53 protein-coding genes (2 of these 53 cut by a window edge) are annotated in these 57,671 nt (G+C 36.6%); 34 read left to right on the top strand and 19 right to left on the bottom strand.

From position 1 onward, the window contains the following. A protein-coding gene (idi, locus tag BW951_RS12685) for an isopentenyl-diphosphate Delta-isomerase (protein WP_076393346.1) crosses the window boundary here: on the bottom strand, positions 1-238 show its 5' end (the start). The gene continues 278 nt to the left of window position 1, outside the view; the window shows 238 of its 516 coding nt (coding positions 1-238); its start codon is at positions 236-238; its stop codon lies off the left edge, out of view. A gap of 179 nt (positions 239-417) precedes the next feature. Further along, on the bottom strand, positions 418-1,017 hold the full coding sequence (locus BW951_RS12690; RefSeq protein WP_076393356.1) for a Pr6Pr family membrane protein: 600 nt from the start codon (positions 1,015-1,017) through the stop codon (positions 418-420). Positions 1,018-1,262: 245 nt separating this feature from the next. Between BW951_RS12690 and BW951_RS12695 the strand changes: the two genes are divergently transcribed. Continuing rightward, the gene (locus BW951_RS12695; RefSeq protein WP_076393358.1) at positions 1,263-1,670 is read left to right on the top strand and encodes an LNS2 domain-containing protein; all 408 of its coding nucleotides are present in this window, start codon (positions 1,263-1,265) and stop codon (positions 1,668-1,670) included. 94 nt (positions 1,671-1,764) lie between these two features. Continuing rightward, positions 1,765-2,724 carry a D-2-hydroxyacid dehydrogenase gene (locus BW951_RS12700; protein WP_076393360.1) on the top strand — a complete coding sequence of 320 codons (960 nt, stop codon included), beginning with the start codon at positions 1,765-1,767 and terminating at the stop codon, positions 2,722-2,724. A 74-nt stretch (positions 2,725-2,798) separates the two neighbouring features. Here the strand turns inward: BW951_RS12700 and mscL are convergent, their stop codons facing one another. After that, positions 2,799-3,245, bottom strand: coding sequence for a large conductance mechanosensitive channel protein MscL (mscL, locus tag BW951_RS12705; RefSeq protein ID WP_076393362.1), 447 nt, complete (start codon positions 3,243-3,245; stop codon positions 2,799-2,801). A 205-nt stretch (positions 3,246-3,450) separates the two neighbouring features. Here mscL and BW951_RS12710 point away from each other — a divergent pair, with 205 nt between their 5' ends. After that, positions 3,451-4,965 carry an NAD(P)H-hydrate dehydratase gene (locus BW951_RS12710; protein WP_076393364.1) on the top strand — a complete coding sequence of 505 codons (1,515 nt, stop codon included), beginning with the start codon at positions 3,451-3,453 and terminating at the stop codon, positions 4,963-4,965. 277 nt (positions 4,966-5,242) lie between these two features. On the opposite strand, the gene lgt is transcribed toward BW951_RS12710, so the two are convergent. The 7 genes from lgt to BW951_RS12745 form a co-directional block, all read right to left on the bottom strand. Continuing rightward, positions 5,243-6,109 carry a prolipoprotein diacylglyceryl transferase gene (gene lgt / locus BW951_RS12715; protein ID WP_076393681.1) on the bottom strand — a complete coding sequence of 289 codons (867 nt, stop codon included), beginning with the start codon at positions 6,107-6,109 and terminating at the stop codon, positions 5,243-5,245. 435 nt (positions 6,110-6,544) lie between these two features. Beyond that, entirely contained in the window at positions 6,545-6,787 is a 243-nt protein-coding gene (yidD, locus tag BW951_RS12720; RefSeq protein WP_076393366.1) for a membrane protein insertion efficiency factor YidD, read from the bottom strand. A 230-nt stretch (positions 6,788-7,017) separates the two neighbouring features. Continuing rightward, positions 7,018-7,455 carry a hypothetical protein gene (locus BW951_RS12725; RefSeq protein ID WP_076393368.1) on the bottom strand — a complete coding sequence of 146 codons (438 nt, stop codon included), beginning with the start codon at positions 7,453-7,455 and terminating at the stop codon, positions 7,018-7,020. A 70-nt stretch (positions 7,456-7,525) separates the two neighbouring features. Continuing rightward, complete coding sequence (locus tag BW951_RS12730) at positions 7,526-7,786, bottom strand: hypothetical protein (RefSeq protein WP_076393370.1); 261 nt, start codon at positions 7,784-7,786, stop codon at positions 7,526-7,528. A gap of 18 nt (positions 7,787-7,804) precedes the next feature. Beyond that, positions 7,805-8,137, bottom strand: coding sequence for a hypothetical protein (locus tag BW951_RS12735; protein WP_076393372.1), 333 nt, complete (start codon positions 8,135-8,137; stop codon positions 7,805-7,807). A 56-nt stretch (positions 8,138-8,193) separates the two neighbouring features. Beyond that, positions 8,194-8,790 (bottom strand): DUF6705 family protein, encoded by a 597-nt coding sequence (locus BW951_RS12740; RefSeq protein ID WP_076393374.1) that lies wholly within the window; start codon positions 8,788-8,790, stop codon positions 8,194-8,196. Between the two features lie 11 nt (positions 8,791-8,801). Further along, entirely contained in the window at positions 8,802-10,379 is a 1,578-nt protein-coding gene (locus tag BW951_RS12745; RefSeq protein ID WP_076393376.1) for a hypothetical protein, read from the bottom strand. Positions 10,380-10,603: 224 nt separating this feature from the next. Between BW951_RS12745 and BW951_RS12750 the strand changes: the two genes are divergently transcribed. From BW951_RS12750 to BW951_RS12760, 3 genes are all read left to right on the top strand, one after another. Then, positions 10,604-10,999 carry a helix-turn-helix domain-containing protein gene (locus tag BW951_RS12750; RefSeq protein ID WP_076393378.1) on the top strand — a complete coding sequence of 132 codons (396 nt, stop codon included), beginning with the start codon at positions 10,604-10,606 and terminating at the stop codon, positions 10,997-10,999. Positions 11,000-11,205: 206 nt separating this feature from the next. Continuing rightward, positions 11,206-11,952 (top strand): DUF6261 family protein, encoded by a 747-nt coding sequence (locus BW951_RS12755; protein ID WP_076393380.1) that lies wholly within the window; start codon positions 11,206-11,208, stop codon positions 11,950-11,952. A gap of 454 nt (positions 11,953-12,406) precedes the next feature. After that, entirely contained in the window at positions 12,407-13,684 is a 1,278-nt protein-coding gene (locus tag BW951_RS12760) for a replication-associated recombination protein A (RefSeq protein ID WP_076393382.1), read from the top strand. 149 nt (positions 13,685-13,833) lie between these two features. Here the strand turns inward: BW951_RS12760 and BW951_RS12765 are convergent, their stop codons facing one another. The 5 genes from BW951_RS12765 to BW951_RS12785 all read right to left on the bottom strand — a co-directional run bounded on the left by BW951_RS12765 (position 13,834) and on the right by BW951_RS12785 (position 19,152). Beyond that, entirely contained in the window at positions 13,834-14,277 is a 444-nt protein-coding gene (locus BW951_RS12765) for a hypothetical protein (RefSeq protein WP_076393384.1), read from the bottom strand. Between the two features lie 117 nt (positions 14,278-14,394). Beyond that, on the bottom strand, positions 14,395-16,608 hold the full coding sequence (locus BW951_RS12770; RefSeq protein WP_076393386.1) for a DUF2339 domain-containing protein: 2,214 nt from the start codon (positions 16,606-16,608) through the stop codon (positions 14,395-14,397). A 111-nt stretch (positions 16,609-16,719) separates the two neighbouring features. After that, positions 16,720-17,454: a hypothetical protein gene (locus BW951_RS12775; RefSeq protein WP_076393388.1), complete on the bottom strand. Its 735-nt coding sequence runs from the start codon at positions 17,452-17,454 to the stop codon at positions 16,720-16,722. A 326-nt stretch (positions 17,455-17,780) separates the two neighbouring features. Next, the gene (gene pheA / locus BW951_RS12780; protein WP_076393390.1) at positions 17,781-18,629 is read right to left on the bottom strand and encodes a prephenate dehydratase; all 849 of its coding nucleotides are present in this window, start codon (positions 18,627-18,629) and stop codon (positions 17,781-17,783) included. 112 nt (positions 18,630-18,741) lie between these two features. Next, positions 18,742-19,152, bottom strand: coding sequence for an acyl-CoA thioesterase (locus BW951_RS12785; RefSeq protein ID WP_076393392.1), 411 nt, complete (start codon positions 19,150-19,152; stop codon positions 18,742-18,744). A 138-nt stretch (positions 19,153-19,290) separates the two neighbouring features. Here BW951_RS12785 and dnaA point away from each other — a divergent pair, with 138 nt between their 5' ends. From dnaA to BW951_RS12805, 4 genes are all read left to right on the top strand, one after another. Next, on the top strand, positions 19,291-20,745 hold the full coding sequence (gene dnaA / locus BW951_RS12790; RefSeq protein ID WP_076393394.1) for a chromosomal replication initiator protein DnaA: 1,455 nt from the start codon (positions 19,291-19,293) through the stop codon (positions 20,743-20,745). A 96-nt stretch (positions 20,746-20,841) separates the two neighbouring features. Then, entirely contained in the window at positions 20,842-21,291 is a 450-nt protein-coding gene (locus tag BW951_RS12795; protein WP_076393396.1) for a low molecular weight protein-tyrosine-phosphatase, read from the top strand. A gap of 2 nt (positions 21,292-21,293) precedes the next feature. Continuing rightward, positions 21,294-21,794, top strand: a complete 501-nt coding sequence (locus BW951_RS12800) for a Cif family virulence factor (RefSeq protein ID WP_076393398.1) — start codon at positions 21,294-21,296, stop codon at positions 21,792-21,794. 4 nt (positions 21,795-21,798) lie between these two features. After that, positions 21,799-22,497, top strand: a complete 699-nt coding sequence (locus BW951_RS12805; protein ID WP_076393400.1) for an SAM-dependent methyltransferase — start codon at positions 21,799-21,801, stop codon at positions 22,495-22,497. 95 nt (positions 22,498-22,592) lie between these two features. Here the strand turns inward: BW951_RS12805 and BW951_RS12810 are convergent, their stop codons facing one another. Both BW951_RS12810 and BW951_RS12815 read right to left on the bottom strand, forming a co-directional pair. After that, positions 22,593-22,970: a GxxExxY protein gene (locus tag BW951_RS12810; RefSeq protein WP_076393402.1), complete on the bottom strand. Its 378-nt coding sequence runs from the start codon at positions 22,968-22,970 to the stop codon at positions 22,593-22,595. A gap of 32 nt (positions 22,971-23,002) precedes the next feature. Then, a complete protein-coding gene (locus tag BW951_RS12815) occupies positions 23,003-23,872 on the bottom strand; it encodes a DUF4349 domain-containing protein (RefSeq protein ID WP_076393404.1) in 870 nt (289 codons plus the stop codon). Positions 23,873-24,031: 159 nt separating this feature from the next. On the opposite strand from BW951_RS12815, the gene BW951_RS12820 reads away from it, so the two are divergent. Continuing rightward, positions 24,032-25,099: a DUF2891 domain-containing protein gene (locus tag BW951_RS12820; RefSeq protein ID WP_076393406.1), complete on the top strand. Its 1,068-nt coding sequence runs from the start codon at positions 24,032-24,034 to the stop codon at positions 25,097-25,099. Positions 25,100-25,281: 182 nt separating this feature from the next. On the opposite strand, the gene BW951_RS12825 is transcribed toward BW951_RS12820, so the two are convergent. Beyond that, a complete protein-coding gene (locus tag BW951_RS12825) occupies positions 25,282-25,755 on the bottom strand; it encodes an Mpo1 family 2-hydroxy fatty acid dioxygenase (protein WP_076393419.1) in 474 nt (157 codons plus the stop codon). Between the two features lie 71 nt (positions 25,756-25,826). On the opposite strand from BW951_RS12825, the gene BW951_RS12830 reads away from it, so the two are divergent. The 5 genes from BW951_RS12830 to BW951_RS12850 all read left to right on the top strand — a co-directional run bounded on the left by BW951_RS12830 (position 25,827) and on the right by BW951_RS12850 (position 31,783). Next, on the top strand, positions 25,827-26,672 hold the full coding sequence (locus BW951_RS12830; RefSeq protein WP_076393421.1) for a helix-turn-helix domain-containing protein: 846 nt from the start codon (positions 25,827-25,829) through the stop codon (positions 26,670-26,672). An 89-nt stretch (positions 26,673-26,761) separates the two neighbouring features. Then, the gene (locus BW951_RS12835; RefSeq protein WP_076393423.1) at positions 26,762-28,072 is read left to right on the top strand and encodes a TolC family protein; all 1,311 of its coding nucleotides are present in this window, start codon (positions 26,762-26,764) and stop codon (positions 28,070-28,072) included. A gap of 22 nt (positions 28,073-28,094) precedes the next feature. Continuing rightward, positions 28,095-29,210, top strand: coding sequence for an HlyD family secretion protein (locus tag BW951_RS12840; protein ID WP_076393425.1), 1,116 nt, complete (start codon positions 28,095-28,097; stop codon positions 29,208-29,210). A 92-nt stretch (positions 29,211-29,302) separates the two neighbouring features. Next, the gene (locus BW951_RS12845; protein ID WP_076393427.1) at positions 29,303-30,895 is read left to right on the top strand and encodes an MFS transporter; all 1,593 of its coding nucleotides are present in this window, start codon (positions 29,303-29,305) and stop codon (positions 30,893-30,895) included. Positions 30,896-31,078: 183 nt separating this feature from the next. Next, a complete protein-coding gene (locus BW951_RS12850; protein ID WP_076393429.1) occupies positions 31,079-31,783 on the top strand; it encodes a class I SAM-dependent methyltransferase in 705 nt (234 codons plus the stop codon). 244 nt (positions 31,784-32,027) lie between these two features. Here BW951_RS12850 and metG read toward each other — a convergent pair whose 3' ends face one another. Further along, positions 32,028-34,064: a methionine--tRNA ligase gene (metG, locus tag BW951_RS12855; protein ID WP_076393431.1), complete on the bottom strand. Its 2,037-nt coding sequence runs from the start codon at positions 34,062-34,064 to the stop codon at positions 32,028-32,030. A gap of 332 nt (positions 34,065-34,396) precedes the next feature. Here metG and BW951_RS12860 point away from each other — a divergent pair, with 332 nt between their 5' ends. From BW951_RS12860 to purM, 18 genes are all read left to right on the top strand, one after another. Then, positions 34,397-37,123: a SusC/RagA family TonB-linked outer membrane protein gene (locus BW951_RS12860; RefSeq protein ID WP_076393433.1), complete on the top strand. Its 2,727-nt coding sequence runs from the start codon at positions 34,397-34,399 to the stop codon at positions 37,121-37,123. A gap of 5 nt (positions 37,124-37,128) precedes the next feature. After that, positions 37,129-38,712 carry a RagB/SusD family nutrient uptake outer membrane protein gene (locus tag BW951_RS12865; protein WP_076393435.1) on the top strand — a complete coding sequence of 528 codons (1,584 nt, stop codon included), beginning with the start codon at positions 37,129-37,131 and terminating at the stop codon, positions 38,710-38,712. 19 nt (positions 38,713-38,731) lie between these two features. Next, the gene (locus BW951_RS12870; RefSeq protein ID WP_076393437.1) at positions 38,732-39,811 is read left to right on the top strand and encodes a SusE domain-containing protein; all 1,080 of its coding nucleotides are present in this window, start codon (positions 38,732-38,734) and stop codon (positions 39,809-39,811) included. Between the two features lie 102 nt (positions 39,812-39,913). Continuing rightward, on the top strand, positions 39,914-42,073 hold the full coding sequence (locus BW951_RS12875; RefSeq protein WP_076393439.1) for a glycoside hydrolase family 97 protein: 2,160 nt from the start codon (positions 39,914-39,916) through the stop codon (positions 42,071-42,073). A 58-nt stretch (positions 42,074-42,131) separates the two neighbouring features. Beyond that, entirely contained in the window at positions 42,132-42,611 is a 480-nt protein-coding gene (locus BW951_RS12880; RefSeq protein WP_076393441.1) for a DoxX family protein, read from the top strand. Beyond that, on the top strand, positions 42,608-42,967 hold the full coding sequence (locus BW951_RS12885; RefSeq protein ID WP_076393443.1) for a hypothetical protein: 360 nt from the start codon (positions 42,608-42,610) through the stop codon (positions 42,965-42,967). Before BW951_RS12880 ends, BW951_RS12885 begins: the two co-directional genes overlap by 4 nt. A gap of 33 nt (positions 42,968-43,000) precedes the next feature. Next, positions 43,001-44,854, top strand: coding sequence for a glycoside hydrolase family 13 protein (locus tag BW951_RS12890; protein WP_076393445.1), 1,854 nt, complete (start codon positions 43,001-43,003; stop codon positions 44,852-44,854). A 99-nt stretch (positions 44,855-44,953) separates the two neighbouring features. After that, complete coding sequence (locus BW951_RS12895; protein WP_076393447.1) at positions 44,954-45,466, top strand: nuclear transport factor 2 family protein; 513 nt, start codon at positions 44,954-44,956, stop codon at positions 45,464-45,466. Next, on the top strand, positions 45,466-46,884 hold the full coding sequence (locus BW951_RS12900; protein ID WP_076393449.1) for an MFS transporter: 1,419 nt from the start codon (positions 45,466-45,468) through the stop codon (positions 46,882-46,884). Before BW951_RS12895 ends, BW951_RS12900 begins: the two co-directional genes overlap by 1 nt. Before the next feature lie 816 nt (positions 46,885-47,700). Further along, complete coding sequence (locus tag BW951_RS12910) at positions 47,701-48,603, top strand: branched-chain amino acid transaminase (RefSeq protein ID WP_076393453.1); 903 nt, start codon at positions 47,701-47,703, stop codon at positions 48,601-48,603. Then, a complete protein-coding gene (ilvD, locus tag BW951_RS12915; protein ID WP_076393455.1) occupies positions 48,596-50,281 on the top strand; it encodes a dihydroxy-acid dehydratase in 1,686 nt (561 codons plus the stop codon). The genes BW951_RS12910 and ilvD overlap by 8 nt, the downstream gene beginning before the upstream one ends. A gap of 22 nt (positions 50,282-50,303) precedes the next feature. Further along, entirely contained in the window at positions 50,304-52,043 is a 1,740-nt protein-coding gene (ilvB, locus tag BW951_RS12920; RefSeq protein ID WP_076393457.1) for a biosynthetic-type acetolactate synthase large subunit, read from the top strand. Positions 52,044-52,053: 10 nt separating this feature from the next. Continuing rightward, the gene (ilvN, locus tag BW951_RS12925) at positions 52,054-52,644 is read left to right on the top strand and encodes an acetolactate synthase small subunit (RefSeq protein ID WP_076393459.1); all 591 of its coding nucleotides are present in this window, start codon (positions 52,054-52,056) and stop codon (positions 52,642-52,644) included. 157 nt (positions 52,645-52,801) lie between these two features. Continuing rightward, on the top strand, positions 52,802-54,283 hold the full coding sequence (gene ilvC, locus BW951_RS12930) for a ketol-acid reductoisomerase (RefSeq protein WP_076393461.1): 1,482 nt from the start codon (positions 52,802-52,804) through the stop codon (positions 54,281-54,283). Between the two features lie 139 nt (positions 54,284-54,422). Further along, complete coding sequence (gene ilvA / locus BW951_RS12935; RefSeq protein WP_076393462.1) at positions 54,423-55,691, top strand: threonine ammonia-lyase IlvA; 1,269 nt, start codon at positions 54,423-54,425, stop codon at positions 55,689-55,691. Between the two features lie 112 nt (positions 55,692-55,803). Beyond that, the gene (locus BW951_RS12940) at positions 55,804-56,532 is read left to right on the top strand and encodes a pirin family protein (protein ID WP_076393464.1); all 729 of its coding nucleotides are present in this window, start codon (positions 55,804-55,806) and stop codon (positions 56,530-56,532) included. A gap of 110 nt (positions 56,533-56,642) precedes the next feature. Then, positions 56,643-57,194 carry an NADPH-dependent FMN reductase gene (locus tag BW951_RS12945; protein WP_076393683.1) on the top strand — a complete coding sequence of 184 codons (552 nt, stop codon included), beginning with the start codon at positions 56,643-56,645 and terminating at the stop codon, positions 57,192-57,194. A gap of 281 nt (positions 57,195-57,475) precedes the next feature. After that, positions 57,476-57,671, top strand: the start of a protein-coding gene (gene purM / locus BW951_RS12955; RefSeq protein WP_076393468.1) for a phosphoribosylformylglycinamidine cyclo-ligase. 797 nt of this gene lie beyond the right edge of the window; the window shows 196 of its 993 coding nt (coding positions 1-196); the start codon lies at positions 57,476-57,478; its stop codon lies off the right edge, out of view.

The raw sequence follows: 57,671 nt of genomic DNA on the forward strand, positions 1-57,671 counted from the left end.
TTTTGGCTCCTTCAAGATATGTTTCTTCACTTCTTGGGTGCGAACAGACTGCATTGGTCCATTTCAGAGGAGAATGATATTTTCCGGAAGCCCTTTTCTGCAAAAGCATTTCGCCGCTGCTGTTGAATAAAAAAACTGAAAAAGCACGATGCAGTAAGCCGTTGATATGTGCCTGCTGCTTTTCCATCAAGCCAAGAACTTTGTCTTCAGGATTTACTAAAACTACGAATTCTTCCATTTCTACAAATGTAAGTGTAATAAATGTATTTTGGAAATTTTTGGTGAAACATCATATTTTTTGAGATATAAGCCGAAACCGATAAACCGAAACGTGTGCTTTTTTCTGTAAAATCAAGGTTTCTTACAGGTTTGACGGATATTCAGAAAGAGGATCTGAAAAATTTTAGTCCTTATCAATTAACTTTTGCCTGTCAATTTTCCGATTTTAATAAATACAAGTGATAAAATGAAGAAGAAAGTAGTAATCCATAAAGCATTGATTAAAACTTTTATTAAGCCAAAACTTGCCACATCCACAAACGGATAAGGATAAAATCCTGAAAAACTTCCCCGGATTAAAATATATCCTAAATAAAGGACAGGATAGATAGCCCACTTCAAAATAGAGCCGTATTTCAGATTATTTTTATTTTCATACCAATACCAGTAAATCAGAACCAAAAGTGGAATAACGGAATGGAGCAGCTCATCTACCAGTTTCTGCATTCCGGAAGGATTCCATGTGGAGCGAAGCAAAAACTGATAAATTAATCCTACAATTGAAATGCAAACCGTTATCGCCGTCAAAATCCCTGATTTTTCATTTGAGGATTTTTTGAAAGTCTGCACCGTAAAATAAACAGAGACAATTATATTGGTTAAAATAGTAAAATAGCTGAAAAAGCGGATCGTTGTTTCCCAAAAAGAAAATTCCGAATTCCGGATCATCAGAACATATTGAGTAATGATGGCAAACCATCCCGTAAGCGCGAACAGTAAGGATAAAGTTTTTTTCATATTGTTGAGGTGTGTTTCAAATATAAGATAAAAAAGCCATTTTTAAACTGTAAAACAGAGGGATACAAAAGAGAAGTATTTAATTTCATAAAAGAGAAAAATTTTAATTAAAATTGTATAAAAAGCAAATTAATTATTAATATTATTCATTAAATAAATGTTTTTAACGTAAAAATTTAATATAAAGCAAGTTTAACAAGCCTTTTTGGTGCAAAAAATGTAACTTTGCATTTCAAATTTTTATGATGGAATTAGAGTACATAGAACACATTAGTCCGATTCTTAAGGACGGCGTAAAAAACTATTTAATTGATATTGACGGAACCATTACAGAAGACGTTCCGAACGAAGAGCCTGAGAGAATGGTTACCTGTGAGCCTTTCCCGGATGCTCTGGAAACCATCAACAAATGGTATGATGAAGGTCACCAGATTTGTTTTTTCACGTCAAGAACAGAAAATCTTAAGCAAATTACAATCGACTGGCTGGATAAGCACGGATTTAAATATCACAGTGTTTTATGCGGAAAACCAAGAGGCGGAAATTACCACTGGATCGACAATCATCTGGTAAGAGCAACAAGATATAAAGGAAGATTTACAGACTTGGTTGAAAAACAGGTTACGATTGAAGTTTTCAAAGAAGACGAGTAAAAAAAAATAAGAAAAAAGATTAAACGATTAAATATTATGATAAATAGTTTTTAATTGTATTGATTTTCTCAAATATTAAATCTATAAAAGTTTTATGAAAGTTTTAGCAAACGACGGTTTGGATCAATCCGGTATTGATGCATTGAAAGAGAAAGGTTTTGAAGTAATTACGACAAAAGTTCCGCAGGAACAGTTGGTAGATTACATTAATGAGCACCAGATCCGAACTATTTTGGTACGCAGTGCAACACAGGTGAGAAAAGATATTATTGATAACTGTCCTTCCATCGAAATCATCGGAAGAGGTGGAGTAGGAATGGATAATATTGATGTGGATTATGCAAGAGAAAAAGGAATTCATGTGATCAATACCCCTTCTGCATCTTCAGAATCGGTTGCTGAGCTGGTTTTTGCACACCTGTTCTCAGGAGCAAGATTTTTACAGGATTCCAACAGAAAAATGCCTTTGGTGGGAGATACTGAGTTTGCCGGTCTTAAAAAAGCGTATGCAGCAGGAATTGAGCTGAAAGGTAAAACCATCGGTATTGTCGGAATGGGAAGAATAGGGCAGGAAGTTGCTAAAATCGCTTTAGGTCTTGGAATGAGAGTTATTGCTGCAGATAATAATGTAGGAAAAGCAAGTATTAAAGTTAAGTTTTACAACAATCAGTTCATTAATGTGGATATTGAAACAGAACCGCTTCAGGATGTTCTGAAACATTCAGATTTTATTACCATTCATGTTCCGGCTCAGAAAGGCGGTTATATGATCGGAAAAAATGAATTTGAAATGATGAAAGACGGAGTAGCCATTGTAAACTGTTCAAGAGGCGGAGTAATTGACGAAGCCGCTTTAATTGAAGCTTTGAATTCCAGAAAAGTGAAGTTTGCAGGTTTGGATGTATTCATTAACGAACCGACTCCTTCAAAAGAAATTTTAAATCACCCGAAAATTTCTATGACGCCGCATACCGGTGCGTCTACACTGGAAGCGCAGGACAGAATCGGGCTTTCTTTGGCAGAGCAGATTTCAAGTATTTTACAGATTCAGTAATTTTTTTTTGATAAAATATAAAAGCTCCGGCGCAACTTTGTTGCGCCGGAGTCTTGTTTTATAACGAATTTTTTTTAATTCTTCTTTTTCAGCTCATCACGAATTTCCGCAAGCAATTGTTCTGTCGCAGTAGGAGCAGCAGGAGCTTCCGGAGCGGCAGCTTCTTCTTTCTTCATTTTGTTGATCGCTTTTACCATAATAAATACAACAAGTGCCAGTAAAAGGAAATTAATGGCAACCGTAATAAAATTACCATACGCAAAAATAGCGGCGTCGGGTGCAATTTCTTTAGCTTTGGCAAGGGTTGCTCCCGCAGGAATGTTTTCAGCACCTTTACCCATTGCATAATAAATACTGCTGAAATCAGGTTTCCCTACAAGTGCAGCAACAATTGGCATAATTAAGTCATCGATAACACTGGTTACAATTTTTCCGAAAGCTCCACCGATGATGACACCGACAGCAAGATCGAAAGCATTACCTTTAATCGCAAACTCTTTAAATTCTTTTACAAATCCCATAATTTATATTTTTTTAAGTATTATTTTAACAAAAGATGGGTTAAATTACAAAAAAAAATATAATTTTCCAGTTTTTATAACTAAATATTAATCAAATATGATAAAATGTGAAAGTTTCTTAATTAAGAGATCCACATAATTCTTTTCAGAGCATTTAAAAATTCTTTTTCGTAAATTGCTTTTAATACAAAATACAATATTAAATATGAAAATTTTTACAGCGGAACAGATTCGCAATGGGGATGAATATACAATAAAAAATGAACCGGTCTCTTCTGTTCAGCTTATGGAAAGAGCTGCACAGGCTTGTGTTGACTGGATTTTTGAAAATTGTAAAAACCATAGAAACTTTGCGGTTTTTTGCGGTAAAGGAAACAATGGAGGCGATGGTTTTGCCATTGCGAGAATGCTTCATCTGAAAGGTTTTGATGTAGATGTTTTTACCAATACCAAAGCTAAATTTTCTTCGGATGCAGGAAATAATTTCAGAGAATTAAAAGAATTTTCGGGTGTTTTCATCAGAGAATTTAAAGAAGCAAAAGAATATAGGTTTGATAACCGAACGGTTATTATCGATGCCCTTTTCGGAACCGGCTTATCAAAAAACATCGAAGGAGAGTTTAAAGAACTGATCGATTTTCTGAACCTGAAAAGTAATCTTAAAATTTCTGTTGATATGCCTTCCGGACTTTTTGCAGATACTGTTTCTGCTGAAAATGCCACTATTTTTAAGGCAGATTATACATTGAGTTTTCAGTTCTGGAAAAAAACTTTTCTTCATCCCGAAACCGGAAAATATGCAGGAAAAGTGAAAGTTTTGGATATTAATATAAATGAAGACTATATTGCTGAAACGAAAACGGAGAACTTTGTGATTCATGAAGATATGATCAAAGATATTTTCAGACCGAGAGAAGATTTTTCGCATAAAGGAACCTATGGCAAAGCCATTATTGCAGGTGGAAGCTACGGGAAAATGGGAGCCGCGGTTCTTGCAACGAAATCGGCACTCAGAACCGGAGCGGGACTTACTTTTACGCTGGCTCCGAAATGCGGATATGAAATTTTACAGACTTCGAATCCTGAAGCCATGTTTATCGAAGGCGGAAATGATTTCATAGATCATTTTGAAACGGATGAACATGCAGTCTGCGGAATAGGTCCCGGTTTGGGAACCATTGATGAGACCGCGAAAAGTTTTCTTACCTTTTTAAAAAACTACTCCAAACCTCTGATTTTGGATGCCGATGCATTGAATATCATTTCACAGGATTCAAAAAATGTAAAGATAATTCCGAAAAATTCCATTATAACGCCTCATCCGAAAGAGTTTGAAAGGCTGTTCGGCGCCACTGAAAATTCTTTTGAACGATTAAAACTGGCGAAAAATAAAGCTAAAGAATTGGGGATTTATATTGTTTTAAAAGATCATCATACTCAGGTTGTAACGCCTGAAGGAGATGCTTTTTACAATATCACTGGAAATTCAGGACTGGCAAAAGGAGGAAGCGGAGATATTTTAACCGGAGTTTTAACCTCTTTTTCAGCACAGCATTACTCAGAAAAAGAAGCTGCAATTTTAGGAGTCTGGTTTCACGGCAGAGCGGCAGAATTGGCATCAGAAAAGCATTCTAAAGAATCTGTACTTCCGACGGACATCATTGATGAATTTGGAAGCGTTTTCAAAGAGCTGAATGCAAAAATAGAAAGAGCATTATAATTTTAACATCAAATGTAGATAAAAACAAAGGGCAAGTCTGATTACAAACTTGCCTTTTTATATTTTGATATGTTTAAAGTTTTTATTTAACCGCAAAAGATGCACTAAACGTTCATTTAAAGTTGGTGATTATAAGTAAGAAGATCACAACAGTTTTTAAAAATCTTTGATTTTTATTCATTTGAGCGCTTTGATTATTCTGGAAATTCGCTTTAACATTGTCTTTTGTGTCTAATTCTGAAATTAGTTTAAACAAATTTATTTTTAAATTTTTCGCTTATTCAGGTTTTTCGTTTTCAGCCTGAGTAATCTTGAATTTTTTCGAAACGATCATAATAACTACGCCTGCAATCATGAACGGAATAGATAAAACCTGACCGGTGTTTAATCCTCCAAACTGGATGAATTCGTCACCTTGCGGCTCTTTCAGGAATTCTACAAAGAATCTGATTGCCCAAAGAATAATGAAAAACAATCCGAATAACCATCCCTGCTGATATTTTTTGTTGGTTTTTCTGTACAGAATCCACAGTAAAACGAAAAGGCAAACATATCCGAAAGCTTCAAATAACTGTGAAGGATATCGCGGAACTGTTACACCATATTCACTGCTCTGCTGTGGGAAAAGCAATGCAAAAGGAGAGTTGGGATCAACAGGTTTTCCGATGATTTCAGAGTTGAAAAAATTTCCCATCCTCACAAAAGCACCTCCCAAAGCAACCACAATTCCTAATCTGTCATACACCCAGAAAGGATTTTTTCTGATGATTTTAAATGAATAATATAGAGTGGTGAAAATTAGCGCGATCGTTGCGCCGTGACTCGCCAGTCCTGAAAATCCGGTGAACTTCAAACCGTTTTTAGTACTGATCGGTAAAAATACACTCCAGAAATCTTCTTTGAAAAGTTCGGGCTGATAAAAAATAACGTGCCCCATTCTTGCTCCCAAAATGGTTCCCAATAAAGTCCATGTGAAAAGAGGTTCTAAATATTTCTGGTTTACATTATCGATTTTAAAGATTCTGTTCATTAAAATATATCCGAAACCGAATGCAAAAATGAACATCAGACTGTAAAAATGAAGCGTAACAGGTCCCAACTGAATTCCCTTTGTGGGATCCCAGATCTTAAAAGGAGTTTCCAGACTGATGTTGTCTGATTCTGTAAGAGGTTTTGCTGTCTTTACTGCATATTTAAAGCTTCCGAGATTTTCTTTGGTTGCCGCCGCATCAATCACTTTAAAATCCTTGTCTAAAAGCTGATAATGAACAAGCTTGTATTTCGCCAGTGTCGCAATGCTGTAATTTACATAAACAGGCTCGAAATTAGACTCATTCAGAATAACAAGCACATTTTCTTTGATGGGTTTGTCTGCAAATTCATTCAGATCCTGAACTTCAGTGGTTGAATAAATTTTTACCGGAACATCCGTAGAGTTTACTTTTAAAGTTCCGTCGGACATTCCGTCCGGATAATTCTGCGCAACAAGACACTGGGTAATGAACGCAAAAATCACGAGATACATTCTGAAAAAAATATTACTCATTGTTATTTTTTTAGTAGTTGTTTATTTTAAATTTTACTTTTTTGGCGGTACAGGATCATATCCGCTTCCTCCCCACGGATGACATCTTGAAATTCTTTTTGCACCCAGCCAGAATCCTTTAAAAATACCATGCACCTGAAGCGCTTTCACCATGTAATGCGAACAGGTAGGCTCATAACGGCAGTTTTTGGGAAGCAGGGGCGAAATAAACCACTGGTAAAATCTGATGAGAATTACCAAAGGAAAAGTGATGATTTTATTGAATGTAAGTTTCAAAACAATGCAAAAATAGGGTAAAAAATTGAAAATTAGTTTAAATTTGTTAGAAGTTTCGGGGCGGTAAAAGTCTGTTCGGTGGATTGTTTTTTTATGTTTTTAAATATATTAAACAAAAAAGTAAGCCACCTCAACTAAGAGATGGCTCATTATAATATCAATACACTAATAAATTTTCTTAAAAGTGAATCTCAAGATGTTTTGGGCAAAAAAAGATTAAAACTACTTCATCAGCGATATACTTTTATGTCTTTTATTATTTTTTTACCATAATAAACTCTTTCATCTTTGGTAAAGTGATTTCTGTTCTTATTTGTCAACAAAATATACTCGGAACTTCTTGGATCTATGTAATTCTCCCATACAATTTGTAAACAATTACTATTTGTATTGAAGGTTCGCTCGTTGTAATTAAATGGAAATTTTTCATCAAAACAAAAAAAAGTTTTATCTATGTACTTCCTTACCCCATGATAAATTGGAGATATCCATATCATTTTTGGTTTAATCTGCTGCATATCGACTAACAAGTTTGTAAATGGACGACCAATATAATTTGCTTTATTAATTTCAAATTGTTTTAGATAGTTCAGAGTATCTAACTGAGCCTTACTCTGTAAGGAAAAGAGTAGAGCCAATAATAGAAAGAATTTCAATTTATTTTTCATAATTGTACAAAAGGCTGTAATAAAAATCTACAGCCTATATTTATCACTTTTTTTAATTTAACATATTAACTTATAGTACAAACCCCATTAAAGAAATAGCATATTTTCCTTTTTTCTTATAATAAGGGAAATTATATTTACGCTGATGGTGCGTTTCATCAAATTGTTTTTCCATGTCAATTTTTAACCTTTCTCCTTGTGTGAAATTTTGAGGTTGTTTTATTAAATAATTGATGAATGGATACTCTTTTGTATAAGGTAATATCCATTTGTTTTTTTTATAATAAACCTTCTCTATATAGGTCTGGTGATAATTGCCGTCTTTGTCCATTACTACTCCAATTATTATTTAGTTGTCGTTCAGTGGACGAGTATATCCGAATTCATTACAATAAGCGGAAGCAAAATGTATTGTCTTTCTGTCATAATTTCCTTTTAAGACTTTCACAATTCTATACTCTGAGCAATATTCAAAACATTCTGATTTTACAATTAAAGGATGACATTTTATATCCTCATCATTTTCTTTACAATCTTGTCTTTCAGCCGGAAAATGAACTTTAAATAATGGTAAAGATTGTTGTGTAATTTTCTCGCCAATGAAATAAAGCTGATCTGTTTTATATTCTTGGGAAAAAAAACTGTTACCAATAAGTATTAATAATAAACTTAACTTTTTCATGATTATATAAAACCTGTCTCACTTTTTATTTGTGAGACAGATTCGTAAATTATCTTCTACTGCTTTATCAATGTATACGTTCCCACAGGTAGCTTAAAAACATTAGGCATTGCTGTTCCTTCTTTATGAAGTACCATATTTGCTGTTAGTCTTAGCTGTATAGCATCCTGACCATTTACTGTTTTTTTTCTTAAAATCATTGTGCCAAATGTTGTATCAGGATTTAGCTCATAATAACTTAATCCTAATCTTAATTCATTGGGAAGACAATCTAAACATCTTGGAGTATGATTAGGATATATTGAATTGCCCGATATTGGATAATCGTAATAATTCATATTACTGTTTAAATATGATAATGTGTTTACTTTAGTTACTCCGTTTTCTTTATATTCTACCCCCCCCACAATTACATCTTCATAAAATTTACCATTATACATTTTTGTTTTTTTTAATAGAACAATTTTCCAGTACTTTGTAGTATTACTAAAAACCCATGTCCCTACGAAATAATTCATAAAATTATCAACATCTTTATAATACACCCCAGCTAATCCGGATCCATCATCATTCTTTAGATTAATAATTTGTGATTGACTTTTACAGTTCATTGAGATAAGACTCAATAATAATATTGCTATATACTTTTTCATTTTAATTTCTTTTAATTACATAGTGTAGATACTACATTTCCATTTTCTAAAGTTAATTTATTCCAATTGGTAACATTATTACCATCGTTTGCTTTATATAAAGATATTCCAAAATTAGCAAATCGTTCTAAAAATGTACCTTCTCTATTAGGAGAAGTGTCTGCATATAATTTTGTCAATGGAGCATTCATAAATTCAAATATTTTTGCTTCAGAAGTATTGCTGTTTATTTTAGGGTTTTGGCTCATATCTGAAGTTAAAGCATTTAACAATTGCTGTGGATCATCAATTTTTATGGCATATATCTGATTGTTTCCGTTGTCATCTTTGCATACAACCATCATTACAACTTCGCTATTGTGGGGATTATAAACATTCTGATATAAAAAGTAAAGAGAATACACATCCGTCCAACTGAACATAGGTACTGCGCCTGGATATTGATGCGTATGTATCACTCCATAAAAAAGTGTTCCGGCATTTAATGTGACTTCACTGCTTGTTCCTGGCGGTACAACTATATTGGAGTACACACCAGCAAAACTTTTCTGGAGACTATTCCCATGTTCTATGGTATCATTCAGTTTTGTCTGTAAGTTTTGGATAATCGGTTTTATGTTTGCTTTCGTAGGTTTTAGCAAATTTTTGAGATTCTCACAATGATCTTGAGGCAGGGTAACAGGTGTACTTCCGTTACAGTTTGGTGCTACCCTGTAAAAAGCTCTGCTCAATCCGCAGGGATCGGGATCAGGGATCGGAAGCGGAGTTCCGCCACCGCCACCCCCTTCCGGATAGCCATAAATTACGACTCCTGTTTCAGGATCGGGATAAGTAAATACAAGAGTGGTGGAGTGGGAACAGCTTTCCGTTTGGCATATATTGCAACCGTCACAGGCTCCAGATCCATGGTGTGTACAGTGTCTTATAATCACGCAGATAACTTCATAAACTACCTGCACTCTTCCGTTTTGCGTGGTGGTTTCTGTTGCCAAAGCATCCCCGAAGCGAGGAGCATGAAAGACAATCCTGTTGTTCTGCTCCCCCAGTTTATCATCAACAAAAAGATCCTGCGGAATATTGGAGAAAACCTCATTTCCAAAGGTATAATTATCCGTAGCCATGAAAGTACAGAACAGGCTTTCCCTTTTCTGCACATCAATAGAGGGGTCAAAAACCACTCTTCTCAGCTCATCATTGGTAATATTGTTTATTGCCTTTACGGTATTTTCTTTATTATCAATCAGGGCAAAGAAAACAGAACTCATGGTCGCATTGTCCTCTGACAAAGGGATGACAAGGGAGGTAGAATTTTCTGTCTTTACAATTCTCATCTTATCCCAGATCGGCATTCCCTCCTGATCCGGCATAGCAGAAAGGAAATTTTTCTCCCTGTTGTAGGCTTCCAGAATATCTACATAATCTAAGGTAGTTTTGGCAAAGGCTCCGCCTTTTTTAGAATGTTTAAAGAAATCTCTGTTGTTTCTTTGCGGGTTTTTCTCTGCCTGTATAAAGTCTTCATTTCTGCAAGACCAAAGAAGCGTGAGAAAGGCTATCAGGAAAGACAGCCGGAGAATAATTTTTCTCTTCATAGTCATTTTGTTTTTTATGGGTTAAATATACTCTCTTCTATATAGATGCATTATTTTGTCTTTGGGTTGGAAAAGATTTAAAAAAAAATTCGATCTATATGTGAACATGGACAAAACTAATACGTAATTTCACTTCTGCCCACAACTAAAGTTTTAAAATCCGCCACAAAAGTTTTAATTTTGAAATATAAAAAACAGTAAATTAGCTGAAAAATTATTAGAATATGTCTTTAGGAACCAAACTGAGAGCGCTGAGAACAGAAAGAAATTTATCGCAGACACAAGTCGCTATGGAGCTTGATGTTTCGCAGACCGCATACTGCAAATGGGAAAGCGACCAGACCAAACCGGGAATTGACAATCTGCTGAAAATCTCTGAATTCTATGAAACGGATATTTATGATTTACTGAAAGACGAAGGATATACACAAATAAATAAGGAGAATAGTGTTAATGAAAATTCTAGTAATAATATGATTCAAAATCAAACAAACAACTATAATGCTTCAGAAAAACTCATTGAGCAATACGAAGAACGCATCAAAGAGCTTCAGGAAAGAAATCAGGAGCTGAAAGACCAGATTGAATTCTGGAAAAATAAAGGAGAAAGCAAAACGTAGTCTTTTTTCCGAAAGTTTACTGCGGCAGGCAGCCGCGCTCCGGAGCAATCCGAAAACCCGCTGCACTCTGCACGGAGCTTTCGGAGCATCCGAAAACCTACTGCACTGTGCAGGGAACTTTCGGGAACCCCCGAAAAAATAAATCTACCCCCTCAGCAGATTTTACGATAAAGAACAATATTTTATCTTAATAAAAATAAATACAAATGAATTCTATTGACCTTCCAAAACTAAGGAATGCAGAATACCTGCAATATGCCAAAGATTTTACCGCTATTATTAACCTTAATAATCCTGCTGCCTTACAGATAGATACCAAACTCTCTGTTTTTACATCCAAAATTGCAGAGCTGGAAGCACTCTTCAAAAAAGCACTTGCCAGTGAAACTACCGCAGAAATTATGCTGCTGGACGAAAGAAGGGATAACGCTATTATAGGAATAAACTATTTTCTGCAATCGCAGTCTTATCATTATGAAGCAGATAAAAAGCAGAAAGCCAGACTGCTTCTTGATAATATGGCACTGTATGGAAGCGGTATTGCACGGCTCAATTATCAGGCAGAAACGGCAACGCTTAATAACATGATCCGGGATTGGGAGAATAAACCGGAGCTTACAGATGCTGTTGCCTTCTTTTCCCTTTCAGCATGGGTAAATGAGCTGAAAACAGCTAATGAACTCTTCAATACAAAGTATCTTGCCCGTACACAGGAGTACGGAGATGCCAGTCCCGAAACCATTAAAGGAAAAAGAGAAGAAACCAATGCGGCATACTATGCTTTAAGAGACAGGATCGATGCGCTTCACCTTTTGGTAGAAACTCCGCCATCGCCATATACTACGGTTATCAATCAGCTCAATGCGCTTACAGACCAGTACAATGTACTTCTTGTGAACAGAAAAGAAACCGGAGCTGTACCGCAAAAAAATGAAAATCCTCCTTTACAATAATTTTAGCCCGTCTATACCGACGGGTTTTTTATTGAGAAAACATATCCTTATCTTTACGTTGTATTAAACTTTAAACTAATTTCAGAATTAACCACAAAACGCACAAAAGACAATGTTAAAGTGTTTTCTATTATAATGAAAGCGCTCAAAAGAATAAAAATCAAAGATTAAAAAGTTTAGCTATCTTTTGTCACTTTTGCGGTTCAATAAAAAAGTTTAATGATTGTCCGTAATTTGTCATCATTGAAAAACCTTTGAGTTCTTTGCTGAGTGAATAGTTTATGCTGAGCTTGTCGAAGCACCTTTGCGAACTTAAAACAGTTGGTATATAAAAAGAATCTTAGCGATCTTTGCGTTAAAATTAAGCATTATGATCAATGACGGATAATCAAAAAAAAGTTTAAACAGATTTAATATGTACTAAAAGAAGTTGATATAAACAATACATTAAATTTTGAACCAAAATATTCCATTAGCTGAAAAATTAAGACCCAAAACACTGGACGATGTTCTCGGGCAGGAACATTTAACCGGAGAGAAAGGCACGATCCGGAAAATGCTGGAAAACAATTCTCTGAATTCTCTGATTTTCTGGGGACCTCCCGGAACCGGAAAAACCACTCTGGCGGAAATTATTTCTGAAAAGTCGGGAAGGAAATTCTATAAGCTTTCTGCGGTTTCTTCGGGAGTAAAAGATGTAAGAGATGTAATAGAAGATGCCAAAAAGCAGAATCTTTTTTCCGGAAAATCGCCGATTTTGTTTATTGATGAAATTCACCGTTTTAACAAATCTCAGCAGGATTCTCTTCTTCATGCCGTAGAAAAAGGCTGGATTGTCTTAATCGGTGCGACAACCGAAAACCCGAGCTTTGAAGTGGTTTCGGCTTTGCTTTCCAGAAGTCAGGTCTACGTTTTAAAAGCATTGACCTATGAAAAACTGGAAGAACTGATTGATACAGCTTCCGAAAAATTCAATCAGGATGAAAAAACATCGTTCAAAATCATTGAAAAAGAAGCTTTTATCCAATATTCGGGAGGCGATGCAAGAAAGCTGATTAATTCTGTGGAGTTGGTTTTAAATCAATATAAAAATTCCAAGAAAACAGAAATCAAGAACGAAGATGTGCTGGAAGTTTTGCAGGAAACCATGGCGCTTTATGATAAAAACGGAGAACAGCATTACGATATTATTTCGGCTTTCATTAAATCCATGCGCGGAAGCGATCCGAACGGAACCGTCTATTGGCTGGCTCGAATGATCGCGGGGGGAGAAGACATTAAGTTTATTGCAAGAAGGATGTTAATTTTGGCTTCCGAAGATATCGGTCTTGCCAATCCGAATGCGTTGGTGATTGCCAACAACTGTTTTCAGGCAGTGAACGTGATCGGAAATCCGGAAGCACGAATTATCCTGAGTGAAACGGCGGTTTATCTTGCGGTTTCACCAAAGAGCAATTCAACGTACATGGCGATTAATGAAGCTTTGGCATTGGTTAAAAGAACAGGAAATCTGCCGGTTCCTTTACATTTAAGAAATGCACCCACAAAACTGATGAAAGATCTGGATTACGGAAAGGAGTACAAATATGCCCATTCTTACGACGGCAATTTCGTGGATCAGGATTTTCTTCCGGAAGAAATTAAAGATATAAAATTGTACGAACCGGGAAACAACGCCACCGAAAAGAAGATCTACGAAGAATTAAAGAAAAAATGGAACAATAAATACTGAAACTCTTCATTAACCGCAAAAGAGACAAAAGACAAACATCATAAATAATAAGAATACTTAAAGTTCTCAAAAGAAAAGCTTTAAGCAATATTACTGAAAAAAGGATGCTCAAACGGGCATCCTTTTCATTTAAAATATGATCTGAGAAATTACTTTCTAGAAGTAGTTACCGATACCATTTTCTTACCGTTGCTGGTAATAACCTGAGCATTGTTGATGATATCTCCGTACACTAAGGTTTTTGTATTGGTAAATTCGTACCCGTCAATAAGTACCGGTGTATCTGCAGGAAGACCGAACTGAGCGTTCAGTTCATTTACAGGCATTCTGTCGATTACGCCCTGATTGCTTTTCAGTTTATATTCTACCAATCCGTTATCCGCCAGATAATCGAATTTTTTAAGATTCTGCGGAAGTTCCGTAGCAGATTTATATGCTTTTGAGCTTTGTACAGAGCCTTTATAATTATTATTATTAAACATATCTACCGTTCCTACAATATCATTTGCCACTGCAAATTTTGTAGCTGTATTCTTCTGAGCAAACAGCGTAGCAGAAGATAATAATAAAAAAGAGTAGAGAATTTTTTTCATAATGTTTCTGGAATAAATGACTATTAAAAACGTGATAAATATAGGTATTTTTTATAAAATGTAAATAAAAATTCATAATATTTTAACAATCGTTTATCAATAAAAGCTTTTACAAAATTATAAATTCTCAGTTTCCGGCTTGTCTTCTTTATTTTCCACTAAATTTTTAATGATTTTTTTAAGCCTCTGAAACAGGAACGAGCTTAGCAATAAAATGATTCCCAGAATGATAAAAGCAATAATCCGCGATACATTATCCATTTCCCAGACATCATACAAATAAAGCTTCAGGATCGTAACGGCAACCAGCGCAAAGCCGATTTTGCTGTATTCTGAAACATTGTTTTTCAGCCCTCTGTAAATAAAAATGCAGGCAAGAACCGCCCAGATAATCGGAAGATACAGAAGACCAAAATGCTTGCTTAAAGCTTTGATGTCTGATATTTTTTCGGCATTCAGCAAAATATAAATGTCGTACAGTTCGAAGCTTAATGCGGTTACAAAGGCAATAGAAATGAGCCAGTATGATAATTTTAGCCTAAGAAAATGGGAACCGGGTAAAACCTTCAGGATGATGTAAATGAATGGAATCCAATACAGAAGATAAAGCCCGTAAAAACCGAAGGATACTTTATGCAGCAGAAAATTGGAAACAATTCCCGGACCTGAAATTACCGTATTCAATATAATCAGTACACAAAACAGATAAATAAGATTGGTTTCCGCAGGTTTTGGAATTTCCAGTTTTTTTCTGAACAGTAGAATTGCAAAAATATAATACAGCGTAAAAATCATTCCGATACTGAAGATTACAATCCACGGCTGCGCTGAAATATGATACATGATTTCCAGCAGAATCGCAAAATAGATCACGCTGTAGCTTAATATCGAAAATAAATATTCAAAGAAATCATTAATTTTTTCGTCGTGATCGGGATGTTTTCTCAATAAAAATAAATTGAAAAATGTAGTAACCAACGTCACGGAACTCGTAAGAAATACTGGATTGAAAACAATATTCAGGCTTTTCGCATCGATATATTCTGTCCAGGTGATGATCTGTGCAATGATGACCAAAGGAAACAGAACGTAGAAACATTTTCTGAAGATCTGAAGACCGGTTTTCTTCCAGATATACAAAAGGAGCGTTGCTTCGATCGCCCAGACACTTGTAATGAGATGTGTCTTGAACTGCAATGCAACGGCTAATGTTAAAAGGCTTACCGTAACTGCGGCAAATACAGAATAATTTATGCCGAATTTCTTTTGGGAATATTCTCTGAACAGTAAGGCGGAATTTACCAAAGCAAAACCAATCGGGAAAATAATCACAGGTTCATAGCCAAGCTGATCAAAAATATAAGCGAGTCCGATGATGTTTGTAAAATTAATTAAAACAAGCATCAGAATATCCGATGAAGACATAACTTCTTTCCTGAAGTAATTTTTTAAGGCAAAAAAATAGAAAATAAGGTATCCGGAAATATAAAAATAAATGCTTAAAAGCTGTGTGGTCTCAAAAGTCCAGTACAAAAGATAAACATAGGTGAAGATAAATGCAATCCATCCGATACTTTTCCAGTTTTTAAGAAAGGCAACCGCGAGCATCCCCAGATTCAGAACTGTAATGTAGGTAAACAGAAACGGATAATTGCTGTGTCCGGAGCTTACCATCAACGGCGCTAAAAATCCTCCGAATAAAGAGAAAATAATAAGAATTTCACTTTTATAATAATAGGAGAGTGCGATGCAGATTAAAGTAATAAGGCAGGTAACGGAAAAAGCAATATTCTGCGAAAACAAATGATATTCCCGAAAAGCAATGGTTGCGGTAAAGTATAAAACGGCAATTCCGCCTCCGGTAATGATAGAAGAAAATACAGAATAGTTTTTCCTCAAAAAATGACCAAGTGAAATGATAACAGCTCCTAAAAAGAATCCGATTCCCACTCTGGGTGTTTCTCCGATCCAGTTTTTATCAATGGCATATTTTACGAAATAACCGATTCCTAAAACCAGCGTAAAAATCCCGATAATGGTTAAAGCATTTTGTTTCAGAAACTCGAAAATGATATTCGTCCAGTCTTTTCCTTCTTTTTCAGAAGTCTGCTGAATAGTTTCTCTCTCTGCATGAAGAACCGGTTCATCATTCTGTACGGGTAAAGGAATGTTCTGCCATTCTTTTTCCTCCTGCATTTCAGAAACTTTATTGTCATCTAATTTTGAACTCAGTTCCGAAACCTTTTTTTCTAATCTGCTGATTTTGCTGTTCAGATGATTAAAAAGGATCAGAATACATAAAATAAGGAGAATAACGATCGAATAAATCATTTTTGCACTTTTGGTTATCAAATATAACAATAAACTTTATACCATATAATTAATCCGCCGTAAGTTGCTGTACGGCGGATTAATTCTAAAGTAATATTGAAATATAAAAAATTAATTTGATACTTTATAAATATAGAATGAGCCTGTGCTTGAACCTAATAATCCTGCATCCAGCACAGAATAATTAGTAAGTCCGAAAGATATTTTGTCTCCGGCTTGAAGAGGATATAAAGAATTGATACTTCCTTCGGAAATGGTGAGACTTACCAGTCCCAGATTCACTCCGCTGAATTCGCGAACGTCGATAATACTGAAAGTTCCTGTTCTGTTTCTTAAAATCGCAATGCTTGGAGGAGTCGTTAATACTCCGGATTGTAATCCTGTTCCGTACCTGAATGTAAAACCAATGGCATAAATACCGGAAGAAGGCGCTGTGTAAGTATTGTCGGAATCCGAGAACAGGGAAGAAGTTCCGGTGGTTCTTTCTGTTGTTAAAAAGTTGACCGGTCTGAAACTGTTAGGTAAAATTCCGGCATTGATCAGAGTGATGCCAGACGATTTTCTAGCCGAGTACACAGAACTGTTTATACCGTTATTTATTACATAATCTGCAATCATCTGTGGTGATACCTGTGCTACCTGAAAATCTCCACCTGTATTTTGGTTAACCGCCAGAATCTGATATCCCGGAAGGGCAGGAGCGGAAGGTGTCTGTCGGATTTTCATGGTACCATTTACATCCAGATTTGCCTGAGGGTTCGGAGTGTTAATGCCAACCCATCCACTTTGTGCAAAAGCAGAAGCTGACATCATCGCTAAAAGTAAGCTGTAAATTCTAGTTTTCATGCTGCAAAATTTAAATTAGTTAATGGTTTTAGTCTCAGTCAGTTATTTAAAATCATATCAAATATCGTGCAACGAAAACATTAATTTTTATTTTTTTTCAACATTTGATGAAAAATTATAACAAAAATTCATCTGTAATAATATTATGTTATTTTATTACAAATTGATTTTTCCGCCTTAAATAATTGAAAAATTCTGTTAATCATTGGGTTATAAATAATATACAGGTAAAAATAGATTATTTTATCTTCAAAAACAAGAAAATAGCTAATTAAATCTCTTTTGTATGAAATATATTTCTTTTTTAGTTTTTAACTGTTTGTAATTTAGCTTTTTAAAAAAAATTCCTTGTAATTTCCAAGAAAATCTACCTCTACATTCAGTGCTTTAAGCTCTTCCAAAGCATTCTGATAAAGGGTTGAATCCCAGTTTCCGGATACATTAATGTAAAAGAAGTAATTTCCAAGACCTGTTTTCAGTGTTCTGGATTCTATTTTGCTGAGGTTCATTTTTCTCCATGCAAAAACAGATAAAACCTGATGAAGTCCTCCCGCATGATCTTCCGGAAGCGTAATCAGCAGTCCGGATTTTTCTCCTAAAATTTCCAAATCTTTATTGTCATAAGTTTCCTGCTTTTTTGAAATAACAATAAATCTCGTATGGTTTTGTTCAAAATCCTGTATGTTCCGGTGGATAATTTTCAAACCGTATAAATTTGCAGCAAACTGATTAGCGACTGCAGCGAGGTTTCTGTCCGGATGTTCAGAAACGTGTTTTGCAGCGGCAGCAGTGGAAGAAAATTCCTGTTTCGGGATCTCCTTAAATGTTTTATCCAGAAAATGAAAGCTCTGCGCTAAAGCCTGCGGATGAGAATATATTTTTTCGATATTCGTTTCATCACACGTTGGATGAATCATCAGATGATGCGCAATCGGCATTACGGCTTCAGCCTGTATTTTTATATCGGGTGTTTTATACAGGTAATCCAGCGTCATGGAAACCGTTCCTTCGATGGAGTTTTCCAGAGGGACAACGGCTTTATCAACTTCTCCGGTTTCTACAGCGGTAAAACAGTCTAAAATATTGGTTTGTGGTAAAAGTTCTTCATTGGGAAAAAGCTGGGTTGCAGCAAGCTGTGTAAAACTTGCCTGTGGTCCCAAAAATGCAATCTTCATGATGTCTCTGTTATAATTTATTTAAATATAGCGAAATTTATACGGTCCGCTAAAATTGGTATTCTAAAATTAGCCTTATAAACTAATGTTTTGTGTATTCTTTTGGTCTGAATTATTCCTTCCAGTTCTCCTCAATCAGTTTCATGAGATAATCCGGACACTTCACCACTTTGTTGGTTTTGGCATCCAAAAAGAAAAGAGTAGTGGAAGCTTCTGTGATTTTATTATTTTCTTCATTGAAGATTTCATATTCAAATTCAATTCTTACTCCCGGAATTTTTTTTACATAGGTATGAATTTCTAATTTTTCATCATAAAAAGCAGGTCGCAGATACTTAATTTTATACTCCGAAACAGGCAGCCAAATTCCTTGATTCTCAATCTCATTATACGACATTCCTATGCTTCGGAAAAGCTCCACTCTTCCAATTTCCAGATACTCGGCGTAGTTGCCGTAATAAACGTATTTCATAGGGTCTGTCTCTCCGTAACGTACTCTTAATGAGTGTGTTGTGTGTATCATCTTAAGCTTCTTTATATACATACAAATATATTTTTAAATAATCAATATCCACAAAATTTTTTTTTAAGATAAAAAAATTAGACCTTTGTCGTCCTTCCAAAAATTACTAACAACTAAGAATTAATCGGGGCATCAATTATGGATGAAAATTTAATGATGATATGGCAGAAGTGCCTTCAGTTCATGCGCGATAATCTGAACGCAGCTGAAGATAATTCTGATCTGAAAAAACTTGAAAAATCTTTCGATTTGCTATTCGATAAGGTTCAGCCGATTTCATTGGTTGAGAATAACCTTACGCTTATGGTACCGAGCGATTTTTACAAGGAATATATTGAGGATAATTACCTGTCCTTGCTTTCGGCTGCCCTGAAGAAAAACATAGGAAAAGGAGTGAAATTATGGTATTCTGTAATGGAAAACAAACCTGCCGGTTTGGAAAGACCCGTTACCATGAATATGAAAGGTAAATCTGTACCTACTCCGAAAGTGCAGGAAACAATGCCGCAAGGTTTTTCTGCCAATATCGTGAATCCATTTGTGGTTCCGGGAATCAGAAAAGTAAATATTGATTCCAACTTAAAATCAGACTTCTCTTTCGATAATTATGTAGAAGGAGAAAGCAACAAATTTGCAGCGACGGTTGCAAGATCTATTGCTAAAAGACCGGGTGCAACGGCATTCAACCCATTATTTTTATACGGTGGTTACGGTGTTGGTAAAACGCACTTAGGACAGGCTGTAGGTCTGGAAGTGAAAAGCCAGTTTCCGGATAAAGTCGTTTTATATCTTTCTTCCGAAAAATTCATCCAACAGTTTATTTCGGCGGCAAAAGCACATAAGCAGACCGAGTTTGCGAATTTTTATCAGATGGTTGATGTTTTAATCATTGATGATATTCAGTTCCTTTCCGGAAAATCTGCAACACAGGACAGCTTCTTCCACATTTTCGATCATTTGCATCAGAACGGAAAGCAGATTATCTTAACTTCAGATAAAGCTCCGGCAGATATTCTGGATATTCAGGACAGGATTGTTTCCCGATTCAAATGGGGACTTTCTGCAGAGATCAAATCTCCGGATATTTCAACAAGAAAGCAGATCATCATCGATAAATTAAGCAGAGACGGAATCGTTCTTCCCGATGATATGCTGGATTTCCTTGCTGCAGAAGCAAAAACAAACGTAAGAGAACTTATCGGAATCATCAATTCGGTTATTGCATACTCTACTATTTACAAGCAGGATCTTAGCTTAACTTTACTGAAGGATACCATTAATAAGATTGCATCCAACCAGAAAAAAGTCATCAATATTCCTTATATTCAGGAAGTGGTTTGCGATTATTTCGGAATCAAGAAAGAACAGCTTTTATCCAAAACAAGAAAAAGAGAAATTGCACTTCCAAGACAATTGGCGATGTATTTTTCCAAAGAGCTAACCAATGCCACTTTCACAAAGATCGGTGAAGAAATGGGCGGAAAAGACCATTCTACGGTAATGTACGCTTGTGATACCATCAAAGATGTTTCCAAGATCGACAAAGAAGTTAAAAAGTATGTGAAGGAATTGGGAGAGAGAATTAAACAGTAAGAAATAATTTAATTTAAATACAGAAAATGGAGAATAATTTTATTCTTCATTTTTTATTTAGTTTTGTTACCTGAAACATTAAAAACAGAGACTGAGATGAAAATATTAATGGTATGTCTGGGAAACATTTGCAGAAGTCCTTTAGCAGAAGGAATTATGAAAGCAAAGGCTCCTGAAAATTTTGTAATAGATTCTGCTGGAACCATTTCCATGCACGAAGGAAATCATCCCGACAAAAGAGCCATTAAAACCGCTTCAAACCACGGAATTGATATTTCCAAACAGAGATCCAGACCGATAACGCAGTCGGATTTTGAAACATTTGATAAAATCTACTGCATGGATGTAGATGTTTTGGCTGATGTTATTTCCAAAGCTAAAAATGAAGAACAGCGGAAAAAAGTTTCCTTGTTTCTTGAAGTTTTAGGCGATCATGAAAATGCTGAAGTTCCCGATCCTTATTGGGGAGATATGCAGGAATTTGAAGACGTCTATCATTTGCTGGATCGTGGCTGCGATGCTGTTTTAAATAAAATTTCAAAATAATTATGAAGAAATTTTTCATCCTTTTTCTTTTTTACAGCAGTTTTGCTTTTGCCCAGACAAAAGATGAAATCGCCATCCGTACCATGATGGATGATTTTATGATGTGCATTAAAACCAGAGATGAGGCGAAGTTTGTATCGCTTTTTCAGGATCCGGTTCTCTGGACGGGAGTGTATACAGACCGTACTTTTAAAAAAGTTGTAACAGAATATCCCGACGAAAAAAGCTATTTTACAGATAATTATAAAGCCTTCATTAAAAGTTTTAAAGACAATAAATCGGAGGAAAGATTTGATAATGTGAAAATTATCGAAGACGGATCGATTGCTTCCGCTAATTTCGATTACAGTTTCTGGCATGACGGTAAAATGCTGAACTGGGGAAAAGAAATCTGGACGCTGATGAAAACCGACGGAAAATGGAAAATTACTTCCGTTTCTTTTTCCATGGATCTTACAAAATATTACCCACAACCTTCTTTAAAAGAAAGAACAAAAAAATAAAATCATGCTTTTTTTACTTCCTGCTTATCTTTCGGAAAATACCTCTATCAACCATTTTTCACCGGTGATTAAAGAGTATATCATGCAGACCGATTACTTCTTCGTGGAAAATGAAAAAACCGCCAGAAAAGTGGTTAAATTTTTCGCTCCCGAAAAAAAACAGTCGGAGCTGAAACTTTTTTTGCTGGATAAATACACAGAAAACGCAGATATTAAAGAAGCGCAGCAACTGATGTTAAAAGGTCAGGATTTTGGCTTGCTTTCTGAAGCGGGACTTCCGTGCATTGCAGATCCGGGAAATCTGATGGTAAAATGGTGTCATGAGAAAAATATCCGTGTTATCCCGATTTCAGGGCCTTCATCTATTATTTTAGCACTAATTTCCAGTGGTTTTAACGGTCAGGAATTTACCTTCAACGGCTATCTTCCGATTGATAAAAGTGAAAAGAAGAAGCAGATTCTTCAGCTTGAAAGTCTGGTTCAGAAGACAGGATATTCGCAGATTTTTATGGAAACGCCTTACAGAAACAACGCCCTTTTTGAAGATCTGACTAAGTTTTTATCACCCAACACAAAGCTTTGCATCGCCGCCAATATCAACGATCCTGAACAGGAATTTATTAAAACAAAAACCATAAAAGAGTGGCAGAAGCAAAAACCGGAACTCCATAAAATTCCGGCGGTGTTTGTTTTGGGAAAGTAGAAGGTTTTATAATCTTCCGCCGATTTTACTGATCAGGCAGATTTTTTTAGTGCAAATTTAATCTGCTTAATCTGCAAAATCTGCGGGAGAGATAATTATAACTTATTGACCACTCTTTTAATTCCATCTAAAATATTCGTAGTATTAAAATTAATCAATAATCCGAGTCTTTTATCTGAAAGTTTCAAATAAGTCTGCAATTGCTTGTAATGAATTTCTTCAAGATTTTTTACAGATTTTAATTCCAAAATAACCTTGTCTTCCACCAGAATATCGATTCTGAAATTTAAATCAAACCTTTTGTTGTCATACATAACCGGAATTGCAACTTCTGGCTTCACATCCAGTCCGTTTTCTTCCAGTTCATAAATAAGAATTTTTTGATAGACACTCTCCAAAAGACCTGGTCCAAGACTGTTATATACATTAAAAATGCATTTTCTTACCAAGTAGGAAATTTCATTTTCATTCATTTGTTTTTAATGCAAAATAAAAAAAAATATCTTTATTTTTTCTTCCTGTTTCTCCATTTTCTCCAAAGAAATACAGCCACAGGAATCAGCAGAAAGAAAGGCCAAAGCGAAATAACTCCTAAAAGAAAAGCCACAAAACTGTTCCAGCCTTCCGTTACCGAATCTCCGAAACGGCTTCCGAAACCAACCTTCGAAGTGGCGGAAGTTCTTACTTTTTCTTTGTATAAACTCAGGTTTAAAGTGCTGTAATTTACGCGGTCGTCTATAAATCGAAGTCTGCCTTCCGAAACATCAATTTCATCTTCCAGTTCACGGATGTTTTCCTGAATTTCCAAAATGTCTTTCGTTGTTTTTGCGCTTTTCAGCATATCTCTGTATTTCTCGAGATAAATCTTTTTATTGGCGAGTTTGATGGAAACATCAGTATATTCTTCCGTTACATCATCTGAAGAGATATTTTTAGACAAAACCGAACCGACACCATCTGAAAAAGAATTCACCAAAGCATCGAAATTCTGATGAGGAACTCTGATGGTTAAGTCGGTATTTTCCTCATTATCATTATTCTGAAACTCTTCTTTCTGAATATAGGCTTTGTTGCTTTTTACAATGCTACTAACCTGATCCTGAGCTTTTTTAATGTCTCCGACCTGAATTTTTAAATCGCCGTTTTTGATGATTTTTTTGGAAATAGCAGTGGTCTGTTCACTTATCGTCTTTTCTGATGGAAACCTTATGGACGCATCGACTACGGGAGATTTTAATGCTACAGCAGAAGAGTCTATTGCAATCAATTTATCTTCCTGAACAACATTAACCAAATTTGAATTTAAAGAGTGGGCTTCACTTTTTTTACAATGGATAAGGATTAAACAGAATAAAGGCAGAAATAATTTTTTCATGAATACAAGTTTTGGGAATACGATCAAAAATCATGCTTAAAATTGTTTTTTAAAGGATATTTTCTGATAAATATTCACAATAATTGAAGATAATTTATGAATTTCTATTTTTAGCCTGATCGCAAATGAAAAATTGAATTTATTTTATATTTTTAATGAATGAAAAAGAGTCTTTTAGCTATCGTTTTTTTACCGTTTATGATGTTTGGTCAGGAAATTCCGAAACTTACCGATGAAATGGCGGTGAGATTATCTGAAAAGCCGCTTCATTGTATCAATCAGGAATATCCGAACAAAACGGCGCATATCATCAATAACGAAAAAGAAGTTCCTTTAAGTCCTAAAGATCTTCATCCCAGTTTTTACGGTTGTTTCGATTGGCACAGCTCTGTTCACGGACATTGGATGCTGCTTCGGCTGCTGAAAACAAAACCCGGTCTTTCGGTGGCAAAAGACATTGAAAACATTCTCGACAATTCATTTAAAAAAGAAAATTTACAGACTGAAGCCGATTATTTCACCAAATATCAACTAACCGGAACATTCGAAAGAACGTACGGATGGGCATGGTTGCTAAAATTAGACGAAGAACTGGCTACATGGGATCATCCCAAAGCAAAAATATGGCATGAGAATCTAAAGCCTCTTACCGATAAAATTTTAGCTTCGTGGAAGACTTTTTTACCCAAACAAACCTATCCTAACAGAACGGGAGTTCATCCCAATACTGCTTTTGCAATGGTTTTTGCACTCGATTGGGCAAGAGCGACCGGAGATAAAGATTTTGAAAATCAGCTCATTGAAAAGGCAAAATATTTTTATCTGAACAATACGAAAACACCCGCTTATCTAGAACCGGACGGATCGGATTTCTTTTCGCCAAGTCTGGAAATTGCAGATCTGATGCGACGTGTTTTACCCCAGAAAGAATTTGTCGTGTGGTTAAATAATTTCTATGAAAAACGAAGTCTGGAAAATATTGAAAAAATTCCGGTGGTAAGTGATCTTTCAGATTATCAGACGGTTCATTTAGTTGGTTTATCTTTTTCGAAGGCGTGGTGCATGAAAGGAATTGCTAAATCACTTCCCGCAAATCATCCTTTGAAACAGAAATTTGAAAAAACAGCCAAAGTATTTTTAAACAACGGATTGCCATTGCTTTTTCAGGGGAATTACGGTGGAGATCATTGGTTGGCAAGTTTTGCCGTTTATGCTCTTGAAGATTAATCAGGTTAGAAGTTTGAAGCCGGAAGAGGGAAGCTTTATATGCGCAACTTCAACGGTTGAAATAATTCCTGCTGGAAACACAATACAATAAGAGGGAAGTTGTATAGCCTGAAAATCAACTTCCATCTTCAATCATCCGTTTCAGTTATCGATCATCATTCATCATTCATCAATCATTAATATTAATATCTGATTCCCAGTTTTTTAAGAATAAAACTCAACAGCCAGATCGGTCCTACCAAGAGAAACTGTAAATCTTTCAGGAAAGAAGGTTTTTTACCTTCAATCTTGTGTCCTACAAACTGAAAAATCCATGTTATTATAAAAACAGCGAGGTAAACCATCCATGATTTTTCTTCAAAACGGATATTGATTCCGTAAGCGAAACTTTCCATTAAAATCATCACGAAAAACATAATAAAACCGATTAAAAAAGAAAGTCTGGTATAAAAAACAGTTACCAAAGTAATAGCTGCAAAACTTACATAGCTGATTTCGCCAATATATCTGAAGCCAATTGATTTTGAAGGAATGAGAGAAATAAATCCTAAAATCGTCCAGAAAATTAAAGGAACACAGATCCAGTGGATCAGCTTATTGGTCGAGTTTCTGTGGCTTTCGGCGTATTCTGCAAATAGTAAATCGATTTTTCTCATATCTCTAATTTGGAAAACACTAAAATAATAAATTTTTGTGACCGCTCAAGAGATTGCTTTATATTTGTACTATGTCTGTCTTAGAAAAATTCGGAGTTGAAATTTTTACGCAACATAATATTTTCGAGAGAATTTCTGTCGATAAACCGTTCCGTCCTGATAATCCGGCGTTTATCTTTGTGAAAACAGGGAGTATTAAGCTGAAACAGCACTTCCGCGATCTTGAGCTTTCTGCCAATATGTTTATGGTGACGGATCCTCAGACGGTGTACGAAATGATCTCCATCAGCGATGATTTTCAATCGAGAATGGTTTCGTACAAGCGTGAATTTATTTCGGCTTTATCTTTGAAATTCAACAGATTAATTACGTACCGTTATTTCAGGCAACAGATGAACATTGGTGTTCCTTTCGAGCCGGATGAATTGGAAGTGGTCTGGAAAAGTGTAAATTTCCTGAAATACATTCTCGATTCTGAGACAGAAATGACCTACAAGAAAGAAATTGTTGAACATCTTTTTTCCGTTTTCTGTTATCAGATGGCGGGAATTATTTCCAAGGAAGACAGCAATTCCATGAGCCAGATGTCCAGACAGGAAGAAATTGTTTTTATTTTCCTGAATGATCTCGCGCAACATCACACCCACGAGCGAAGCGTGGAGTTCTATGCGCAGCGTCAGTCGATTACAACCAGACATCTTTCGGCGGTGGTGAAAGACATCACAGGAAAGTCGGCAAGCCAGATTATTTCACTGATTGTGATGAACGAAGCAAAAGTGCTGCTGAACTCATCAAATAAGCCTGTTTCGGAGATTTCCGGTATTCTCGGTTTTAGTGATCCTTATTCTTTTTCGCATTTTTTTAAAAAGCATCTGGGCGAAAGTCCTTCCCAGTACAGAAATCAGTTCGAAAACTAAAATCTTACATTTGAACATCTTTTTCCAATTCTTAAACATTTGTTTGAGTTTGTTGCTGCCGTACCTTTGTATCCGTAAAACAAGGTAAAATGGTTAAGAATATAAAAACAGCGCTATCACTCGTGATAGCCTTATTTCCTGCGCTGTTTTTTTCACAGGAAATAAAACAGCTCACTGCAGACGAAGTTGCCGAACTCGCGGTGCAGAATCATCAGCAATTGAAAGTTTCGGCACAGAATATCGACATTGCCAGACAGAATACGGAAGTGGTAAGACTACAGAAACTGCCGAACATTACGGCTTCTACCAGTCAGTTCTACTTAGGCGATGCGGTTGCTATCGACAAAGATTTCTCAAATTCCACTAATATTCCGATGCCGCACTACGGAAGTTCGTATGCAGTTCAGGCAACACAGCTTATTTTTAAAGGTGGATTGGTGAACAAGTCTATTGAAATGGCGGGACTTCGTGAGCAGCTTTCCAAACTGGATCTGGAAAAGAACAAACAGGACGTGAAACTTCTGGTCATTTCAAATTATCTGGATATTTATAAAATTTTAAATCAGGAAGCAGTTTTTCAGAACAATAAAAAACTGGCTCAGGAAAGACTGAAAAACATTCAGAAATTTTATCAGCAGGGAATGGTGACGAGAAATGAGGTCATTCGTGGTGAACTGGCAATCAAAAATTTAGATCAGGGTATTTTAACGTTAAAAAACAATAAAAAAATTCTGAATTATAATTTAAGCATTGCTTTGGGTTTGCCTACTGATACGGAAATAGTTCCTGTAGAAAGTTTGCAGAAGAAAGAATCGGGAATCGGGATTGAATATTATGTAAATCTTGCTCACGACAGCAATCCTTTGCTGAAATCTGCGAAAACAAATATTGATGTTGCCGATAAAAATATTGAAATTATTAAAACCGACAGAATGCCTACAATTTCAGGTTTCGGAGGATATTCTCTGCAAAGACCGATTACTACAAGAAATCCTGTTCTGGATATGTATTCCGGTGGTTGGCAAACTGGGATTTCATTAAGTTACAATATTGATAATCTTTTTAAAACCAAAGAAAAAGTGAAGCTGGGAGAACTGCAGAAAACGCAGGCGAATGATGCGATGACTTTAACGCAGCAGAATATTGATATGGCTGTAAATGCGGCATATACCAAATATCAGGAATCTATTCAGCAGGCGGAAATTTTAAATGATGCTAAAAAACTGGCGGAAGAAAACTATAAAATTACCGAAGCTAAATATCTGAATCAGTTGGCGGTACAGGCGGAAATGATCGACGCGCAGAACCAGAAATTACAATCGGAGCTTGATTATGCGAATGGAGAAATCAATGTGCTGTATCAGTATTACAATCTTTTAAAATCTACCGGAACGCTTTAATATTTAAAATTTGAAAAACAAAATGGAAAACAAGGAACAAAATACACAAAATACAACTCAGGCTTCTGCCAATTCAGGAGCAGCAGCCAATAAGAAAGAACGGAAGAAAAACAGAATCAAAGCTGTCATTTCCAATATCGTGGTTTTTGCCGTGATTGGTTTTGGATTGTACTGGCTGATTGCGCAATATTTTCACATCGGTGATAAAACCTATACGGAAGCGGCTCAGGTTGAGGAATTTATCAACCCCATCAATACAAGAGTTTCAGCTTACATTAAAGAGATAAAATTCATTGAACATCAAAAGGTTAAAAAAGGAGATACACTTGTTGTACTGGATGACCGCGAAATTTTAACCCAGATCGGACAGGCGGAAGCTGCGTATCAGAATGCTTTGGCGCAAAGAGCGGCAACAAGTTCATCGGTGAATACGGTTTCCAATAACGTGAATGTGATGGAATCTAATATTGCCGGAGCAAAAGCAAGACTCTGGAATGCGGAGCAGAATTTAAACCGTTATAAAAACCTTCTGGCTTCCGAAGCGGTGACGAGACAGCAATACGATCAGGTAAAAACGGAGTATGATGCACAGAAAGCGGCATATCAGACTTTAATCAACCAGAAACAGTCGGCGAATCTTTCAACTGTAGAAGTGAAAAGTAAATTCGGGATTATTGATGCGGAAATTAAACGAACAAAATCTGCTCTGGATATGGCGAAAATTAATCTTTCTTATACGGTAATTACCGCGCCTTATGACGGAGTGATGGGAAGAAGAACGATTTCTGAAGGACAGTTGATTCAGCCGGGACAACAGGTGGCAACGATTGTTTTGAACGGTGAGAAGTGGGTGACTGCCAATTTTCTGGAAAGTCAGATGCCGAATGTAAAAACAGGAAAAAAAATGATGATGACAGCCGATGCATTGGGCGGAAAACAATTTGAAGGAGTAGTTACAGCAATTTCTGCGGCTACAGGTTCGAGATATTCTAATATTCCGACGGATAATTCTACCGGAAACTTCATTAAAGTTCAGCAGAGAATTCCTGTAAGAATTGAGTTTACGCCTTCCAATAAAAAAGAAGATATCGAAAAGCTGAGCGCAGGAATGAATATGAATATTGTGATTAAAAAATAAGAACAGCAGAAAGAGGGATGAGGAAAACCGAGGTGAATGTGTTTTAAATCATACATCTTCAGACTTTCAGCCTTCAAATCAAATTTTAAAATATGTACAACAAAGGATTATACCGAGATTGGGTACCGAAACCTGTTCAGCTTTTACTGATCGTGCTTTTACTGGCGATCGTGATGCCTTTGGGCGGTGTTTACACAGGAAACATCAGTTATATGGTGGGCGGAACCGGTGCGCTTTCGGAAAATTATATTTTTGCGAATTATGCTTCCACGATCGGAATGGGAGCGGCAATGCCGATTGTTTTGAGGCTGAAAATGCGGTTTAAGATCAGGGATAAAATTACAGTTGTTCTGGTTCTTTTGGGAATTTTAAATTACATCAATGCAACCACGTTTCAGCCTTCTGTAATCATCGGAAGTTCTCTTCTGATCGGTTTCTTTAAAATGATTGTTGCGATCGAATTATTTCTACCTGTTATGGCAATGATCGGAAACCGAGGAGTTTTTTACGGTGTTTTTTATTCTTTTATCCTGATTATGAACCAGATTGCGGGATATTACGCCGTAGAAGTTTCGGTTTTGTATAACTGGCAGCAATTTTTCGTTCTTATTTCGATTTTGTGTTTCGGACTGGCCATTTTGCAGTGGATTTTTATGCACGATCAGTATTTTGCGCTGAAAGTTCCGCTTCATTATATTGACTGGCTGAGTATTGTGCTTTTTGTGGCAACGTTTATGTTTTCGGCGTATGTTTTTGCTTTCGGAAAACAGCAGGACTGGCTGAATTCTAAAAATATTATTAATGCATCGATTGGCGCTTTTGTAAGTTTTGCGCTTTTGGTGACCAGACAGACACATCTGAAAAGACCTTATTTATCATTCAAGGTTTTTTCAAAAAGTAATGTTCTTCACGGATTGTTTATGCTTCTTTGTTTGGGAATGTTTATGGCAACGGCAACGTTACAGAATATTTTTGCAGTCGGAGTTTTGGGATACGACCAATTAACCAATGCGAAGCTGAATCTTATGATGATTCCCGGAATTGTAGTTGCCGGAATTGTGGCGATTATCTGGTTTAAAAGGGACAAACCTGTGAAAATGTACATTTTTTCCGGATTTGCAGCGATGTTGGGATATTCGGTTATTATGTATTTCTCTATGGTTTTGGAGTTTAATTATGACAACTGGTATCTTCCTTTATTCCTGAAAGGTTTTGGGATGACAGTACTTTTTATTTCCGTTTGGTATTACACGCTGGATAAACTTGAGCTTAATGATATGATGGCTGCCATCGGACTGGCTTTGGTCTGGAGAACTTTTCTTACGATCGGCTTCTTTTCGGCGGTATTTTCATGGTTTCAGTACCGTTTTCAGGTGGAAAGTTTAGGAAATCTGGCGGTTTATATGGATGGATTAACGGTGAGTTCACAAAGTGTGGCTGCCAATCTGAAAGGAATTCAGCTCAATGCGATTATTGCTGCCAATAAAAAGATTTTCGGATATATCGTTATTGCTGGTTTCGGAATTTTAGGATATATTCTTACGCATCATTTTGGAAGAGAGCGTTTTGTATCGACAAGATTTATAAAAGTGTTAAGCGGAAAATCTGTAATTGCCAGAAGAAGACTTTTGGAAAGAAAAAGATTATCCGAAGAAATAAAAGACGCAGCAGGTCCTGCGATGTAAAGAACCTTGTTTTTCATTTACTGAGTCAAAGCTCCATTTTAATTGTAAAGTGGGGCTTTGCGTTTTTAGAATGGTTTAAAATTTTAAAGTTAAAAATTTCGAATGTCTATTTGGGAATTAGTTAAACAAAAGATGTTCATTTAAAAATTTCAAAAAACTTATCTTTGTACCATATATCAAACTATGAAAGATTTAATAGGGAAAGCCATTTGGGATTTTTATCACAACGAAAATCCTGAAGATCTGCAGACCGAAACTTCTATTTCCGAACTGGATGAACTTCCTGTAAAATATCTGTTCCGCGATTTTGACGGAATGAATACAATTGAGCAAAAAGCTCTGCAACTTGCAAAAGGAAAAACGTTAGACATTGGAGCAGGAGCGGGTTCTCATGCTTTATATCTTCAGAATGAAAAATATCTTGATGTTACCGCGTTGGATATTTCTCCGAAATCCATTGAAGTTTGCCAGTTAAGAGGAATAAAGAAAGCAGTTGCTGAAAATATGCTTCATTTTTCCGGGGAAACTTTTGATACGATTCTTTTGCTGATGAACGGCACAGGCATTTTCCAAAGTCTTCATGTCATTGATATTTATCTGAAAAAACTTTATTCGCTTTTGAATCCGAACGGACAAATTTTAATCGACAGTACAGATATTCTGTATATGTTTGATGAAGATGAGGATGGCGGTGTTTACATTCCTGCGGAAGGATATTACGGCGAACTGGATTATATTGTTCATTATAAAGGAGAATCTGAAGATCCTATAAAATGGCTGTATCTGGATTTCAATACCTTAAAAAATGCAGTCGAGAATAATGGTTTTAAAATAGAAAAAGTGTTGCAGGAAGAGGATTCTTATTTAGCTAAACTGACTAAAAAATAATTAGTTTTTGTCATTGCGAGGAGCAAAGCGACGAAGCAATCTCAAACTTAAAAAATAACATTCAGACTTAACTTTTCTTAAAGCCTTAACAGAATCTTAATGGTTAAAATTTGAAACATTAAGATTTATTTATATTGTTAAGATTAATAAAAGATTGCTTCGTCGCTTTGCTCCTCGCAATGACAAATAAAAAATCCACATGATTTTTAGTTCATGTGGATTTATTTTTTATCTTAATATTGGATTATCCGATCTCAATACCATTTTCAACATTGCTGTCATCCGGCGTTACGAAAGATAATTTTCCGTCCGGTTTTGTGGTTAAAAGCAACATTCCCTGAGATTCAATTCCTCTGATTTTTCTTGGGGCAAGATTCAATAAAATCATAACCTGCTTTCCAACAACTTCTTCCGGCGTGAAGCTCTCTGCAATCCCGGAAACTACAGTTCTTACGTCCACTCCTGTATCAACAGTTAGTTTCAGTAGTTTATCTGCTTTCTCAACTTTTTCAGCTTCTAAAATAGTGGCTGTTCTTAAGTCGATTTTCATAAAATCATCAAAAGTGATTTCTTCTTTCATAGGTTTTGCGTTAGGGTTTGTTTTTTTATTGTTTTGCTTGGTGTCTTCCAATTTCTGGATTTGAGCTTCGATAACATTATCTTCAATTTTTGAGAAAAGAAGAGACGCTTCGTTGATTTTATGACCTGTTTCAATTAAAACAGATTTAGTTTCAATAGTATTCCAATCAGATTTTTGAACATTAAACATATTCAACAATTTTTCAGAGCTGAAAGGCATAAACGGTTCACACAACTGTGCTAAAGCAACTGCAGTCTGAGCTCCTACAAATAAAGAATGTGCCGCTTTTTCAGGGTTATCTTTTATTGTTTTCCATGGCTCTTCTGTCTGAAGATACTGGTTTCCGAAACGTGCCAAATTCATTAAAGCTGTTAAAGAATTTCTGAATTCATAGTTTTCTAAAAATCCTGAAATTTCTTTTGCTGATTTGTTAATTTCTTTTAGCTCAGGAGTGTTTACATCACCTTGAGGAACAACCCCATCATAATATTTATGAATTAACACAGCAACTCTGTTGATGAAATTTCCGAAAATTCCAACTAATTCAGAATTATTTTTCGTCTGGAAATCCTTCCACGTAAAATTGTTATCTTTAGTTTCAGGAGCGGATGAAAGTAAGGCATATCTTAAAACATCTTGTTGTCCTGGGAAATCTTCTACATATTCGTGCGCCCAAACCGCCCAGTTTCTGGAGGTGGAAATTTTATCGTTCTCAAGATTTAAAAACTCAAAAGCAGGAACATTTTTAGGCATGATATAATCTCCGTGAGCTTTCATCATCGCAGGGAAAATAATACAGTGGAATACAATATTATCCTTTCCAATAAAGTGAACCAAATCACTTTCCTCGCTTTGCCAGTAATCTTTCCAGTTTTTTCCGTTTTTCTCCGCCCATTCTTTCGTGAAAGAGATATATCCGATTGGCGCATCGAACCAAACGTATAATACCTTTCCTTCCGCATTCGGAAGAGGAACCGGAACACCCCAATTCAGGTCTCGGGTCATGGCGCGAGGTTTTAACCCATCATTTAACCATGATTTTACCTGTCCGTAAACATTCGGCTTCCAATCGTCTTTATGCCCTTCAATAATCCATTCATTCAGGAAATCTTCGTATTCATTTAATGGTAAGTACCAGTTTTTTGTGTCTTTCAAAATAGGAACATTTCCGCTTAACATGGATTTCGGATTAATCAGTTCCGAAGGTGAAAGGGTAGTACCGCATTTTTCACACTGATCTCCGTAAGCATTCTCATTACCGCAGTTCGGGCAGGTTCCGACGATATATCGGTCTGCTAAGAATTCTCCAGCCTGTTTGTCGAAATACTGCTCAGACATTTCTTCGGTGAACTTTCCTTTTTCATAAAGAACCTTAAAGAAATCCTGACTAGTCTCGTAGTGTTTCGGAGAGGTTGTTCTGGAATATTCATCAAAAGAAATCCCCAAATCTGAAAAAGATTTTTTAATGATTTCGTGGTATTTGTCTACAATATCCTGTGGCGTAACCCCTTCTTTTTTAGCTCTTATGGTAATAGGAATTCCGTGTTCATCGCTTCCGCAGATAAACGCTACATCTTTCCCCAATCTTCTCTGAAATCTCGCATATACATCCGCAGGAATATAAACACCTGCCAAATGCCCTATATGAACCGGTCCGTTTGCATATGGCAAAGCCGCCGTAATCATCTTTCTGTTTGACATTTATAGTAAAGTTTTAGGGTGCAAAGATAAGCATTATCCATGAAAATCTGATATTGTCTGTATTTTGAAGCTTTACGGGTAATTTGAGGATGTCAAATATTACATTTAGTTAAACAATTGTTTAACTTTTTGTTAATTTTAAACCAGTATTATGTATTGCATATTTTAATGTAATGATTTGAAAAATAAATATTTAACTTAAATGGATCGTTTAATATACATAAATTTATGTTAATTTTAAATAAATTTATCATAATTATAATTTTTTTATAAATTGCAACGCAAGCAGGAATGCTTATTTAACAAGAACGAAACTATATAAAAGAAATATTGTGAAAAACTTTACAACGGTATTAAAAATTGCGCCTGCATTTTTATTGGCAAGTACAATGATTCATGCGCAAACAAAAGACTCTGCTACGAAAGAGAAAAAAATAGAAGAGGTTGTTTTGATTGGGTATGGTAAACAGAAGAAAGCGGATCTTACGGGAGCAATTACTTCTGTCACTGCTAAAGATTTTAATGGAGGAGCCACTTCTCCGGGACAGCTTATCCAAGGCAAAACGCCGGGTGTTCAAATTACAACTAATAGTGGAGCACCAGGTTCAGGAACATCAATTCGTGTACGTGGTATTTCTTCATTAACAGGTAATAATACTCCTTTAATTGTTATTGATGGTGTACCTCAGGATTTTGTAGGAATAAGTGGAGCTTCTGATCCTCTATCCCTCATAAATCCAAATGATATTCAGAGCTTCGATATCTTAAAAGATGCATCTTCTACTGCAATTTATGGTAACAGAGCCTCAAATGGTGTTATTTTAATTACAACAAAACAGGGATCCGCAGGTAAATTAAAAATTAACTTCTCAACCCTTGCTTCTGTATCTGAAAAGATGGGTAATGTAGATGTTTTAGATGCAGATTCTTTTAGAAATTTTGTAAATACTTATGCTCCTAACAGTTATAAATCTCGATTAGGAAGTGCAAATACAAACTGGCAGGATCAGATATACAGACAAGGATGGGGAACAGATAATAATCTTTCTCTTACAGGAGGAATTAAAGGATTGCCTTATCGTCTATCTGTTGGTTACAATGAACAAAATGGTATTGTAAGAACAAATTCATTTAGAAGAACATCATTAGGCGTAAATTTAAATCCTAAATTCCTTGATAATCATTTAACAGTAAATGTAAATGCAAAAGGAACATTTACAGATAATCAATTTCCTGCTGGAGGAGTAATTGGTGATGCAACTTATTTTGATCCGACTCAGGCTGTTTATTCTGGTAATTCTAATTATGGAGGTTATTATGAATGGCTATTAAATGGTGCTTTAAATGTGAACGGAACTCCAAATCCTTTAGCAAAGCTTGAAGCTACAAGAGATATATCTTCTGTTGTAAGAGGCTTAGGAAATATTCAGCTCGATTATAAGTTACACTTTCTACCAGATTTACATTTTAATGTAAATGCAGGATATGATTATAGCAAAAGTAATGGTTCAACTACGGTAAGTCCATTATATAAAGTAGGTTTTGCTAACAAAGGATCTTATAGAGAATATAGCCAGGAGAAAAAGAACAGCTTATTGGAAACTTTCCTGAGCTATACTAAAAATATTAATGCTATAGATACTAATGTGGATATTGTTGGTGGATATTCTTATCAGGATTTTAGAAATTATGTACCTTTTGCACCAACATTTACAGGGGTAAATCCTCCAACGGTGGGAAATAACTATGAAGACAGAAAAGTTCTGGTTTCTTTTTATGGTCGTGGAATTTTTACTATCGCTAATAAGTATATTATTTCGGCTTCTGTAAGAAGAGATGGTTCTTCAAGATTCTATAATGGATCAACAGATAATCTTTGGGGTGTTTTTCCAGGTGTTTCTGTAGCTTGGAAAATTAATGAAGAAGGTTTCTTAAAAAATATTTCTGCAATTTCTAATTTAAAGTTGAGAGCAGGATGGGGAAAAACGGGTAATCAGGAAATCACAGGTGGTACATATCCTGCATATGCTGCATATAATCCAAGCCAGAGTGGAGCCTCCTATCAATTTGGCAATCAATATTATTTCATGTATAGACCTAATATTTATAATCCCAATCTAAAATGGGAAACCACAACAACAAAAAGTTTAGGTTTAGATTTTGGGTTTGCAAAAAACAGAATATATGGTTCTTTTGATGTATATCAGAAAAAGACTGAAGATCTGATTTTGGATTCTCCTATCGCTGCTGGAGATTTAAGTAACCATAATATTCTGAATGTTGGAAATATGGAAACAAAAGGGATCGAAGGTTCAATAACTTTTGTACCGGTTAAGACAGAAAAAACAACTTGGGAGTTTTCTTTTAACGCAACCCATTATAATTCAAAAATTACAAAATTGGTAAATGGAGCTGATGATAGTTTCAATTTGCCGGTAGGTGGAATTGCGGGTGGCGTAGGGAATACTATTCAAGCACACGCAGTAGGATATCAGCCATTCTCTTTTTATGTATATCAACAGGTTTACGACAATGGTGGAAAACCTATAGATGGGGTATATGTAGACAGGAACGGAGATGGTGTTGTTAACGCAAAAGATATGTATTATTACAAATCAACACAACCGGATGCTATTTTAGGGTTTAATACAAAATTAACACATAATAACTGGGATTTTGGGTTTAGCGCAAGAGCTGTTTTAGGAAATTATGTTTACAATAATGCTGCATCTAACAGTTCATTACAATCTGCTGCAACAAATGATTATTTACAAAATGTATACTCTACAACTCCTGATTATAAATTCTCTCTTCCAAGATATCTTTCGGATATTTTTATAGAGAATGCATCTTTCTTCCGATTGGATAATGTAAATGTCGGATATAATTTTAAAGACTTTATGTACAAAGGAAGTAATTTAAGAATATATGGAATGGCGCAAAATGTTTTTGTGATTACCAAATATTCTGGGGTAGATCCTGAGATTTTTGGAAATATTGATAATGGATATTATCAGATGCCAAAAGTGTATTCATTAGGTCTTAATTTTCAATTTTAATAAGTATGAAAAGAATAAAATTTAACAAAATAAATACAGCAGTAGTACTTTTTGGTCTACTTGCTACAACTTCGTGTGTTAATGATCTTGAACAGTCTCCTATTACAGATGTAACCTCTGTAAGTGTCTTTAAGGATTTTGCAAATTACCCTAATGCCTTAGCAAAAGTGTATGGAGGCTTTGCAAATGGAGGTCAGGAATCAGGTGGAGGAAATGCCGATATCAATGGTATTGATGGAAATTTTTCTCAATACACCAGACAGCTTTTTACAATGCAAAACTTGCCAACAGATGAAGCTGTTATCGCATGGAATGATGGTACTTTGCAAACAATTCATAAGATGACTTGGGACTCTCAAAATGAATTTATCAGTGCTTTATACTATAGAATATATACGGAAATTGCATTTTGTAATGAATTTTTGAGAAATGTTACCGATGAAAAACTGGCTTCAAATAATATTACAGGAGCTAATCTTACGGAAGCAAAATATATGAGAGCTGAAGTACGTTATCTTAGAGCATTATCTTATTATCATGCACTTGATCTATTTGGTAATGTTCCATTTGTAAAAGAAGATTACCTACCTGGATCAGTAAGTCCGCCACCAAGAATTACGAGAGCAGAACTTTTCAATTTTGTAGAATCTGAATTAAAAGATGTAGAAGGTCAACTTAAAGATCCAAAAACAAATGCATACGCCAGAGCTGATAAAGCGGCTGCATGGTCTTTATTAGCCAGATTATATTTAAATTCTGGAGTTTATAATGGTTCAAATCATTATACAGATTGTATTACTTATTGTAATAAAGTTATTCAGGCTGGATATTCTTTAAAAACCAAATACGGAGATTTATTTTTAGCTGATAACGACAAAAATAATCCTGAAGTAATTTTGCCTATTGCATTTGACGGACAGAGAATTCAAACATATGGAGGAACTACTTATATGGTACACGCTGCAGTAGGAGGTAGTATGCCTGCTTCACAGTTTGGAATCAATGGCGGTTGGGGAGGTCTTAGAACTACAAAGGCTTTCGTAAATTTATTTGCAGGCAACAGTTCCGATCAAAGAGGTAATTTTTATACAAACGGTCAAAACTTAGAAATTAACGATCTGGGAACCTTTACAGATGGATATGGTTTTATTAAATATAAAAATGTTACCAGTTCTGGTGTTGCAGGATCTGATAATGCAGGTAACTTTGTAGATTCAGATATTGCAGTTTTTAGGTTAGCAGATATCTATCTAATGTATGCGGAAGCTACATTAAGAGGCGGTTCTGGCGGAAATCTTACTACTGCAATTGGATATGTTAATGCACTTAGAACCAGAGCAGGAGCAAGTACTATAGCATCTATCAATACAGATTATATACTTGATGAAAGAGGAAGAGAGCTTTCATGGGAATTTACCAGAAGAACAGATTTAATCAGATACGGTAAATTTACAACAGCTTCATATTTATGGCCTTGGAAAGGTGGGGTAAAAGATGGTAAAGCGGTAGAAGATTTTAGAAATCTTTATCCTATTCCGGCTAAAGATATTATTGCGAATCCAAATTTAATTCAGAATCCTGGATATTAACAAAAAACACTTTTTAAAAATGAGACATTTATTTAAAATATTCACACTGTTTGCAGTAGCATTTATTATTTCTTCTTGTGAAAAAGATGAAGATTTAGCTGTTGTAAACGATGGGACAAACCCAACAGTTTCTGCAAATAAAACTTCAGTTGTTTTAATTAACAATCAGTCTGCCAATGAGGCTGTTGCATTTAATTGGGTAAACTCAGATTTTGGGGTTCCTATTCAAATTACCAATCAATTGCAATTTGCTCTTAAGGGAACGAATTTTGCCGCTCCAAAAATTGTTGAGCTTTCAGCAGGGGCTAAATCTTACAGTATGATCGGAAATGATCTTAACAATATAATTTTAGGATTAGGAGTTACATCTGTTACAGCTACAGATATTGAAGTTAGGATAAAGTCAACGGCTGTTGGTAAAACTCACTATTCAAATGTAATTTCATTAAAAGTTACACCATTTATTAATGGTCCTATTTATACTTATACAGATTTATACTTAATAGGTGATGCTACAGCAGGAGCATGGGATAATGTAGCAACAAATGCGAAAATTTACCCATTATTAAAATCCTCAACTCCCAATGTATATACTTATACAGGATATTTTGCACAAGGTGGATTTAAAATTATTAAAACTCCAGGATCTTGGGATCCTCAGTATGGTATGGGTTCATCTGCAGGAATATTAAGTACAAGCGGAGGTTCTGGAAATATTACTATTAGTGGGTCAGGATATTATAAAGTTACTATTAATACATCTTCCTTAACTTATACTGTTACCCCTGTAACACCTTCAACAACTACGTATACATCTATTTCTTTAATCGGTCCTGCCGCTGGAGGTTGGTCTACGGATTTAGATTTAGAGAAATCTACTTTTGATCCTCATGTATGGGTGAAGAAAAATGTAATGTTAAGTTCAGGAGAGTTTAAGTTCAGAGCTAATCATGATTGGGGAACAAACTGGGGATTATCTCAGCAGTACTTTGGAACAGCATTATTGGGTGGAGGGAATATCCCTTTAGCAACAACATTTAATTATAATGTTTATTTTAATGATATGACAGGTGATTTCTCTGTAATTCCAGCGAATTAATCAAATCATGTTTCCAATAATAATTTTAAATTGAATTTTACATAGCAAAGTGTTGCTTTTCGGCAACACTTTCTTTATTTTTAAAGTCTATAAATAGTCATTATGAAGAAAATTACAGCAGGAGCAATCATGCTCTCTATGATGTTTGCGGGTGTTAATGCACAATCTTTAAAATCGCCGGATGGAAAGTTCGAAATGGATTTCCAGTTGAAACAGGGCGTACCTTATTACAATCTTAAATATAACGGGAAAACGATCGTCGAAGATTCCAAATTGGGACTCAGATTATTTAAAGATACTTCAATAAAATTTGCCTCAGAAATTGCAAAACCGGAAGATGTAAAATTCGATCTCAACAACGGTTTTACCAAAGTAGACGAAAAGCGTGATGCTAAAAACGAAACGTGGCAGCCGGTTTTAGGAGAAAAGAAAAACTATATCAATCATTACAATGAATTGGCGGTGACGCTTAATCAGACTTCCACAGACAGAAATATCGTGGTGAAATTCAGACTGTTTAATGATGGTTTAGGTTTCAGATATGAATTTCCTCAGCAGAAAAATCTCAACTATTTCGTAATCAGAGAAGAAGATTCTGAAATTGATTTTCCTACAGATATGAAATCCTGGTGGATTGTTGCAGATTATGATTCTCAGGAATACCAGTATCAGGAAACAAAACTTTCTGAAATTCCTGCAAGATGGCCAAAAGCTGCAGATGCAAATGCTTCGCAGACTTTAATTAAAAATGCCGTTCAGTCGCCGGTAATGTTGAAGCAGGAAGGAAAAGAACCATTATACATCAATGTTGCTGAAGCTGCCGTTTTAGATTATCCGGCTTCTCACTTAGAAGTTGATGCACAGAATTTTAAATTAAAAACACATCTTACAGCAGACAGACAGGGTGCGAAAGGTTACATTCAGACTCCTTCCGTAACTCCCTGGAGAACCATTATCGTTGCTCCGAAAGCGGAAGAGGTGATGGATTCTAAAATGCTATTTAACCTTAACGAGCCAACAAAATATACCGATACTTCTTACATTCACCCAACAAAATACATGGGAGTATGGTGGGAAATGATCATCGGAAAATCTCAATGGGCTTACGGACAGCCGGAATCGAATGTACGTCTTGGTGTAACAGATTTTTCTAAACTGACACCAAACGGAAAACATGGAGCCAACAATACAAAAGTGAAAGAATATATAGATTTCGCAGCAGAAAACGGTTTTCAGGGACTTTTGATTGAAGGCTGGAATGTTGGTTGGGAAGACTGGTTCGGTCACTCAAAAGAATTTGTTTTCGATTTCATCACTCCTTATCCTGACTTCAACATCAAGATGTTAAACGATTACGCACATTCCAAAGGCATCAAACTGATCATGCACCACGAAACTTCAGGTTCTGCAACGAACTATGAAAGATGGGCAGACAAAGCATATCAGTTAATGAACAAGTACGGTTATGATGCCGTGAAAACAGGGTACGTAGGAGACATGATCCCAAGAGGAGAACATCATTATTCTCAGTGGACAATCAACCATTTTTACAGAATTGCTGAAAAAGCAAATGAATATAAGATTATGGTAAACTCCCATGAATCTGTTCGTCCGACAGGAGAAAGCAGAACATATCCAAACTATATCTCTGCGGAAGCAGCGCGTGGAACGGAATATGAAGCTTTCGGAGGAAATAATCCCGATCATCAGACCATTCTTCCGTTTACAAGATGGATGGGAGGTTCGATGGATTATACCCCGGGAATTTTCCAGACAAAACTGGATTACTATTTCCCCGGAGACAAGCGTTTTGTAAAAACAACTTTAGTAAAACAGTTAGCGCTTTATGTGGTAATGTATATGCCTCTTCAGATGGCGGCAGATTTGCCTGAAAATTACAAAAAGCACATGGATGCCTTCCAGTTTATCAAAGATGTTGCAGCAGACTGGGACGATACGAAAATCTTATCGGCAGAACCGGGAGATTACATTATCACGGCAAGAAAAGCAAAAGGAACTGAAAACTGGTTCGTTGGTGGAATTACCGATGAAAACAAACGTGATTACACTGTAGATTTTTCTTTCTTAGACAAAGGAAAAAAATATGAAGCTACGATTTACGAAGATGGAAAAGATGCGGATTACATCAACAATCCTCAAAGCTATAACATCTACAAAAAAGAAATCACAAGCAAATCTAAAATTAATTTTAAAATGGTACGAAGCGGAGGTTTTGCCATCTCTATCAAACCTGTAAAATAATTTTAATAAACTAAAAACCTTACAGATTTTCTGTAGGGTTTTTTTAACACCTGTTCCTATGATAAAAAGAATTTTTACCCCCATTCAGATGCCATTTTGGTGGCAGGATCTGCTGTTTGCTGTTCCAAGAATAGTTTGCGGATATTTACTGACGAGCGACTTCGGTGCAGCAAAATTCGGTTTGCCGTGGTCTCCCGCAGACAATAATTTGAAATTTTTTGAAGTGGCTTTCTGGTTTCCGAATGATGTCGCAGAATATGGTGGTATTTTCGCCATGTTTCCTGCGTTTTTTGCTTGGATGGGAGCATTCAGTGAAGCAGTGGGCGGAATTTTTTTATTGTTAGGATTATTAACAAGACCTTTTGCAGTGCTTATTTTCATTACCATGTTTGTCGCTGCATTTTTTCAGCAGATGAATCAGGGAGTCTGGAATATGCTTCCTGCAATGGGAATGATGTGGGTGAGCTTATTTTATAGTATTTTAGGCTCCGGAAGATTTGGGTTAGATTATATAATTGCTAAAAAAATGATCCGATGAAAAAATTAGTATTTCTTATAATCTCCTGTTTTCTGATGTTCAGTTGTGTTCAGAAAGCCTATAAGCAGACTGTAATTTATACAATTGAGATTCCGGATTCTGAAGGAGTTACCTCTGTAGGAATCAGAGGGAATGACAAACCTTTGAATTGGGATCAGGATATGGAGCTTAAAAAAATTAATAATAAAGGTTTTTATCAGGTAAAAGTCACTTATATTACAGGATATAAATTTACTGAAGTAAAATTTACCCGCAACGGAGAATATGAACTTCAGAATATGCCTAATCGGAGAATTGAGTTTAATCCTTCTGGAGTTAGCCAATACAAAGCCGTTTTTAATCAGCCACTAAAATAAATACTAAAATCATTTATATTATATTAAAAAAATATGCGTCATAAACTTTTTTACATAACAACGCTTTGTGCATCGTCTTTATTTTTTTCACAGATTCAGAAAGTAGAACCTGCATTCTGGTGGAAAGGAATGAAAAATCCGGAACTTCAGATTCTGGTGTATGGAAAAGATATTGCTAAAAACGAAATAGAACTTTCAGACGGTGTTCAGATTAAGGACATTCAGAAAGTTGAAAATCCGAACTATGTTTTTGTAACCGTTAATACCAATGAAATTAACGTTCCGAAGTTTAAAATCAATATTAAAAACGGAAAGAAAAATATAAGTTCTTACACTTATGAATTAAAGCAAAGAAACCCTGATTCTTCAAACAGAGAATCCTATTCTTCCAAAGATGTGATGTACCTCATCATGCCCGATCGTTTTGCGAACGGTGACGAAAAAAACGATTCCAGCCCCAATTTAACGGAAAAAGCAAACCGAAATCTTCCTAAAGGTCGACACGGAGGAGATCTGCGCGGGATCATCAACAATTTAGATTATATTCAGAACCTTGGAGCAACTGCAGTCTGGCTTACTCCCGTTAATGAGGATAACGAAAAAGTATATTCCTACCACGGATATGCACAGACCGATTTATACAAGATCGATGAACGTTACGGAACCAACGAAGAGTATAAAGAACTTTCCCAAAAACTGAATCAGAGAAAAATGAAACTCTTGATGGATTATGTAACCAATCATTGGGGAGTTTCGCACTGGATGATCAAAGATCTGCCTACAAAAGACTGGATTCACTGGTTCAGTGATGGAGAAAATGGTTTTAAACGTTCCAACTATAAAACAACCACTCAGTTTGATACAAACGCTTCTGAGGTAGATAAAAAATTAGCTTTAGACGGATGGTTTGATACGACAATGCCGGATATTAATCAGAAAAATCCATTGGTTTTAAAATATTTGACTCAGAATGCAATCTGGTGGATCGAGTATGCCGAATTGGGAGGCTTTCGGGTAGATACCTATCCTTACAACGATAAAGAAGCCATGGCAAAGTGGGCAAAAGCCATTACAGATGAATATCCTAATTTCAATATTGTAGGAGAAGCATGGCTGTACTCCAGCGCACATATCGCAGCATGGCAAAAAGATTCTAAAATAGGAGAGGCAGCAAATTATAATTCAAATCTTCCTTCTGTAATGGACTTTACGTTATATTCTGATCTGCCGAAAGCCTTGAAAGAAAAAGACGGTTGGGATTCCGGAATGGTAAAATTATACAATGTTTTTACAAGCGATTTCCTGTACCCGAATATCAATAACCTTTTGGTGTTTTTTGAAAATCACGATACCGAAAGATTTAACGAAGTTTTCAATGGAAATCCTGCGGAATATAAACTGGCAATGACTTTAATATCGACAGTTCGCGGAATTCCACAGCTATATTACGGTTCTGAAGTGGGAATGCGCGGCGACAAAAACAAAGGGGGCGATGCAGACATCAGAAGAGATTTTCCGGGCGGCTGGAAATCAGATAAGATCAATGCTTTCAATCCTTCGTCTCAGACTCCTGAACAAAAAGAATTTTACGATTTTACCCAGAAGTTGCTGAACTGGAGAAAAGGCAAAGAAGTCATTCATACAGGAAAAACAAAGAATTTTGTTCCGCAGAATAATGTTTTTGTGTATTTTAGATATAACGAAAAAGAAAGCGTAATGGTCATTTTAAATAATAATGATGCGGAACAAACGATAGACGTGAAGCATTTCGCAGAATCTCTGAACGGTTTTTCAAAAGGGAAAGACATCATTTCCGGCAAAGAATTTCCGGTAAAGGACAATTTTAAAATTCCTGCAAAATCATCAATGGTTATTGAATTGAATTAAAACACGGATAACCCAAATTTTTCACAAATTTCATACTAAAATCATTAGTGTCATTCGTGAAAAAATTAGTGTCGCTTGTGTTTAAAAATAAAATTATACATGAAAAAAACAACAATATTCTTTACATTCATCCTATTTGTATTGAGTTTTACATCCATTTCTGCTCAGTCAAAATTCAATAAAGAAAAAACAGAAATCGGAACCATGCTCGACGGATTTAATGTCGCGGCAGCAAAAGCAGATTTTAACACTTACTTTAATTATTTTGCCGACGAATCTGTTTTTATCGGGACAGATGCTACAGAAGTCTGGAACAAAAAAGCCTTTATGATTTGGGCAAAACCCTATTTCGATAAAAAGAAAACATGGAATTTTACTTCCCTGAAAAGAAATATCTACTTCAGCAAAGACGGAAAACTTGCTTGGTTTGATGAATTACTAGATACCCAGATGAAAATCTGCCGCGGTTCAGGAGTGGTTGAAAAAATCAACGGAATATGGAAAGTAAAACAGTACGTACTCTCTGTAACCGTTCCAAATGAAGTTGTAGACAAAGTTGTCGCTGAAAAAGCACCGATTGAAGAGATGTTAATCCAAAAACTGAAGAAATAATGGCAGAAATGATAAGAAAAGCAGATGCAGGAAAATTTGGAAAAGTAAAAAAGCCGAATTTATCCATGGCTCAGATTATCAATATGAGCATGGGATTTCTGGGAATCCAGATGGCTTTTGGTCTGCAAAATGGAAACGCAAGCCGGATTTTGGCAAATTTCGGAGCCGATGTACATGAATTATCATGGTTTTGGCTCGTAGCACCCGTTACAGGACTTATTGTTCAGCCGATCATCGGTCATATGGGAGATAATACATGGAGTCCGCTGGGAAGAAGAAAACCTTACTTTTTAATAGGAGCCGTTTTATGCGCCATCGGATTGGTAATGCTTCCCAATGCCGCTTCGGCAACACAAATGATGGCTGCAAACGTTTTACTGATGGCGGTTATTTTTCTGGCCATGATGGATGCTTCTATCAATGTGGCAATGGAACCTTTCCGTGCTCTGGTGGGAGATATGCTTCCAAAACATCAGGCGACGATTGGTTTTTCTGTTCAGACAATTTTGATAGGAATTGGAGCGGTGATCGGTTCAGATTTACCAAATTGGCTTACCAAATTAGGAATTTCTAATGAAGCTCCCAAAGGATTTGTAGCAGATAATGTCATCTATTCTTTTTACATCGGAGCAGCCGTACTTATAATATCAATTTTATATACAATTATTACCACCAAAGAATATTCTCCTGAAGAATTTGCTTCATTTGAAGGTGGAAAGGAAATCGCAGAAGAAAAATCCAAAATGTCGGATATTTTCAAAGATTTTGCCAATGCACCCTCACAGATGAAAAAACTGGGAATTGTTCAGTTTTTCTCATGGTTTGCATTATTTACCATGTGGGTTTTTACAACGAGTGCTTTGGCGACGCATCATTTCGGGCTTTCTCCGGAAGATACCCATTCAGCGGAATTTAATAAAGCCGGAGATTTAACGGGAAGCCTGTTCGGAAGTTATAATTTCTACGCCATTTTCTTTGCGTTTGCATTAACACCGATTGCCAAATTTATCGGTAAAAAACAGACTCACGCGCTGGCTTTGGCAAGTGGAGGTTTCGGACTGATTTCCATGTACTTTATAAAAGACATTAATTACCTGTGGATTTCCATGGTCGGATTAGGTTTTGCATGGGCAAGTATTCTGGCAATGCCTTATGCGATGCTTATTGACTCAATTCCACAAAAGAAAATGGGCGTTTACATGGGGATTTTCAACTTTTTTATTGTAATTCCTCAAATCATTAACGGAGTTTTTGGAGGACCAATTGTTAGCAGAATTTTCGGTAAAATGGCAATAGATTATATTGTAGTGGGCGGAATCTGTATGGTTTTAGGAGCTGTTCTCACACTTCTTTTCGTTAAATCTGAAAAAGATACCCCAAAAGAAATTGAAAAAGAAATTCAGCAGGTGCATTTCTGATAAAAAGAGAAATACTTTAGTTGATTTTCTAAAATTACCCAAGTTCGGAATAAAGATTATAAAAAACTTGTTTAAACTAATTTCAGAATTAACCGCAAAAGAGACAAAAGATAATGTTAAAGCGAATTTTCAGAATAATCAAAGCGCTCAAAAGAATAAAATCAAAGATTTTTAAAAACTATTGTGATCTTTTTCATTTATAATTATCAACTTTAAATAAAAAATTTAGTAGATCTTTTGCGGTTAAATAAAAGTTTAAACAGACTTAAAATATAAAAATAATAGCTTAGCTCATTCACGTTAAATTAAGGATAAGCAAAATTTAAACACTTCTTATCTCGAATTCAGGTTAATATTATAATATCTAAATCTACCGGATCCGGTAGATTTTTTTATTGATGACGGTAAAAAATCCAGAAAAACTCTAAAAGATAATCCCGATACATGATTTTTAGCAAATTTTAGACGTCGTATTTTTATTCCGCTTTAAACTTTAACAATCAGTCGGTTATGAATTATTATGTTTTGATGAATATCGTAAAAAAGATCGGTTTTTATGGATTTTTGATAATTTTAGGGTAGAATTTTTACGAAAAAGTAAATCTGTCTCAAAATTAGTTTATACATTTGTATCGTTAAATACAAGCAAAATGAATAACTCAATTATTATTCTTGTCATTCTTGTCATTATCGGGTTTCGGTGATGGGCAATGGCTTGTGATAATTTTTGAAATTGAAATACTACAGACCATTCTCATCACGAGGATGGTTTTTTGTTTAAAAGATACACCAAAATAAAAATTAAAACGATATAGAATGTATTACAATGACGACAGTGTTCTCTTCTTTGATGGAGAATATGTAAAAGCAAAAGAAGCAAAGACCGATTTGTACGGTCAATCATTACACTACGGATACGCGGTTTTTGAAGGCATTAAATCCTATAAAACAGCCAATGGAACTAAAATTTTTAAAGCAGAAGAACATTATGACAGACTGAGAAAATCAGCAGAAGCAATTCATATGCCTTTCCATTATTCTACTGAGGAAATGGTAGAGACTACTTATAAATTACTGGAAATTAATAATTTGAGCAATGCCTATATCCGTCCTTTAGTTATCTGTTCTCCCAATATGTCCCTTTCAAAAGGACAGAAAAGCTACCTTGTTATTGAAGCATGGAATTGGGATAACGGTTATCTGGCAAATAAACTGAGAATTATGACTTCTTCCTTTCAGCGCCCCAATCCGAAAGCATTCAAGATAGAAGCTAAAGTGAGCGGACATTATGTAAACTCTATTTTGGCGTGTCAGGAAGCCAAAGACAAAGGTTTTGACGAAGCGCTTGTTCTGGATGAAAAAGGAAATGTGGCAGAAAGCTCTGGCGCAAACGTATTCTACGAAAAAGACGGAAAACTTTTCACGCCGGCAAAAGGAAACATTTTGCCCGGGATTACAAGAGCCACGGTGTTCGAAATATGTAATCAGTTAGGGATTTCGTACGAAGAAAAATTGTTTACGCCACAAGAAATGCAGGGCGCAGATGCGGCATTTTTCTGTGGAACGGCGGCAGAAATTGTTGCTCTGGAATCTTTGGACAATATCCCCTTCAGAATCGATTGGGAAGACAGTTTATCAGCGAAAATTCAGCAGGCTTACCGTCATTTGGTCGTAGAAGAAAATTATTCATATCTGAAATCAAACTTACAAAATGCATAGTACAGAACTGAACAAATATTCCAAAACCCTTACAAAAGACCCGACGCAGCCCGCAACTCAGGCAATGTTTTACGGTATTGGTTTTCAGAAAGAAGACTTCGACAAAGCGCAGATCGGTATTGCAAGCATGGGTTACGATGGCAACACCTGCAATATGCATCTCAACAGCCTCGCTGAAATCGTGAAAAAAGGAGTAAAAGAACAGAATTTGGTGGGTTTAATGTTTCATACTATAGGAATAAGCGACGGAATGACCAACGGTACAGACGGAATGCGCTATTCTCTGGTAAGCCGGGACATTATTGCAGATTCCATAGAAGCTGTATGCGCAGGACAGTATTACGACGGGCTCATCACCGTTCCCGGATGCGACAAAAATATGCCCGGTTCCCTCATCGCAATGGCAAGACTGAACCGACCTTCCATTATGGTATATGGCGGAAGTATTGCTCCCGGACATTACAAAGGTCAGGATCTGAACATCGTTTCTGCTTTTGAAGCTCTGGGAAATAAAATTGCCGGAAAAATTTCAGAAGAAGACTTTCAGGGAGTCATTCAAAACTCCTGTCCGAGTGCAGGAGCCTGTGGCGGAATGTACACCGCAAATACTATGGCTTCTGCTATTGAAGCTCTGGGAATGAGTCTTCCGTATTCTTCTTCCTATCCGGCGCTCAGTCGCGAGAAAAAAGAAGAATGCCAATTTGCGGGACATTACATCAGAATTCTTTTGGAAAAAGACATCAAACCTTCCGATATCATGACACCAAAAGCCTTTGAAAATGCTTTGAGACTGATTATGATTTTAGGCGGAAGCACCAATGCTGTACTGCATTTTATTGCCATTGCAAAATCAATAGGATACTATCTGACTTTGGATGATTTTCAGCGGATCAGCGATGAAACACCGTTTCTGGCAGACCTCAAACCCAGCGGAAAATATCTGATGGAAGACCTTCACAAAGTAGGGGGAGTGCCTGCTGTAATGAAATATCTGCTGGATCTGGGATTGCTACACGGCGACTGTCTTACTGTAACAGGCAAAACCATTGCAGAAAATCTCGAACATGTCACCTCCATTATTGAAAGAGATCAGCATATTATTCACGATATCAAAAATCCCATCAAAGAAACAGGACATATCAGAATACTCTATGGAAATCTTGCCGAAAAAGGTTCCGTAGCCAAAATCACAGGTAAAGAAGGAAACTATTTCAGGGGAACAGCCATTGTATTCGATGGCGAAAAAGAATTCATCAAAGGAATTGAAGACAAAAAAATCAAAGAAGGAAACGTTGTCGTTATCAAAAACGAAGGTCCGAAAGGCGCTCCCGGAATGCCCGAAATGCTGAAGCCAACTTCCGCTTTAATGGGTTCCGGCTTAGGAAAAAATGTAGCACTGATCACAGACGGAAGATTTTCCGGAGGAACCCACGGTTTTGTTGTAGGACACATCACACCGGAAGCATTTGAAGGAGGACTGATCGGCCTTATACAGGACGGAGACCTCATCGAGCTCGATGCAGAAAAAAATACCATCAATACATTGCTGTCGGATGAAGAAATTGCAAAAAGAAAAGCCGGTTTTCATCAGCCTGAATACAAAGTGAAAAGCGGAGTTCTTTATAAATATGCCAAATCTGTGGCAGATGCATCGCAGGGCTGCGTAACAGACCTGTAATCACAATTAAAATTGAAACATTATGAATACACTTGAAATAAATGAACAGAAAGATACCCGAAGTGCGAAAGCCATCGAAATATCAGGTTCCAAAGCAGTTTTAGAAGCTTTATTGCAGGAAAATGTAGACACCGTTTTCGGATATCCGGGTGGAGCAATTATGCCTATTTATGATGCTTTATACGATTATTCCGAAAAACTGAAACACATTCTCGTTCGTCACGAACAGGGCGCAATCCATGCAGCACAGGGATTTGCAAGAGTATCAGGAAAAACAGGCGTTGTCTTTGCAACAAGTGGTCCCGGAGCCACCAATCTGGTGACAGGTCTTGCAGATGCCATGATCGACAGTAACCCTGTAGTTTGCATTACAGGGCAGGTTTATGCTTCCTTGTTGGGAACAGATGCATTTCAGGAAACCGATGTTATCAATATCACCACACCGGTTACCAAATGGAACTATCAGGTTACCGATGCCACAGAAATTCCTGAAGCCATTGCCAAAGCATTTTACATTGCAAATACAGGTCGTCCCGGTCCTGTTTTAATTGATATTACCAAAAATGCACAACTTCAGTTATTCGATTATTTAGGCTATAAAAAATGCACTCACATCCGAAGTTATCGTCCCGAACCTGAGATCAGAAAAGAATATATTGAAAAAGCAGCACAGCTCATTAATCAGGCCAAAAAGCCATTTGTTCTTTTCGGACAGGGAGTAATTCTGGGGAAAGCGGAAGAAGAATTAAAATCTTTTATTGAGAAAATTAATCTTCCGGCAGCAGCTACCGTAATGGGACTGAGCGCGTTGCCTACCTATCATAAATTGCACGTAGGAATGTTGGGAATGCATGGAAATTACGCCCCCAACGTAATGACTAATGAATGCGATGTATTGATCGCTGTAGGAATGCGGTTTGATGACCGCGTTACCGGACGCCTCGATAAATATGCAAAACAGGCAAAAGTAATTCACCTTGATATTGATCCCGCAGAAATTGATAAAAATGTAAAAACAACAGTTCCTGTTTGGGGCGACTGTAAAAAAACACTCCCTTTATTGACAGCACTTCTCGAAGAAAACGACCATTCAGAATGGGTAGAGAAATTCCGCGAACTGGAAAAAGAAGAAATAAAAGAAGTCATACATAATGAACTGAATCCCAATACAGATGCCATGACGATGGGAGAAGTTATCAGAGTATTAAACGAGCTTACCAACGGAGACGCCATTATCACAACAGACGTCGGTCAGCATCAGATGGTTGCTTGTCGATATGCCCGGTATAACCGTTCAAAATCCAGTGTGACTTCCGGAGGGTTGGGAACAATGGGATTTGGTTTGCCGGCTGCTATCGGAGCATGGTATGGAGCCCCCGAAAAAACAGTCGTAGCGATTATCGGGGATGGCGGATTTCAGATGACACTTCAGGAATTGGGAACCATTATGCAGTTTGGGGCAAAAGTTAAAATTCTCATCCTTAATAACGAGTTTCTGGGAATGGTGAGACAATGGCAGCAATTATTCCACGACAGACGTTACTCATTCGTAAATATTACAAGCCCCGATTTTGTGGCAGTTGCCAAAGGGTATTACATTGAAGGTGAAAAAATATCCGAAAGAAAAGATTTAAAAGCCGCCCTCGAGAAAATGCTCAGTCATGATGGGGCATACCTTCTTGAAGTGATGGTAGGAAAAGAAAACAATGTATTTCCGATGGTAGCGCAGGGAACCTCAGTTTCGGAGATCAGACTAAAATAAAAAAAAGAAAATGGAAAAACAGGAATTTACCATCACATTATACACCGAAAATTCAGTGGGCTTAATCGGCAGAATATCGGGAATCTTCTCACGGAGAAAAATCAACATCGAGAGTCTGAATACCTCACCTTCAGAAGTAGAAGGCATTCACAGATTCACCATTGTTATCCAGGAGAACGAAGAAGTAGTGAGAAAACTTTGCCGACAATTGGAAAAGCAGATCGATGTAATGAAAGCCTATTACAATACAGACGATGAAATTGTATGGCAGGAACAGGCACTTTACAAAGTACCCGCAGATGTGGTTACCGAAAAAGTATATGTAGAGCGGCTGCTTCGTCAGTATGGTGCATCAACTGTAGTTATCCGTCAGGATTACATCGTTTTTGAAACAGCAGGACATCGTGAAGAAATAGACAGATTAACCGAAGAACTTAACAAATACGGTCTCATAGAATTCGTTCGCGGTGCCAGAATCGCCATCATTAAAAACAGCGCGGGAATCCACCAAAAAGTACTTCAGTTTGAAAACCGTGAACCCTCTCCGCATATTGTAGAGAACGAATACCTCGATAAGCGGGATGATGTTTTTACCATGTAACAAATCAGTCAAAACAATCAAACTCCGAATTGAATTGAATACAATGTTTTATTGTTTCAAAAAATATTCAAAACAAAACCTAAAATAAAAATATTAATCCTGAAAAGTAGTTACAGTAAACATTTTACTTAATACTTTTTACATTTTACCCAAAAATATGGCAAATTACTTCAATACCCTATCACTAAGAGAACAGCTGCATCAGCTTGGACAGGCAGAATTTATGGACAGTACACAATTTTCCGATGGTGTAGCAGCTTTAAAAGGAAAAAAAATAGTAATCGTAGGATGTGGCGCTCAGGGACTTAATCAGGGGCTTAACTTAAGAGACAGCGGACTCGATGTTTCCTACGCCCTCAGAAAAGAAGCCATCGACGAAAAAAGAGACTCATGGAAAAAGGCCACAGAAAACGGCTTTCACGTAGGAACATATCAGGAACTCATTCCTACGGCAGATTTAGTCATCAATTTAACCCCCGATAAACAGCATACTTCCGTAATCAACACCCTACAGCCACTCATGAAAGAAGGAGCTACATTGTCCTATTCCCACGGATTCAACATCGTAGAAGAAGGAATGCAGATCCGTAAAGACCTCACCGTAATCATGGTTGCCCCGAAATGCCCCGGTTCCGAAGTCCGTGCAGAATACCTTCGAGGTTTTGGAGTACCCACACTTATTGCCGTACATCCCGAAAATGATCCTCAGGGAAAAGGATGGGCAGAAGCAAAAGCCTATTGTGTGGCAACTGGCGGACATAAAGCAGGAGTATTAAAATCATCCTTTGTAGCAGAAGTAAAATCAGATTTAATGGGAGAACAGACCATTTTATGCGGACTTTTACAAACCGGCTCCATTCTTTCCTTTGACAAAATGGTAGAAAAAGGCATTGATGCAGGATATGCTTCCAAGCTCGTTCAGTACGGCGTTGAGGTGATCACCGAAGCATTGAAACACGGCGGTGTGAGCGGAATGTTAGACCGGCTTTCCAATCCTGCAAAAATCAAAGCATTTGAACTTTCCGAAGAATTGAAACACATCATGCGGCCGCTTTTCCAGAAACATCAGGATGATATCATCTCCGGAGAATTCTCCAAAACCATGATGCAGGACTGGGAAAACGGAGATGCCAACCTTTTGAAATGGCGTGCGGAAACAGGCGAAACAGCCTTTGAAAAAACTCCGGCGGGAGACGTAAAAATCTCCGAACAGGAATATTTCGATCATTATCTCCTCATGTCCGCATTCATAAGAGCAGGCGTAGAACTCGCTTTCGAAACCATGGTGGAAGCAGGAATAAAACCGGAATCCGCCTATTACGAATCCCTGCACGAAGCTCCCCTCATTGCCAATACCATCGCCAGAAAAAAACTATTCGAGATGAACCGCGTGATTTCCGATACCGCAGAATATGGCTGCTATCTCTTTGATCAGGCTTGTAAACCCCTTCTGGCAGACTTCATGAAAAAAGTAGATACAGACCTCGCAGGAAAAAACTTCAACGAAGGAAAAGACGCGTCCGTAGACAATGCGCAATTGGTTCACGTTAACGACACCCTCAGAAACCATCCGGTAGAAATGGTCGGCAGAAAACTTCGTCAGGCAATGACGGCAATGAAATCTATAAAAACCGTATAAAAATTTTTTGGGGCAGCTATTTCCGCCCTCCGTTCCCGCTTTTTTCTTTTCTAGAAAAAGAAAAAGAGCTCCACTCAGGTCGGGCTGCGAGACATTTCCGCTTTCAGGAAATAAAGACCATAAAAAACCGGTAAAATAAATGAAGATGAATAAAACACTCACACTTCCCACACTCGAATCCGTCATACAGGCAAGAAAAAGCATCGAAAACGTGGTGAATTACACCCCTTTGCAATACAACGCCCGTTTGTCGAAAAAATTTGATGCGCATATTTACCTTAAAAGAGAAGACTTACAGCCGGTGCGATCCTACAAATTAAGAGGCGCTTATCATAAAATAAAAACCCTTTTCAACGAAGGCAGGACTTCAGAAGGAATAGTTTGTGCAAGTGCAGGGAATCATGCTCAGGGAGTCGCTTTTTCATGCAAGCAGCTCAAGATTAAAGGAACCATTTTCATGCCCGTAACCACACCGAAACAAAAGCTGGAGCAGGTAGAAATGTTTGGCGGTCATTTTGTAGACATTAAACTCTTCGGAGATACCTTTGATGCATCCAAAAAAGCCGCTTTGGATTTTGCAGAAACTTCCGGTGCTGCCTTTATTCATCCTTTTGATGACGTTCAGATCATTGAAGGACAGGCAACAGTCGCACTTGAAATTTTAGAACAGAAAAAAGAAGCAACAGACTTTGTTTTTATTCCGATCGGTGGAGGAGGACTCGCTTCCGGAATTTCCACAGTATTTAAACAACTTTCCGCAGAAACCCAACTCATAGGCGTAGAACCGAAAGGAGCGCCCTCCATGAAAGTATCCATAGAAAACAAAATCAATACCGAGCTTACTGAAATTGATAGTTTTGTAGACGGAGCAGCCGTAAAAAAAGTAGGAGATTTAACATTTGAAATTTGCAGAAATACACTTTCCGGATGCATTTCCGTAGACGAGGGAAAAATTTGTGAAACCATTCTTCAGCTTTACAATAAAGATGCTATCGTACTGGAACCTGCCGGAGCATTATCAATCTCTGCATTGGAGCAGTATAAAACGCAGATTAGAGGAAAAAATGTAGTGTGCATCGTCAGCGGAAGCAATAACGATATTACCAGAATGGAGGAAATTAAAGAACGCGCTCTGCTCTACAACGGTCTTAAGCATTACTTTATGGTGAAATTTCCGCAGCGTCCCGGTGCTCTTAAAGATTTCGTCCTCAATGTATTGGGAACAAACGATGATATCACCCATTTTGAATACACCAAGAAAAACTCCAGAGAAACAGCTTTGGCAATCGTCGGAATCGAGCTTTCCGATCCATCAGACTTCGAAGGACTCAGGCAGAGAATGCAGAATCTGGATTATTTTGAATCGTATCTCAATGAAAACCCCGATATTCTCAATATGCTTGTGTAATATCAAAAACAAACAATAAATCCGCTGAAAAGGCGGATTTTGTCGTTCTTATCTTACATCAACAATTTAGCCGGTTATCTCCTGTACATTTGTATCATAAAATAAAAACATTATGAAAACAGTATATCATAAAGCAGACACAAGAGGTCACGCCAATCATGGATGGTTAAACTCTTACCACACATTCAGTTTTGCCAATTACCAGAATCCTGAAAGAACACACTTCGGAGTGTTGAGAGTATTGAATGACGATACCGTTACGCAGGGAATGGGATTCGGAACGCACCCTCACAGAGACATGGAAATTATTTCCATTCCGTTGGAAGGAGATCTGGAACATAAAGATTCTATGGGAACTACAGCAGTCATTAAAAAAGGAGAAATTCAGGTAATGAGTGCCGGAACCGGAGTCATGCATAGTGAATACAACAAAAATAAAGATCAGGCGGTAAAATTCTTACAGATCTGGGTATTCCCGAGAGAAGTAGGAGTAGAACCAAGATACGATCAGCAAAGCATTAAAGAAGGCGAAAAAATAAACGGCTTCCAGCAGATCTTATCTCCCGATAAAAATGACGACGGTGTTTGGATTCATCAGGATGCATGGTTCAATCTTGCCAATTTTACCAAAGGAAACGGTAAAAACTACATGCTGAACAAAAAAGGAAACGGCGTCTATGCGTTTGTACTGAAAGGAAGCGCAAAAATCGGAGACCGTATTTTAAATGAAAGAGACGGCTTAGGAATCTGGGATACTCAAAGTTTCAACATTGAAGCCATAGAAGACACAGAAATATTATTAATGGAAGTTCCAATGGAATTACCTTCATATCTCAAATAAACCCTTAATTTTGCACAACGAAAATTCCCCGCCTTTGGAGGGGTGGTAAAAATTCAGAATGAATTTTTGACGGGGTGGTAAAAAAAAATAAAATACATAAAAATAGAACAATGAAAGTTTTAGCAATAGCAGGAAGCAATTCCGATACATCAATCAATAAAATGCTGGTTACTTACGCAGCTTCATTAATTCCAAACGCAGACGTGGAAATCGTAGACATGAACGCTTTTGAAATGCCAATCTACAAACACCAGCGTGAAGTGGCAAGCGGAGTTCCGCAGGAAGCAAAAGACTTTGCCTCAAAAATCGACGGAGCAGATGTTTTACTGGTTTCTCTGGCAGAACATAACGGAACATACTCTTCAGCATTCAAAAATGTATTCGACTGGACATCAAGAATTAAAGACAGAGCAGTATGGAACGAGAAACCAATGCTGCTAATGGCGACAGCTCCCGGAGCAAGAGGAGGTTTAGGTGTTTTGGAAGCTTCAGGAAAACGTTTCCCTCTTCATGGCGGAAATATTGTAGACACCTTCACACTGCCTTTCTTTAATGATAATTTTGATAAAGCGGCTCAGAAAATTTCTAACGAAGAGAAAGACAGCGAATTAAAAGAGAAAATTCAGAAAATTTCTGCCTTAGAATCTATTCTTGAAAAATAGATTTGAAAATTAATATAAAATTAATATCTTTGCAAAAAGGAAAAAAGATGAAAATTCAGACCACTTTTAAAGAATGTTTCTCCAAGAAAGGGAATATTGTGGACTCTGAAATTCTGAGATAAAACAACGGCCGATAATCTACCAAGATTGTCGGCTTTTTTGTTTTCTGAATTTGAATAAAAAGTAAAAATAAAATGTACCAATTCAGTAATGCAGGAATTTACCAATTCAAAACATTGTTACATTGCTAAACTGATACATTGTTAGATTATTAAAATACTATGAGCAACACGTACAAATCAGCAGGAGTAGACAAAGAAGAAGGATACAAAACCGTTGACAAGATCAAGAAAGCGGTCGGCGAAACACATAATTCCAATGTGTTGAACCATTTGGGAAGTTTTGGGGCATTCTATGAGATCGGAGGATACAAAAATCCTGTATTGGTTTCCGGAACAGACGGAGTGGGAACAAAGC

Origin of the sequence: Chryseobacterium gambrini, assembly GCF_900156825.1 — a bacterium.
GTDB classification, from domain to species: Bacteria; Bacteroidota; Bacteroidia; order Flavobacteriales; family Weeksellaceae; genus Chryseobacterium; species Chryseobacterium gambrini.

What these genes read in the sequence shown, in the direction of transcription:
- BW951_RS12885 (WP_076393443.1), top strand. Translation starts at nt 42,608, where the DNA reads ATGAAAAAATTAGTATTTCTTATAATCTCCTGTTTTCTGATGTTCAGT.
- BW951_RS12820 (WP_076393406.1), top strand. Translation starts at nt 24,032, where the DNA reads ATGAAAAAGAGTCTTTTAGCTATCGTTTTTTTACCGTTTATGATGTTT.
- BW951_RS12785 (WP_076393392.1), bottom strand. Translation starts at nt 19,152, where the DNA reads ATGATACACACAACACACTCATTAAGAGTACGTTACGGAGAGACAGAC.
- BW951_RS12695 (WP_076393358.1), top strand. Translation starts at nt 1,263, where the DNA reads ATGGAATTAGAGTACATAGAACACATTAGTCCGATTCTTAAGGACGGC.
- BW951_RS12875 (WP_076393439.1), top strand. Translation starts at nt 39,914, where the DNA reads ATGAAGAAAATTACAGCAGGAGCAATCATGCTCTCTATGATGTTTGCG.
- ilvD (WP_076393455.1), top strand. Translation starts at nt 48,596, where the DNA reads ATGCATAGTACAGAACTGAACAAATATTCCAAAACCCTTACAAAAGAC.
- ilvC (WP_076393461.1), top strand. Translation starts at nt 52,802, where the DNA reads ATGGCAAATTACTTCAATACCCTATCACTAAGAGAACAGCTGCATCAG.
- BW951_RS12770 (WP_076393386.1), bottom strand. Translation starts at nt 16,608, where the DNA reads ATGATTTATTCGATCGTTATTCTCCTTATTTTATGTATTCTGATCCTT.
- dnaA (WP_076393394.1), top strand. Translation starts at nt 19,291, where the DNA reads ATGGATGAAAATTTAATGATGATATGGCAGAAGTGCCTTCAGTTCATG.
- BW951_RS12865 (WP_076393435.1), top strand. Translation starts at nt 37,129, where the DNA reads ATGAAAAGAATAAAATTTAACAAAATAAATACAGCAGTAGTACTTTTT.
- BW951_RS12850 (WP_076393429.1), top strand. Translation starts at nt 31,079, where the DNA reads ATGAAAGATTTAATAGGGAAAGCCATTTGGGATTTTTATCACAACGAA.
- metG (WP_076393431.1), bottom strand. Translation starts at nt 34,064, where the DNA reads ATGTCAAACAGAAAGATGATTACGGCGGCTTTGCCATATGCAAACGGA.
- mscL (WP_076393362.1), bottom strand. Translation starts at nt 3,245, where the DNA reads ATGGGATTTGTAAAAGAATTTAAAGAGTTTGCGATTAAAGGTAATGCT.
- BW951_RS12710 (WP_076393364.1), top strand. Translation starts at nt 3,451, where the DNA reads ATGAAAATTTTTACAGCGGAACAGATTCGCAATGGGGATGAATATACA.
- BW951_RS12775 (WP_076393388.1), bottom strand. Translation starts at nt 17,454, where the DNA reads ATGAAAACTAGAATTTACAGCTTACTTTTAGCGATGATGTCAGCTTCT.
- BW951_RS12765 (WP_076393384.1), bottom strand. Translation starts at nt 14,277, where the DNA reads ATGAAAAAAATTCTCTACTCTTTTTTATTATTATCTTCTGCTACGCTG.
- BW951_RS12700 (WP_076393360.1), top strand. Translation starts at nt 1,765, where the DNA reads ATGAAAGTTTTAGCAAACGACGGTTTGGATCAATCCGGTATTGATGCA.
- BW951_RS12910 (WP_076393453.1), top strand. Translation starts at nt 47,701, where the DNA reads ATGTATTACAATGACGACAGTGTTCTCTTCTTTGATGGAGAATATGTA.
- BW951_RS12845 (WP_076393427.1), top strand. Translation starts at nt 29,303, where the DNA reads ATGTACAACAAAGGATTATACCGAGATTGGGTACCGAAACCTGTTCAG.
- BW951_RS12750 (WP_076393378.1), top strand. Translation starts at nt 10,604, where the DNA reads ATGTCTTTAGGAACCAAACTGAGAGCGCTGAGAACAGAAAGAAATTTA.
- BW951_RS12825 (WP_076393419.1), bottom strand. Translation starts at nt 25,755, where the DNA reads ATGAGAAAAATCGATTTACTATTTGCAGAATACGCCGAAAGCCACAGA.
- pheA (WP_076393390.1), bottom strand. Translation starts at nt 18,629, where the DNA reads ATGAAGATTGCATTTTTGGGACCACAGGCAAGTTTTACACAGCTTGCT.
- ilvA (WP_076393462.1), top strand. Translation starts at nt 54,423, where the DNA reads ATGAAGATGAATAAAACACTCACACTTCCCACACTCGAATCCGTCATA.
- BW951_RS12730 (WP_076393370.1), bottom strand. Translation starts at nt 7,786, where the DNA reads ATGGACAAAGACGGCAATTATCACCAGACCTATATAGAGAAGGTTTAT.
- BW951_RS12945 (WP_076393683.1), top strand. Translation starts at nt 56,643, where the DNA reads ATGAAAGTTTTAGCAATAGCAGGAAGCAATTCCGATACATCAATCAAT.
- BW951_RS12805 (WP_076393400.1), top strand. Translation starts at nt 21,799, where the DNA reads ATGCTTTTTTTACTTCCTGCTTATCTTTCGGAAAATACCTCTATCAAC.
- BW951_RS12890 (WP_076393445.1), top strand. Translation starts at nt 43,001, where the DNA reads ATGCGTCATAAACTTTTTTACATAACAACGCTTTGTGCATCGTCTTTA.
- BW951_RS12880 (WP_076393441.1), top strand. Translation starts at nt 42,132, where the DNA reads ATGATAAAAAGAATTTTTACCCCCATTCAGATGCCATTTTGGTGGCAG.
- BW951_RS12810 (WP_076393402.1), bottom strand. Translation starts at nt 22,970, where the DNA reads ATGAATGAAAATGAAATTTCCTACTTGGTAAGAAAATGCATTTTTAAT.
- ilvB (WP_076393457.1), top strand. Translation starts at nt 50,304, where the DNA reads ATGAATACACTTGAAATAAATGAACAGAAAGATACCCGAAGTGCGAAA.
- BW951_RS12840 (WP_076393425.1), top strand. Translation starts at nt 28,095, where the DNA reads ATGGAAAACAAGGAACAAAATACACAAAATACAACTCAGGCTTCTGCC.
- BW951_RS12900 (WP_076393449.1), top strand. Translation starts at nt 45,466, where the DNA reads ATGGCAGAAATGATAAGAAAAGCAGATGCAGGAAAATTTGGAAAAGTA.
- ilvN (WP_076393459.1), top strand. Translation starts at nt 52,054, where the DNA reads ATGGAAAAACAGGAATTTACCATCACATTATACACCGAAAATTCAGTG.
- BW951_RS12870 (WP_076393437.1), top strand. Translation starts at nt 38,732, where the DNA reads ATGAGACATTTATTTAAAATATTCACACTGTTTGCAGTAGCATTTATT.
- BW951_RS12755 (WP_076393380.1), top strand. Translation starts at nt 11,206, where the DNA reads ATGAATTCTATTGACCTTCCAAAACTAAGGAATGCAGAATACCTGCAA.
- BW951_RS12815 (WP_076393404.1), bottom strand. Translation starts at nt 23,872, where the DNA reads ATGAAAAAATTATTTCTGCCTTTATTCTGTTTAATCCTTATCCATTGT.
- BW951_RS12830 (WP_076393421.1), top strand. Translation starts at nt 25,827, where the DNA reads ATGTCTGTCTTAGAAAAATTCGGAGTTGAAATTTTTACGCAACATAAT.
- BW951_RS12835 (WP_076393423.1), top strand. Translation starts at nt 26,762, where the DNA reads ATGGTTAAGAATATAAAAACAGCGCTATCACTCGTGATAGCCTTATTT.
- BW951_RS12735 (WP_076393372.1), bottom strand. Translation starts at nt 8,137, where the DNA reads ATGAAAAAGTTAAGTTTATTATTAATACTTATTGGTAACAGTTTTTTT.
- BW951_RS12895 (WP_076393447.1), top strand. Translation starts at nt 44,954, where the DNA reads ATGAAAAAAACAACAATATTCTTTACATTCATCCTATTTGTATTGAGT.
- BW951_RS12940 (WP_076393464.1), top strand. Translation starts at nt 55,804, where the DNA reads ATGAAAACAGTATATCATAAAGCAGACACAAGAGGTCACGCCAATCAT.
- BW951_RS12690 (WP_076393356.1), bottom strand. Translation starts at nt 1,017, where the DNA reads ATGAAAAAAACTTTATCCTTACTGTTCGCGCTTACGGGATGGTTTGCC.
- BW951_RS12725 (WP_076393368.1), bottom strand. Translation starts at nt 7,455, where the DNA reads ATGAAAAATAAATTGAAATTCTTTCTATTATTGGCTCTACTCTTTTCC.
- BW951_RS12740 (WP_076393374.1), bottom strand. Translation starts at nt 8,790, where the DNA reads ATGAAAAAGTATATAGCAATATTATTATTGAGTCTTATCTCAATGAAC.
- BW951_RS12800 (WP_076393398.1), top strand. Translation starts at nt 21,294, where the DNA reads ATGAAGAAATTTTTCATCCTTTTTCTTTTTTACAGCAGTTTTGCTTTT.
- BW951_RS12745 (WP_076393376.1), bottom strand. Translation starts at nt 10,379, where the DNA reads ATGAAGAGAAAAATTATTCTCCGGCTGTCTTTCCTGATAGCCTTTCTC.
- BW951_RS12795 (WP_076393396.1), top strand. Translation starts at nt 20,842, where the DNA reads ATGAAAATATTAATGGTATGTCTGGGAAACATTTGCAGAAGTCCTTTA.